Annotated in this window: 50 protein-coding genes (2 of these 50 cut by a window edge); 33 read left to right on the top strand and 17 right to left on the bottom strand. The window is 64.8% G+C overall.

The features are described 5' to 3' along the window. Positions 1 to 135: the 3' portion of a hypothetical protein gene (locus BZG29_RS16865; protein ID WP_077405233.1), read on the top strand. Its footprint begins 81 nt before the window's first position; only the last 135 of its 216 coding nucleotides appear in the window; its start codon lies off the left edge, out of view; its stop codon occupies positions 133 to 135. A gap of 29 nt (positions 136 to 164) precedes the next feature. On the opposite strand, the gene BZG29_RS16860 is transcribed toward BZG29_RS16865, so the two are convergent. The 4 genes from BZG29_RS16860 to BZG29_RS16845 all read right to left on the bottom strand — a co-directional run bounded on the left by BZG29_RS16860 (position 165) and on the right by BZG29_RS16845 (position 2,523). Then, a complete protein-coding gene (locus tag BZG29_RS16860; protein WP_077405230.1) occupies positions 165 to 896 on the bottom strand; it encodes a hypothetical protein in 732 nt (243 codons plus the stop codon). Further along, the gene (locus tag BZG29_RS16855; protein ID WP_077409148.1) at positions 896 to 1,462 is read right to left on the bottom strand and encodes a hypothetical protein; all 567 of its coding nucleotides are present in this window, start codon (positions 1,460 to 1,462) and stop codon (positions 896 to 898) included. Before BZG29_RS16855 ends, BZG29_RS16860 begins: the two co-directional genes overlap by 1 nt. Before the next feature lie 79 nt (positions 1,463 to 1,541). Further along, complete coding sequence (locus BZG29_RS16850) at positions 1,542 to 1,829, bottom strand: putative quinol monooxygenase (RefSeq protein ID WP_077405227.1); 288 nt, start codon at positions 1,827 to 1,829, stop codon at positions 1,542 to 1,544. A 121-nt stretch (positions 1,830 to 1,950) separates the two neighbouring features. Next, positions 1,951 to 2,523 (bottom strand): NAD(P)H-dependent oxidoreductase, encoded by a 573-nt coding sequence (locus BZG29_RS16845; protein WP_077405223.1) that lies wholly within the window; start codon positions 2,521 to 2,523, stop codon positions 1,951 to 1,953. A 162-nt stretch (positions 2,524 to 2,685) separates the two neighbouring features. Between BZG29_RS16845 and BZG29_RS16840 the strand changes: the two genes are divergently transcribed. Both BZG29_RS16840 and BZG29_RS16835 read left to right on the top strand, forming a co-directional pair. Further along, on the top strand, positions 2,686 to 3,081 hold the full coding sequence (locus BZG29_RS16840; RefSeq protein ID WP_077405220.1) for a helix-turn-helix domain-containing protein: 396 nt from the start codon (positions 2,686 to 2,688) through the stop codon (positions 3,079 to 3,081). A gap of 38 nt (positions 3,082 to 3,119) precedes the next feature. Continuing rightward, the gene (locus BZG29_RS16835) at positions 3,120 to 4,442 is read left to right on the top strand and encodes a hypothetical protein (RefSeq protein ID WP_077405217.1); all 1,323 of its coding nucleotides are present in this window, start codon (positions 3,120 to 3,122) and stop codon (positions 4,440 to 4,442) included. A gap of 73 nt (positions 4,443 to 4,515) precedes the next feature. On the opposite strand, the gene BZG29_RS16830 is transcribed toward BZG29_RS16835, so the two are convergent. Further along, positions 4,516 to 5,547, bottom strand: a complete 1,032-nt coding sequence (locus BZG29_RS16830; protein WP_150130955.1) for an AraC family transcriptional regulator — start codon at positions 5,545 to 5,547, stop codon at positions 4,516 to 4,518. Positions 5,548 to 5,797: 250 nt separating this feature from the next. Between BZG29_RS16830 and BZG29_RS16825 the strand changes: the two genes are divergently transcribed. After that, positions 5,798 to 7,792 carry a glycoside hydrolase family 3 N-terminal domain-containing protein gene (locus tag BZG29_RS16825; RefSeq protein WP_077405211.1) on the top strand — a complete coding sequence of 665 codons (1,995 nt, stop codon included), beginning with the start codon at positions 5,798 to 5,800 and terminating at the stop codon, positions 7,790 to 7,792. A 13-nt stretch (positions 7,793 to 7,805) separates the two neighbouring features. Here the strand turns inward: BZG29_RS16825 and BZG29_RS16820 are convergent, their stop codons facing one another. Beyond that, entirely contained in the window at positions 7,806 to 8,924 is a 1,119-nt protein-coding gene (locus tag BZG29_RS16820) for a Gfo/Idh/MocA family oxidoreductase (protein ID WP_077405208.1), read from the bottom strand. A 31-nt stretch (positions 8,925 to 8,955) separates the two neighbouring features. Continuing rightward, the gene (locus tag BZG29_RS16815) at positions 8,956 to 10,149 is read right to left on the bottom strand and encodes a phytanoyl-CoA dioxygenase family protein (RefSeq protein ID WP_077405205.1); all 1,194 of its coding nucleotides are present in this window, start codon (positions 10,147 to 10,149) and stop codon (positions 8,956 to 8,958) included. Positions 10,150 to 10,256: 107 nt separating this feature from the next. Here BZG29_RS16815 and BZG29_RS16810 point away from each other — a divergent pair, with 107 nt between their 5' ends. From BZG29_RS16810 to BZG29_RS16775, 8 genes are all read left to right on the top strand, one after another. Then, positions 10,257 to 11,294, top strand: coding sequence for a LacI family DNA-binding transcriptional regulator (locus BZG29_RS16810; protein WP_077405202.1), 1,038 nt, complete (start codon positions 10,257 to 10,259; stop codon positions 11,292 to 11,294). 65 nt (positions 11,295 to 11,359) lie between these two features. Further along, positions 11,360 to 13,168 carry a DUF885 domain-containing protein gene (locus tag BZG29_RS16805; RefSeq protein ID WP_077405199.1) on the top strand — a complete coding sequence of 603 codons (1,809 nt, stop codon included), beginning with the start codon at positions 11,360 to 11,362 and terminating at the stop codon, positions 13,166 to 13,168. Positions 13,169 to 13,240: 72 nt separating this feature from the next. Further along, on the top strand, positions 13,241 to 14,215 hold the full coding sequence (locus BZG29_RS16800; RefSeq protein WP_077405196.1) for a DMT family transporter: 975 nt from the start codon (positions 13,241 to 13,243) through the stop codon (positions 14,213 to 14,215). Positions 14,216 to 14,301: 86 nt separating this feature from the next. Continuing rightward, on the top strand, positions 14,302 to 14,757 hold the full coding sequence (hpaR, locus tag BZG29_RS16795) for a homoprotocatechuate degradation operon regulator HpaR (RefSeq protein ID WP_251348489.1): 456 nt from the start codon (positions 14,302 to 14,304) through the stop codon (positions 14,755 to 14,757). A 366-nt stretch (positions 14,758 to 15,123) separates the two neighbouring features. Then, a complete protein-coding gene (locus BZG29_RS16790) occupies positions 15,124 to 16,290 on the top strand; it encodes a porin (RefSeq protein ID WP_077405190.1) in 1,167 nt (388 codons plus the stop codon). 28 nt (positions 16,291 to 16,318) lie between these two features. Further along, positions 16,319 to 16,843 carry a sorbitol dehydrogenase family protein gene (locus tag BZG29_RS16785; protein ID WP_253192612.1) on the top strand — a complete coding sequence of 175 codons (525 nt, stop codon included), beginning with the start codon at positions 16,319 to 16,321 and terminating at the stop codon, positions 16,841 to 16,843. Between the two features lie 9 nt (positions 16,844 to 16,852). Further along, positions 16,853 to 18,463 carry a GMC family oxidoreductase gene (locus BZG29_RS16780; protein ID WP_077405183.1) on the top strand — a complete coding sequence of 537 codons (1,611 nt, stop codon included), beginning with the start codon at positions 16,853 to 16,855 and terminating at the stop codon, positions 18,461 to 18,463. Next, complete coding sequence (locus BZG29_RS16775) at positions 18,460 to 19,857, top strand: cytochrome c (RefSeq protein WP_150130954.1); 1,398 nt, start codon at positions 18,460 to 18,462, stop codon at positions 19,855 to 19,857. The genes BZG29_RS16780 and BZG29_RS16775 overlap by 4 nt, the downstream gene beginning before the upstream one ends. A 57-nt stretch (positions 19,858 to 19,914) precedes the next feature. Here the strand turns inward: BZG29_RS16775 and BZG29_RS16770 are convergent, their stop codons facing one another. After that, the gene (locus BZG29_RS16770) at positions 19,915 to 20,682 is read right to left on the bottom strand and encodes an SDR family oxidoreductase (RefSeq protein WP_077405177.1); all 768 of its coding nucleotides are present in this window, start codon (positions 20,680 to 20,682) and stop codon (positions 19,915 to 19,917) included. Between the two features lie 123 nt (positions 20,683 to 20,805). On the opposite strand from BZG29_RS16770, the gene BZG29_RS16765 reads away from it, so the two are divergent. The 4 genes from BZG29_RS16765 to BZG29_RS16750 all read left to right on the top strand — a co-directional run bounded on the left by BZG29_RS16765 (position 20,806) and on the right by BZG29_RS16750 (position 26,907). Next, the gene (locus tag BZG29_RS16765; RefSeq protein WP_077405174.1) at positions 20,806 to 21,729 is read left to right on the top strand and encodes a LysR family transcriptional regulator; all 924 of its coding nucleotides are present in this window, start codon (positions 20,806 to 20,808) and stop codon (positions 21,727 to 21,729) included. A 290-nt stretch (positions 21,730 to 22,019) separates the two neighbouring features. After that, positions 22,020 to 24,212, top strand: a complete 2,193-nt coding sequence (locus BZG29_RS16760) for a hypothetical protein (protein WP_077405171.1) — start codon at positions 22,020 to 22,022, stop codon at positions 24,210 to 24,212. Positions 24,213 to 24,223: 11 nt separating this feature from the next. Next, on the top strand, positions 24,224 to 26,179 hold the full coding sequence (locus tag BZG29_RS27830; protein ID WP_150130953.1) for a hypothetical protein: 1,956 nt from the start codon (positions 24,224 to 24,226) through the stop codon (positions 26,177 to 26,179). A gap of 29 nt (positions 26,180 to 26,208) precedes the next feature. Next, positions 26,209 to 26,907 carry a hypothetical protein gene (locus BZG29_RS16750; protein WP_150130952.1) on the top strand — a complete coding sequence of 233 codons (699 nt, stop codon included), beginning with the start codon at positions 26,209 to 26,211 and terminating at the stop codon, positions 26,905 to 26,907. Positions 26,908 to 26,948: 41 nt separating this feature from the next. Here the strand turns inward: BZG29_RS16750 and BZG29_RS16745 are convergent, their stop codons facing one another. The 7 genes from BZG29_RS16745 to BZG29_RS16715 form a co-directional block, all read right to left on the bottom strand. Further along, positions 26,949 to 28,076 (bottom strand): metallophosphoesterase, encoded by a 1,128-nt coding sequence (locus tag BZG29_RS16745; RefSeq protein WP_077405165.1) that lies wholly within the window; start codon positions 28,074 to 28,076, stop codon positions 26,949 to 26,951. Positions 28,077 to 28,147: 71 nt separating this feature from the next. Beyond that, on the bottom strand, positions 28,148 to 29,662 hold the full coding sequence (locus BZG29_RS16740; protein ID WP_077409147.1) for a response regulator: 1,515 nt from the start codon (positions 29,660 to 29,662) through the stop codon (positions 28,148 to 28,150). Next, positions 29,649 to 31,472 (bottom strand): ATP-binding protein, encoded by a 1,824-nt coding sequence (locus BZG29_RS16735; protein WP_077405162.1) that lies wholly within the window; start codon positions 31,470 to 31,472, stop codon positions 29,649 to 29,651. The genes BZG29_RS16740 and BZG29_RS16735 overlap by 14 nt, the downstream gene beginning before the upstream one ends. Next, positions 31,469 to 32,554 carry an ATP-binding SpoIIE family protein phosphatase gene (locus BZG29_RS16730; RefSeq protein ID WP_253192611.1) on the bottom strand — a complete coding sequence of 362 codons (1,086 nt, stop codon included), beginning with the start codon at positions 32,552 to 32,554 and terminating at the stop codon, positions 31,469 to 31,471. Before BZG29_RS16730 ends, BZG29_RS16735 begins: the two co-directional genes overlap by 4 nt. Continuing rightward, complete coding sequence (locus tag BZG29_RS16725) at positions 32,551 to 32,988, bottom strand: ATP-binding protein (protein ID WP_253192610.1); 438 nt, start codon at positions 32,986 to 32,988, stop codon at positions 32,551 to 32,553. The genes BZG29_RS16730 and BZG29_RS16725 overlap by 4 nt, the downstream gene beginning before the upstream one ends. A 10-nt stretch (positions 32,989 to 32,998) precedes the next feature. Continuing rightward, positions 32,999 to 33,361, bottom strand: a complete 363-nt coding sequence (locus tag BZG29_RS16720; protein ID WP_077405156.1) for an STAS domain-containing protein — start codon at positions 33,359 to 33,361, stop codon at positions 32,999 to 33,001. A gap of 7 nt (positions 33,362 to 33,368) precedes the next feature. Then, a complete protein-coding gene (locus BZG29_RS16715; protein ID WP_253192609.1) occupies positions 33,369 to 34,262 on the bottom strand; it encodes an STAS domain-containing protein in 894 nt (297 codons plus the stop codon). Positions 34,263 to 34,489: 227 nt separating this feature from the next. Here BZG29_RS16715 and BZG29_RS16710 point away from each other — a divergent pair, with 227 nt between their 5' ends. From BZG29_RS16710 to BZG29_RS27825, 5 genes are all read left to right on the top strand, one after another. Then, complete coding sequence (locus tag BZG29_RS16710; RefSeq protein WP_077405150.1) at positions 34,490 to 34,903, top strand: hemerythrin domain-containing protein; 414 nt, start codon at positions 34,490 to 34,492, stop codon at positions 34,901 to 34,903. 30 nt (positions 34,904 to 34,933) lie between these two features. Continuing rightward, positions 34,934 to 36,115: an NO-inducible flavohemoprotein gene (gene hmpA / locus BZG29_RS16705; RefSeq protein WP_077405147.1), complete on the top strand. Its 1,182-nt coding sequence runs from the start codon at positions 34,934 to 34,936 to the stop codon at positions 36,113 to 36,115. A gap of 152 nt (positions 36,116 to 36,267) precedes the next feature. Next, positions 36,268 to 36,576 (top strand): DUF485 domain-containing protein, encoded by a 309-nt coding sequence (locus BZG29_RS16700; protein WP_077405144.1) that lies wholly within the window; start codon positions 36,268 to 36,270, stop codon positions 36,574 to 36,576. After that, the gene (locus BZG29_RS16695) at positions 36,573 to 38,258 is read left to right on the top strand and encodes a cation acetate symporter (protein ID WP_077405141.1); all 1,686 of its coding nucleotides are present in this window, start codon (positions 36,573 to 36,575) and stop codon (positions 38,256 to 38,258) included. The genes BZG29_RS16700 and BZG29_RS16695 overlap by 4 nt, the downstream gene beginning before the upstream one ends. Positions 38,259 to 38,482: 224 nt before the next feature. Beyond that, a complete protein-coding gene (locus BZG29_RS27825) occupies positions 38,483 to 39,088 on the top strand; it encodes a hypothetical protein (protein ID WP_150130951.1) in 606 nt (201 codons plus the stop codon). Positions 39,089 to 39,180: 92 nt separating this feature from the next. On the opposite strand, the gene BZG29_RS16690 is transcribed toward BZG29_RS27825, so the two are convergent. Then, entirely contained in the window at positions 39,181 to 39,636 is a 456-nt protein-coding gene (locus tag BZG29_RS16690; protein ID WP_077405138.1) for an Rrf2 family transcriptional regulator, read from the bottom strand. A gap of 465 nt (positions 39,637 to 40,101) precedes the next feature. On the opposite strand from BZG29_RS16690, the gene ppc reads away from it, so the two are divergent. The 12 genes from ppc (at position 40,102) to BZG29_RS16630 (ending at position 57,373) form a co-directional block, all read left to right on the top strand. After that, positions 40,102 to 42,855: a phosphoenolpyruvate carboxylase gene (gene ppc / locus BZG29_RS16685; RefSeq protein WP_216350311.1), complete on the top strand. Its 2,754-nt coding sequence runs from the start codon at positions 40,102 to 40,104 to the stop codon at positions 42,853 to 42,855. Positions 42,856 to 42,957: 102 nt separating this feature from the next. Beyond that, positions 42,958 to 43,968 (top strand): type I glyceraldehyde-3-phosphate dehydrogenase, encoded by a 1,011-nt coding sequence (gene gap / locus BZG29_RS16680; RefSeq protein WP_077405135.1) that lies wholly within the window; start codon positions 42,958 to 42,960, stop codon positions 43,966 to 43,968. A 90-nt stretch (positions 43,969 to 44,058) separates the two neighbouring features. Further along, positions 44,059 to 45,519 (top strand): pyruvate kinase, encoded by a 1,461-nt coding sequence (gene pyk, locus BZG29_RS16675; RefSeq protein ID WP_077405132.1) that lies wholly within the window; start codon positions 44,059 to 44,061, stop codon positions 45,517 to 45,519. A 222-nt stretch (positions 45,520 to 45,741) separates the two neighbouring features. Next, entirely contained in the window at positions 45,742 to 46,176 is a 435-nt protein-coding gene (locus BZG29_RS16670) for a hypothetical protein (RefSeq protein WP_150130950.1), read from the top strand. Positions 46,177 to 46,229: 53 nt separating this feature from the next. After that, positions 46,230 to 46,991, top strand: a complete 762-nt coding sequence (locus BZG29_RS16665; RefSeq protein WP_253192608.1) for an NYN domain-containing protein — start codon at positions 46,230 to 46,232, stop codon at positions 46,989 to 46,991. A 131-nt stretch (positions 46,992 to 47,122) separates the two neighbouring features. After that, positions 47,123 to 47,629 (top strand): sigma-70 family RNA polymerase sigma factor, encoded by a 507-nt coding sequence (locus BZG29_RS16660; protein WP_077405123.1) that lies wholly within the window; start codon positions 47,123 to 47,125, stop codon positions 47,627 to 47,629. Further along, a complete protein-coding gene (locus BZG29_RS16655) occupies positions 47,626 to 48,603 on the top strand; it encodes a FecR family protein (RefSeq protein ID WP_171985034.1) in 978 nt (325 codons plus the stop codon). Before BZG29_RS16660 ends, BZG29_RS16655 begins: the two co-directional genes overlap by 4 nt. A gap of 101 nt (positions 48,604 to 48,704) precedes the next feature. After that, positions 48,705 to 51,203, top strand: coding sequence for a TonB-dependent siderophore receptor (locus tag BZG29_RS16650; protein ID WP_077405117.1), 2,499 nt, complete (start codon positions 48,705 to 48,707; stop codon positions 51,201 to 51,203). Between the two features lie 74 nt (positions 51,204 to 51,277). Next, positions 51,278 to 51,646: a hypothetical protein gene (locus BZG29_RS16645; protein WP_077405114.1), complete on the top strand. Its 369-nt coding sequence runs from the start codon at positions 51,278 to 51,280 to the stop codon at positions 51,644 to 51,646. Next, positions 51,643 to 52,299 carry a hypothetical protein gene (locus BZG29_RS16640; RefSeq protein WP_077405111.1) on the top strand — a complete coding sequence of 219 codons (657 nt, stop codon included), beginning with the start codon at positions 51,643 to 51,645 and terminating at the stop codon, positions 52,297 to 52,299. The genes BZG29_RS16645 and BZG29_RS16640 overlap by 4 nt, the downstream gene beginning before the upstream one ends. A 357-nt stretch (positions 52,300 to 52,656) precedes the next feature. Continuing rightward, the gene (locus tag BZG29_RS16635; protein ID WP_077405108.1) at positions 52,657 to 56,364 is read left to right on the top strand and encodes a PAS domain S-box protein; all 3,708 of its coding nucleotides are present in this window, start codon (positions 52,657 to 52,659) and stop codon (positions 56,362 to 56,364) included. Between the two features lie 13 nt (positions 56,365 to 56,377). Further along, complete coding sequence (locus BZG29_RS16630; protein ID WP_077409144.1) at positions 56,378 to 57,373, top strand: HD domain-containing phosphohydrolase; 996 nt, start codon at positions 56,378 to 56,380, stop codon at positions 57,371 to 57,373. Positions 57,374 to 57,384: 11 nt separating this feature from the next. Here BZG29_RS16630 and BZG29_RS16625 read toward each other — a convergent pair whose 3' ends face one another. Next, a protein-coding gene (locus BZG29_RS16625; RefSeq protein WP_150130949.1) for an RES family NAD+ phosphorylase crosses the window boundary here: on the bottom strand, positions 57,385 to 57,671 show its final stretch. 394 nt of this gene lie beyond the right edge of the window; the window shows 287 of its 681 coding nt (coding positions 395-681); its start codon lies off the right edge, out of view; it ends in the stop codon at positions 57,385 to 57,387.

The following is a 57,671-nucleotide window of genomic DNA, read 5'->3' as shown; positions in this document are numbered from 1 at the left end:
ACAGGGCGCCTGAACCGCGTGTACGAGATGCTCAACGGCACGCGCCAGCTGACCCTGCCGATGATCCGCCGCCTGCATGAGGAGCTGGGTATTGCGGCCGAAGTGCTGATACGGCAGGCGGTGGCTCAGGCTTAGCTGGCCAGCCTGTGTTCTTGCCTATCTTTTTACAGCGTATTGCGCCGCAACCGCGCTTCCCGCAGGAACACCTGCAGCGCCGGCATGGTCTGCTGGTGCAGCGCTTTCAGTTCCGTTCTCAGCTCCGGGGTGATGACCAGGTTGCCGTTCGCTTGCTGGCGCACGGGCAAACCCAGCGCCTGCGCCATTTCCACCGGGTAATTCGTGAAATCGCCATACGGCCGCTTGCCATCGACGGACGGGGTGGGCCAGCAGCCTTCGGCCAGGTAGTCTTCCGCCGCCATGCCCAGCATTTCCTGCGGTATCCACGACTGCTGGCGCAGCAGCGTCAGGTGCCGCGCGGTCAGGGTGAATGGCGTTTTGCCGTTGGCATAGCTGCCTGGCTTCAGGTCGGCCATCTGCACGAAGTGGGGCAGCAGCAGCGATGCCTCCATCAGGCGCTGCGCGGCCAGGGCTGTATCCTTGCCGGCGATCGCTTGCATGGCCAGTTGCAGGGTATCGCCTTTGCCCAGCGGGTACGCCGGGTTGAGCATGGGCGCGCCGCTTTCCACGGGCGACCAGCCGATGTTGAAACGCCGTATCAGCGCCAGGTGGTGCACATTGAGCACCTTGGGCAGCGGAGCGTCGAGGGTGGACAGAATGCGCTGGCGCACGGCGCGCGGCAGGTCGCCGTCGGCTGCGCACGCGAGCACGGGAGAGCACAACAGGGCGCCGCCGAGGCGCAGCAGTTGGCGCCGAAGGGGCTGGACCAGGCCCTGCATCACGGCGCCGTCAAGTCCTGGCGCTGGAATTCGATGCGGTTTTCCTGATACTGCCACTTGGTGTAGGGCCCGAACACGCGCCGGTTTTCCTTGCTGTCGGCATTCGACACTTCGCGCTTCATGCGCCGCACGAGGGCGGTATCGACCAGCGGCTCGGTCGTCGTGCCGAACACTTCGTGGCGTACGCTCTGCTTGGCGTCGGCGCCGCGCGAAATGATGGTCAGCTTGCGCGTGGCGGGATCGAAGTACAGGCGCATGGCAAACGTGTTCATGTCCTGCAGGTACAGGCCGTCGTCGCGCCACTGGGCATAGAAATAGTCGCCGCAGACGGCCTTCGGTTCGCGTTTCCACTCGCAGGCGAGCAGGATCAGCAGGTGATGGTCGTCGAGTTGCTTGATTGAAACACGGGCCTTGGAATAGCCCCAGTTGCTGGGCGGCACGGTCTTCGACGAGAGCAGATTGTATTCGCCCACGAGATTGGGCATGGGCGCCTGCGCGAAGGCGCCAGCGCACAGTGTCAAGGCGGCTGCCGCTGCGGCGCCGCGTATGGAGGAAAGTGTCGTCATGATGGCCATAAAGAAAAGTTGCCATATTATAGATGGCAACTTGCCAAGATGGCCGCGCGCTTGAACGGCGCGCCGGCTGTTACTTCAGCTTGTTCAATTCCGCCACGTCGATCTTGACGGCCTTGCCGTCAGTGGCGGCCACCAGGGTCAGGAAGTGGGGCGTCGCGTAGTGCGCCGTCAGCGCCGCCTTGTCGCTCCATTCTTCCAGCATGATGAAGCGCGTGGGAATCTTGTTGTCGAGGTGCAACTCGTAGCGCAGGCAGCCGCTTTCGGCGCGGCTGGGCGGCACGACGGCTTCCAGGGCGGCGCGCACGGCGTCGGTATGGTCGGCTTGGGCATCGATGGTGGCGACGACGGTCAGGGTCATGGTGGTCCTTGTGTAGTGGTGGGGCGGATGCAGCTTAGCGCATCCTGGACTTTCATGCCTGCCATGTCCAGTCTGGCTGCGCCGAAACAGTTTCCGTCGCAGCCAGAAAATCCGCCCCCGCTTACGCTGCCTGCAGCGCGCCGATCTGTTCAAACGCGGCCGTCAACGCCTGCGCCCTGGCGGCGTCGCTGACCTTGACGCCTTCGGCGCGCACGATCTCGATCTGCTGGATGCCGAGGAAGCCGAGGAAGGCGCGCAGATGGCTTTCCTGGTGTTCCAGGGCGGCCATCGGCGTGTCGGCGCCATAGTAGCCGCCGCGCGTCGAGGCGATGATCACGCGTTTGCTGCCCAGCAAGCCTTCGGGGCCGTTGGCGCCATACTGGAACGTTTTGCCGGACACGGCCAGCGCATCGAGCCACGATTTGAGCTGGCTGGGGATGGCGAAGTTGTACATGGGCGCGCCGATGACGATGACGTCGGCGGCCAGCACCTGCTCCAGCGCGCCAGACAAGGCGGCAGCGTCGGCGGCGCCGGGGGCGGCCGTAAATTGCGGCAACGGTTGCGCGGCCAGGTCGCGGTAGCGGGCGGCGGCGCCCGGCGCGGCCGCTTGCAGGCGGGCGACGATGGCGGCGGACAATTGGCGGCTGAGGGAATGCTCGCCGAGGATGCTCGAATCGATGTGCAGGATGTTCATGTGGGCCTTCTTGGGTGATATGATCGGGTAGTATGTTTTTGTAACCGAGTTAAATATAGTGACTATCAAATGAACGCACAAGAAGGCACTTTTTCCACACTGGGGCACACGGATGTGACTATTGGCGACGCCGCCGCGCAAGGAGCGGAGCTGGAACGGCGCATGCGCGACGAGGGCGGCCATGCGGGCGTGGCCGCTTCCTGCCGCCCGATCACGGATATCCTGACCCGCGTGGGCGACAAATGGAGCGTGATGGTGGTGATATTGCTGGGCAATGGCACCAAGCGCTTCAACGAGATGCGCCGCCTGATCGGCGGCATCTCGCAGCGCATGCTGACCCTGACCCTGCGCGGGCTGGAACGCGACGGCCTGGTGACGCGCACCGTGTTTCCCACCGTGCCGCCGCGCGTCGATTACGCGTTGACGGACCTGGGCCGCTCGCTGTTGATCCCCATCAGCGCGCTGGGCGCCTGGGCCCATGGCCACCGCGACGCCATCGATGCGGCGCGGCTGGCGTTCGATGCGAGGGCGGCGAAGCAGTTGCCAGCGGCGGAGTAGGCATGGCTCTGCAAACCATTTGGCGAGAAAGTGAAACAATGCCCCAGATACAATTATTCTACCCCCGCAAGGAAGCCGTGGATCTTGCCTTGCTGCTGGCCGTGTGCGATGAGTTGAGCCAGGAGTGGAAAGAGCATGCGCTGGGCGTGGAGCCGATGCCCGTGTATGGCGACAACAAATCGCTGGCGGAGCGCTTGCGCATCAATCCGCACTACGCCTGCAGTTTTGACGTCGCTTGCCGGCTGCTCGGCAGCCAGCGCAATACGCGGCAAACCTCCCGCGCACTGTTCGACCATGTTGACAATTCGCAATGGTTTGAGCGCATCAAGGCGCCGCATGGCCTGGGCGGCAGAAACGTGGATTGCGTGGAATTTACCGCGCCATGCCTGGCGTACTGGCATGGCTTGCCGGATGGCGTGCGCGCGCAGCTGGCGCTGCAGGCGCAGCAGCTGATCTGCGCCGACGTCGAGCTGGGCACCGGCAAGGACGTGGCGGTGGTCACCATGCAGCGGTCCGATCCGCAGGCGATTGCCGCGCTCGCCAGCACGGTCGAGGTACCGGCAGGCGGCGCGCTGGACCGGCGCCAGCTGCTGCAATTGCTGGTCGCCGATATCGGCCAGACCCCGTTCCAGCCGCGGTATCGCCGGCACAATATCGGTGCCCCGGTCACTGGCTGGGATCAGCGCCTGCTGGCGTATTTCTGGCCGCATAGGACGGTGGGCTATGCCGGCACGGCGCAGAGAACAAAGCCCTTGATGGCGGCCGCCGCGCAATTGGCCCTTTGCCTGGAGGACGGGCGCGACTGGGACGGTCAGCAGCAAGGCGAGGCCGTCGATTTGGCGAAGGCGATTTTCAGCTGGGGTGGCGTGCCGCAAAAGCACGGCACGGTGACGCCGGCCAATGTCGCAGCCGTGTTCCGCGCCGCGCTGGCCGCGGATGGCAAGGCTGCCGCGTTGATGAACAGCGGCTGGACCAAGGTGGCGGCCTTTGCCACCGCCCACCGCGATCACGCCCGGGCGGCTGGCTGCGCGCAAGTCATCTGGGATAGCCGGGTCGCGACTTCGCTGATTTCGCGTCTCGATCATTTATTGTCAGCCAACGGGCAGTCCGCGCCCGGCAGTCTGTTTCCCGGTATTGGCACCGTTGCCGGACGCGGCGGCAGCCGTCCGCGCCCGCTTCGGCTGCGCTGGCCCGACGGCTACCGCAAATGGAGCGCGCAAGTGGCCGGCAGTGCGCTGGTCCGCGACATCTGCGGCTTGCTCAATGCCGGCAACCATCCGGCGATGCCCTTGCCAGAGGGCGGCACGGGGCCGTGGACCATGCGCGGCGTTGAAATGGTGCTGTTCATGGATGGTTATTGAGCGTCACCCGCACCCGTCAGCTGCGCCATCGTCCGGCGCAGCTGACGGTTCGACGCATGACGGATCTGCCTGACTAGAGTCCGGCCGCATCGCTGCGGTAGCGCGCCGGCGGCAGCTCGAACTGGCTCTTGAAGAAGCGGGTGAACGCGCTTTGCGAGGAAAAGCCCAGGCGCTCGCCGATTTCCACCACGCTCAGGCTCGTTTCGCGCAGCAAACGGCGCGATTCGCGGCTCTTGGCGCGCAGTTCCAGCGCGCGGAATGACGTTTTCTCCTGCTGCAGCTGGCGCTGCAGGGTCCAGCGGTTCATCGCCAGGCCGTCGCACAGGGCCGGCAGCAGCGCGGCGCCATCGGCGTCGGCTTGCTGGCCCAGCAAATCGATGATCGCTTGCTCCACGCGGGCGGAAAACAGCTGCGCGCCCTGCAACTGCTGCAATTGTGCCTGCGCGTGCCGCAGCGCGTGCGGCGCCAGCATGGCGTTGAACTGGGCGAAAGGCCGGTCCAGCGCGGGCGAGTCAAACGTCAGCGTGTTGCGCGCCTGGCCAAAGGTGACGGCGGCGCCGAAGCACTCGGCAATGGCTGGCGCGAACCACGGCGCCTTGCCCTGGAAGCCGGCATGGAAAGCCGTGGCCGCGCCATCGTCGTAGGCGCGCGCCACCAGCGACAGCATGCGGAAATTGGCCAGCGCCTGCATGGCGCCCCCCAGCGGGCAAAACTCGGACAGGTATTCGATCTCGATGCGCGTCCCATTCTCACTCATCAGCATGAAGTCGAATTCGCCGATCAGGCCCCGCAAGTGCAGCAGCTCGTGCAGGGCGCTGCGCAGGGTGGGGCGGTTGAAGCAGACGTGGGCGATGCCCGAGTAATGCGCGAACCAGTGCGTCACGTCGAGGTCGAGCAGGCCGCGGTGCTGCGGCAACTGCTGGGCGTAGGCCGTCATGCGGCGGTGCCGCTCGGCGTTGATGCGCCCGCCAGGCTCTTCGAGCTGCGCCGGCGTGATGCCCGTTTGCCGGAAAAAGTCGGCGGGGTCGTGCCCGTCGGCTTGCATGGCGCGCGCGCATTGCTGCGCGATCCGGTTCGAAACCGTGCGCGTATCGGGTTTGTGCAAGGGTGCCTCCTGCTTATTCTGCGTATTCTGCGTATTCTGCTTGTTGTAGTAATTTTTCACAAATATTAGCACTTTGTAGGAGATTGTTGGTTGTCGTGCCGTCTAACCAAAAATTGTTCTCGCGGGTATAAAACGCGTGCTGTGCGGTCAAGAAACTCACGCATTCTCACGCTATATTGTTTTCGGCCGGCCTTGCTGCCGCGCCTTGATACCTACAAAAACAGTCTTGGAGATAATGATGAATTGCACTATGAAACCGATGGCCCGCATGGTCGCCGGCTGCGTCGCCACGCTTGCCCTGGCGGCCTGCGGCAACGACACCGTCAGCGAGGAATACACGCAGCCCGTGTTCGGCGCCACCACCTATAGCCAGCTCAAGGTCGACGGCTATACCTTCAAGGACATGAACCGCAACGGCAAGATCGACCCGTACGAAGACTGGCGCCTGTCCGCCGAGGCGCGCGCCGACGACCTGCTGTCGCGCATGAGCCTCGACGAGAAGGCCAGCCTGATGATGCACGGCACGGCGCCCACCGTGGCCGACCCCACCGGCATCGGCCAGGGCGGCGCGTATGACCTGACTGCCCTGCAGGACCTGATCGTCAAGCAGTACGTCAACACCTTCATCACGCGCATGGCGGGCGACACGGCCAATATGGCGACCCAGTACAACAAGGTGCAGGCCCTGAGCGAAACGTCGCGCCACGGCATTCCCGTGTCCATCAGCACGGACCCGCGCCACCATTTCCAGTACACGGTGGGCGCCAGCGCCGGTACCAAGGGATTTTCCCAGTGGCCGGAAACCCTGGGCCTGGCCGCCATCGGCGACGATGCGCTGGTGCGCCGCTTCGGCGATATCGCGCGCCAGGAATACCTGGCCGTCGGCATCACGCAAGCGCTGTCGCCGCAGGCGGACCTGGCCACCGAGCCGCGCTGGTCGCGCATCAACGGCACCTTCGGCGAAGATGCGGATCTGGCCAAGCGCATGGTGCAGCACTATATCGAAGGCTTCCAGGACGGCAATACGGGCCTGCACGACGGCAGCGTGGTGGCCGTCGTCAAGCACTGGGTCGGCTACGGCGCCACGAAAGAGGGTTTCGACGGTCACAATTACTATGGCCGCTACATGACTTACCCGGGCAACAACTTCGCTTACCACGTCAAGCCGTTCGAGGGCGCCTTCACGGCCAAGGCGGCTTCCGTCATGCCCACGTATGCGTTGCCGGACGGCAATATCACCATCGACGGCATCACCCTGGAGCAGGTGGCGGCCGGTTTCAGCAAGACCATGCTGACGGACTTGCTGCGCGGTAAATACGGCTTCGAGGGCGTAATCCTGTCCGACTGGGGTATCACGTCCGACTGCGACGCCAACTGCCGCAACGGCACGCCGGCCGGCGTGGCGCCGTCCTTCATCGGCTTCGGCACGCCGTGGGGCATGGAAAACGCCACCAAGGCCGAGCGCTACGTGAAAGCCGTCACGGCCGGGATGGACCAGTTTGGCGGCGTGACGGAAGCGCCATACCTGACGCAAGCCGTGCAGCGGGGCCAGTTGACGGAAGCGCGCATCAACGCCTCGGCGCGGCGCATCCTGGTCCAGAAATTCAAGCAGGGCCTGTTCGAGCACCCGTTCGTCGATGCGGCCAAGGCGGCCAGCACCGTGGGCAAGGCGGACTTCGTCGAGGCGGGCCTGGAAGCCCAGCGCCGCTCGCTGGTCTTGCTGGAAAACAAGGACAAGGTCTTGCCGCTGGCGGCCACCGTCAAGAAGGTTTACCTGTACGGCATCGATGCGGCCGTGGCGCAGCAGTATGGCTACACGGTGGTCGCCACGCCGCAGGAAGCGGACGTGGCCCTGCTGCGCGTGGCCGCGCCGTATGAAATCCTGCACCCGAACTACATCTTCGGCAGCATGCAGCACGAAGGGCGCTTGAACTATGTCGATGGCGACGCCGACTACGAAGCGATCAAGAACGCGGCGAAATACGCACCGAAGACGGTGGTCACCGTCTATCTGGACCGTCCGGCCATCCTCGGCAACGTGCAGGACAAGGCCAGCGCCATCCTCGCCAACTTCGGCGTGAGCGACGGCGCGCTGTTCGACGTTCTGACGGGCAAGGCCAAGCCGCAAGGCAAGCTGCCGTTCGAACTGCCCTCGTCGATGGCCGAAGTGCAGGTGCAGAAATCGGACGTGCCGTATGACACGGCCCATCCGCTGTACAAGTTCGGTTACGGCTTGGCGTACTAAACCGTCCCTGTCGTCAGCGCAGCGTGATCCAGCTGCGCTGCTGTCCGGAGCGCAGCGCCGCGGCTATCAGCCGGTCCACTTCGTAGCCGTCGCGGAAGGTGGGCCAGACCGGCTCGCCGCCGGCGATCGCCTGCAGAAAATCGCGCGCCTCGATGACGATTTGCTCGTTGTAGCCCGTGCCGTGCCCGGCTCCCTGGCTGAACGCCAGGTAGTCGGGGTGGGCGGGACCCATCAGCAGGCGCTGGAAACCCTGGCGCTGCGCCGGGCGGCTGGCGTCGTACAGCCACAGCTCATTCTGGTTTTCCTGATCAAACGCAATGGCGCCTTTGGTCCCCGTGATACGGTAGGTGTAGCCCATCTTGCGCCCGGCCGCCACGCGGCTGAAGGTCAGCACGCCCAGCGCGCCGCTGGCAAAGCGCAGCAGCACATTCCCCTGGTCGTCGTTGTCCACAGCTTCCATGCCTTGCGGGCCGTCGCGCCGCGCATGTACGGTATTCATGTCGGCCACCAGCGAGTCGACGGGGCCGCCCAGGCGCAGGGCCAGGTTGAGCAGGTGCGAGCCCACGTCGGCCAGCGCGCCGGCGCGCGTTGCCGTGGCTTCCCGCGTGCGCCAGGACGCGGGCGCGCGCGGGTCGTGCAGATAGTCTTCCACGTGTTCGGCGGCGACGTGGATGATCTCGCCGATTTCACCCGATTCGATGATCTGCCTTGCCAGCTGGCTGGCGGGCGTGCGGATGTAGTTGTAGCCGACCATGTTGGCCACGCCCGCGCTTTCCGCCGCCTGCGCCAGTAGCAGCGATTCGGCGGCCGTCAAGCCCAGCGGCTTTTCGCAGAACACGGGTTTGCCCAGGGCCAGCGCCGCCAGCACGATGTCCTTGTGCGTGCCCGGCGGCGTGGCGACGACGATGGCGTCGATGGCGGGGTCATTGACCAGCGCGCGCCAGTCGCCGGTGGAGCTGTTCCAGCCCAGTTCCCGCGCGCTGCGCGCCGCGCCTTCTTCGCTGCTGGTGGCGATGCAGGCGCAGACGGGGTTGCGGGCTGTGGGAAAGATGCTGCGCACGGTCTTGTAGGCGATGGTGTGGGCCTTGCCCATGTAGCCGGCGCCGATCAGGCCGATGTTGATGTCTTGCATAGGGAGTCTCCGAGGGTGACGCGTAGGGGATTCAGGCTTGCTGGCGCCAGGCGTGGCTGTCCAGGGCGTCGAGGAAGCGGGCCGCTGGCCAGTCCTGCGCCAGCGCTTCGCGCATGAGCTGCTGCTGCGTGGGCGGCGCCATGCCGTCGATGGGCTGGTCGCGGTCCAGGTTGCTGGGAAATGCATAGCCTTCGGCGCAGGCGGCAATCGCGTGAAAAGTCCCATTGGCGGACAGGGTTCCCTCTGCCCGCAAGGCTTGCAGGGCCGGATACAGGGCGGCGCTCATGGCGCGGCGATCCAGCGTTTCCATGGCGCGCCCGAACGGCGACGACACTTGCAGCAGGTTGGCCATGCGGCGGATGTCGGAAGAACGGTTATGCCCGGCCGCGTGGAACAGGGCGGGATTGAAGAACACGGCGTCGCCTTTCGACAGCGGCAGCTGCACGCAATGCTGCGCGAAGTAATCGCGGAATGGCCGCTGCTGCCAGGCGAGAAAACCGGGTCGGTAGCGCTGCGAATAAGGCAGGTACAGGGTAGGGCCGGATTCCAGCGGCATGTCGCAATGGGCGACGGCACCCTGCAGGGTCAGGAGGGCCGACATCTGGTGCACGGGCGCGGGATAGGCGGCGCAGGCGGCGGTGCTCTGGAAGCCCAGGTGATAGTCGCGGTGCGGCGCCTGCGCGGCCCCGCCGGGATTGACGACGTTCACTTGCGCCGTCATCTGGTAGGCGGGCCCCAGCCACGCCTCGGCAATCCACGCGAAGACGGGATTGGCGTAGTAGCGCGCGAACGTTTCGGGCGCGCGCAGGCAAAGCTTTTGCTGGGCGTTCCAGATGCGGTCATTCGCGCCCGGCCTGGCGAAATGGTCGCCTGCCGTCTGGCCGCTGGCATGCTGCCCGGCGATCAGGTCGCGGAACACGCGATTTACCTGTTCCAGCGTCTCCGTGTCGGTGACGGCCCGTTTGAGCACGACGACGCCGGGGCCGTCTATCAGCGCCTTGCCCCATTCGGCCTGCAGCGCGCGCAGGGACGCCGGATTGGCGGCCAGTTCGCGCACCGCATCGCAGTCGTAAACGAGAATATTTTCCTGCACCGCGGCGGCGTGGGGATAGTCGGCCAGCGCCGTGCGGCAGCTGACGGTGCCGATGAAGTCTTGCAGGTCGCAGCTTTCCGGCGTCAGCCAATACGGAGAGGGCGGCGCGGCGCCGGCGTTGGTGGTGTGCATGCGGTGTCTCCTGATTATTTAAGTTGTAGAATCAGTATAGGGATGAAAATCCGCATTTTTCATCAGAAAATCCATCAAAAAACCATCAAATCAAAAATGGAGAGCACGTGACGCATCCTTTCCCCGTCAAGGTCGTGGCGCTGCAGGCCGGCGTCAGCGTGGCCACGGTCGACCGCGTGATCAAGCAGCGCGGCGGCGTGCACGCCAATACGGTGCGCCGCGTGATGCAGGCGCTCGACGAGCTGGCGCGGCAAAGCACGCAGGTGGGCCTGTCCGGCAGAAAATTCATGCTCGATGTGCTGATGGTGGCGCCGCGCCGCTTTACGGATGCCGTGCGCGCAGCGCTGGAGGCGGAACTGCCGTCGCTGCATCCGGCCGTGCTGCGTTCGCGCTTTCACCTGCATGAAACCCTGGAGGTGGACGGCATCGTCGATCTGCTGGAGCGCATCCGCAAGAACGGCAGCCACGGCGTGCTGCTCAAGGCGCCGGACTTGCCGCCAGTGGCCGAGGCGGTGAACCGGCTGGCGGCGGCCGGCATCCCCGTGGTGACCCTGGTGACGGACTTGCCGGCTTCCGCGCGCCGCAGCTATGTGGGCATGGATAACCGGGCGGCGGGCGAGACGGCCGCTTACCTGGTCGGCCGGTGGCTCGGCAGCCGGAAGCAGCAGGTGCTGGTGACCCTGAGCAGCAACCGCTTTCATGGCGAGGAAGAGCGCGAGATCGGCTTTCGCCGCGCGCTGCGCGAACGGCATCGGCACTTGAGCGTCGTCGAAGTGAGCGAAGGCCACGGCATCGACGGTGCCACGGGCGCGCTGGTGCGGCAAGCGCTGGCCGACCATCCGGCCATCGCCGCCGTGTATTCGATCGGCGGCGGCAATGCCGCCATCGTGCAGGCGTTCGCCAAAGCGGGCCGGCCTTGCCAGGTCTTCATCGGCCATGACCTCGACGCGGACAACCTGGCGCTGCTCCAGTCGGGCGCCATCCACGCCGTGCTGCACCATGACCTGGGCCAGGACATGCGCCGCGCCTGCCAGGAAATCCTGCGGGCGCAGGGCGCGCTGCCGGCATTGGCGCAGCCGGCCTGTCTGTCCGCCATCCAGATCGTCACGCCGTGGAACCTGCCTGCCCTGAATGGCCTGAATTGACAGGCATGCGAGGCTGGCCGATACTCGCCGCTTCGCTCATCGCTCACCTTTGAAGGAATTCCCCGATGTCCGTCATCCCGAAATTGCATCAGACCGTGCTCGCCGCCTTGCTCTCCACAGCGTTTGCCATGCCGGCCATGGCCGCCGCCCCCGCAGCTGGCGCCACCCCGTCGGCCTGGGTCGAGGCCAGCAACCGCAACGCGGCCATCGTGCTGGCGGCGCAGGCGCAGTTCTCGCCTGAAAACGCTTCCGACACGGGCCTGGCGCAGTACGACGGCCTGGCCGCCGACCTGGGACCGAACATCACCGGGCGCCAGGTGGCGGCCATGCAGCAGGCGCGCGCGCAATTGCAGCAGAAGCTGGAACTGGAACGCGACGAACGCATACGCCAGGACCTGGAAATTCTGATCGGCGCCGTCGACCAGGAAATCGCCGGCACCGAGCTGGAAGCCAGGTACGCCTTGCCGTGGGTCGACGTGCCGCAGATGGTCTTTGGCAGCATGCAAAGCCTGTTGCAGGAACAGCGCCCGGCCGCGCGCCGCGCCAAGGCGCTGGAACGCCTGCAGCGCTATGTCGGGCAATACCCGGGCAGCACGCCGATCACGGCGCAGGCGAAGGCGCGCTTCACGGAGCAAATCGGCAAGCCCGGCCTGGCGGGACCCGTGCGCCTGCAGGTGGCGCAGTCGCTGGAAAACGTGCCCACGTATGTCGCCGGCATCCGCAAGCTGTTCGCCGACATGCAGATCGCGGGTGCGGAAGGCGCGCTGGCGGCCATGGAACAGCAGCTCAATGACTATGCGGCGTGGGAAAAGCAGGTGGTGCTGCCCCTGTCGCGCACGGACTTCCGCATGGCGCCCGAGCTGTATGCGTTTCGCCTGAAGCAGGTGGGCATCGACATCGAGCCGCGCGCGTTGGTCGAACGGGCGCAGGTGGCTTACCTGGAAACGCGCGCCGCCATGCAGGCGCTGGCGCCTGTGGTGGCGGAGAGAATGTCGCTGAAAGGTGTCGACGGCAGCGATTACCGCCAGGTGCTGCGCGCGCTGAAGAGCGATTCCATCCCGAACGCGCAGCTCGAAGCGCATTACAAGGGCGTCAATACGCAGCTCGAGGAACGCATCGCCCGGCAGCGCGTGGTCGATATCCCTGCGCGCGCCATGACCATGCGCCTGGCGTCCGCCGCCGAATCGGCGGCCCAGCCGGCGCCGCATATGCGTCCGCCTCCGCTGATCGGCAATACGGGAGAACACGGCCAGTTCGTCCTCCCCGTCAGCAATCCGGCCGCCAGCGGCAAGGGCGAGGCGTATGACGATTTCAATTTCGCCGGCGCCGCCTGGACGTTGAGCGCGCACGAAGGCCGCCCTGGCCACGAGCTGCAGTTCAGCGCCATGGTGGAGCGGGGCGTGTCGCAGGCGCGCAGCCTGTACGCGTTCAACAGCGTCAACGTGGAAGGCTGGGCGCTGTACGCGGAAGCGGAGATGATTCCCTACGAGCCGGCCGAAGGCCAGTTCATCGCGCTGCAGTTCCGCATGCTGCGCGCGGCGCGCGCCATGCTCGACCCGATGCTGAACCTGGGGCAAGTTACGCGCGAAGAGGCGGGCCGCATCCTGACGGACGAGGTGATGCTGTCGAAAGCGATGGCGCGCCAGGAACTGGACCGCTACACCTTCAATATGCCGGGCCAGGCTGGCAGCTATTTCTATGGCTACACGCGCATCCTGCAGCTGCGCGCGGAAACGGAGCTGGCGCTGGGCGACAGATTCGACCGCCTGGCCTTCAACAACTTCCTGCTGGGCCAGGGCTTGCTGCCGCCGGACTTGCTGGCCAAGGCCGTGCGCGAGCACTTCATCCCCGCACAGAGAAAAGCCAGGGGCTGACGGCGGGCGACTGCGCGCCGTGCCGCATACCTTATACTGGCGCCCTTGAATGAAACCGTGAGAGTGGCAGGCATGTGGCGTGGGATCGTATGTGGTGTGCTGGCCGGCGCCTTTTGGGGCGCCGTTTTCATTGTGCCCGTCTTGCTGCCCGATTTTTCCCCGGTCGAGCTGATGGTGGGCCGCTACATCTGCTATGGCGCGCTGGCGGCCGGCCTGATGCTGCCGCGCCTCTTGCCCCTGCTGCGGCGCTTGCGGCGCAGCGACTGGCTGGCCATGCTGCGCCAGGCGCTGGCCGGCAATGTCGTGTATTACCTGCTGCTGGCCTACGGCGTCAAGCTGGCCGGCGTGGCGCCCACATCCCTGATCATCGGCTTGCTGCCCCTGAGCGTCACCATTCTGGGCCGCAAGGACCACGGCGCGCTGCCGCTGCGCCAACTGGCCTTGCCGCTGCTGGTGGTAGCGCTGGGCATCGCTTGTATCAATCTCGATATTTTCAATCTGGATATCTTCAGCCATGCGGGCGGCGCGGGCGGCGCCGGCCTGGCGCACAAGCTGGCCGGCGTGCTGTGTGCCGTTGGCGCGCTCGCCTGCTGGACCTGGTATGCGCTCGACAATGCCCGTTTCCTCAAGCGCCACGCGCATTTCAGTTCCGTGGAATGGGCCATGCTGTATGGCCTGGCCAGCGGCGTCATCGCCCTGGTCGTTGGCGCCGCGATGCTGGCGCTGCAGCAGGCAGGCGGTGCCGACGACGCGCAGGCGCGCGACTGGCCCCGCTACTGGCTCGTGTGTTTGCTGCTGGCGCTGGGGGCTTCCGTGATCGGCAACTACCTGTGGAACCTGGCGTCGCGCCTGGTGCCGGTCACCTTGTCGGGCCAGTTGATCCTGTCTGAGACCCTGTTCGCGCTGCTGTACGGCTTCGTCTACGCGCAGCGCATGCCGCGCCCCCTGGAATGGGCGGCGATGCTCTTGCTGACGGCGGGCGTGCTGTGGTCCGTGCGGCGGCATGCGCAAGAGGAGGGAGAAGGACGCGAGGCAGGGCGGACGTAGCGAAAAATACATCGTTGCCGGCCTGCCGTTTGCACTGGGCGGGCCGTATAATTACGCTAATTTTCCGCCCACCCAGGGAGTTCCGCTTGCAGCTACCGATCCGTTATCCGAACATGCCGCAACTGCTGCTGAAGGCCCGCGACAGCCTGCTCCAGCATTTCCGCCCCATCCTCAATCACTTCGGCGTGACGGAGCAGCAGTGGCGCATCATGCGCGCGCTGAACGAAAGCCCGACCCTGGAACCGCGCGAGCTGTGCGAGATCTGCCAGATTTCCAGTCCCAGCATGAGCGGCATCCTGGCGCGCATGGAAGAAATCGGCTTGATCGGGCGCAGCAAGTTCGAAGGCGACCAGCGCCGCCGCAAGGTGCACCTGTCGGAAGCGGGCGCCAGCCTGCTGCTGCAGATGGGTAAGCTGATCGACCTGCAATATGAACACCTGGAAGCGGCCTACGGCAAGCAAGTGTTCGAAGACATGCGCCGCACCCTGGAAGCCTTCATTGCCCTCGAAACCCTGCCGGTGGCGCCCGCCATCCTGCGCTGACCGTCCCGCTTTCCCCGTTTTTCCGCCTGCCTGATTACCCACCGGGCGCGTGTTTTTCGACACGCGCCGCCGCTGCTTTCCCCATGCCTGCTCCGCGTATTTCCGCATCCTGCCGGGCTTGTGCCCGCATGCCTGACGGTTTTGCTATAAGACACAAGAAAGTTTTGCTATAAGACTACGCCTTACAGTCAATCACTTACATGTGAGTAAATAAGCGTATAATTTGCTTCACTTGATCCAAATCAAGAAGAAAAGCGGACGCCCCACGCGCTGTATGGGGCCGCAACGCGGCGCCACAGCCGGTATGTCGCCATCACGGTGGCAATGCTGGCCGGGCGTACTATAAAACAGGAAAGTCAGGAAAAAATGAACACTACATGCATGCGCGCTGCGGCGCTGGCCGTCTCCACGCTCATCGGCGCAAACGTTTGCGCCCAAAGCAATGTCAGCATTTATGGCGTGGTCGACGCGGCCATGGCGTACACCAGCAACCAGGGCGGCAATTCGAACACCTACATGCGCAGCGGCAATTTGTCCGCCAGCAAGATCGGCTTCCAGGGCGTGGAAGACCTGGGCGGCGACCTGAAGGCGCTGTTCTTGCTGGAAAACGGCTTTGAAAGCGACACGGGCGCGCAAAGTTCCGCCAGCTCCCTGTTCAACCGCCAGGCTTACGTGGGCTTGCAATCGGCAGCCTACGGTACCGTCACGGCCGGCCGCCAGTACACGCCGTACTACCTGCTGGTGGGTTCGCTGGCGTCGAGCAACGTGTTGACGGGCGCCACCGGCGCCCACCCTGGCGATATCGACGGCCTCGATACGACCGTGCGCATCAGCAATTCCGTCACCTACAGCATGCCGGCCTGGCGCGGCCTGCAGGCCAGCGCGCAGTACGGCTTTGGCGAAGCGGCTGACGGCAATGCCGTGGGCAGCAGCTTCAGCGCCGCTGTCAAGTACAGCGCGTCGCCGGCCGAATTCGCGCTCGGCTACCTGAAACTGAAAAATGGACAGAATGGCGCCGGCTGGAGCGACAAGGCTTCGGGCAGCTTCGGCATTTCCGCCATCAACCAGGGCTACGCGTCGGCTGAAAGCGTGCAATTCATCGCCGCCAGCGCGCGCTACGCCATGGGCAAGTGGATGGTGGGCGCCAACGCCAGCAACGTGCAATACCAGGCGGGCAGCCATTCCACCTTCCGCGACACGGCCATCTTCAACACGGCCGGCCTGATCGCCAGCTACCAGTGGACGCCGCAGTGGTTCCTGAGCGCCGGCTACAGCGACACCTTCGCCAGCCGCGCCAACGGCATCGCCGACCGCGGGCGCTACCGCCAGCTGTCGTTCGAACAGAACTACGCGCTGTCCAAGCGCACGGCCATCTACCTGATCGAAGCGCGCCAGCTGGCGCGCGGCCAGACCCTGGGCCGGGACGGCGCCATCGTCGACGCCGTCGCCTCGGTCGGCGATTCGCAAAACGGCACGCCATCGTCGACCGGCGGCCAGACGGTGGTGATGGTCGGTCTCAAGCATTCTTTCTGAACGGTTGCTGAACTCACGGGAGCTTCAAGTGGACGCTATACACAACAAGGAGGGCCGCGGCCCTCTGAATCCCGGCCGCCGCATGGTGCTGGCCGGCTTGCTGTCGGCTTCGGCCGCGGCGCTGATTCCCTGGGCGCTGGCCGAACCGGTCGCCAATGCGGAGCAGGGCGCCTTCCTCGGCGTGTCGGCCATGCTGGTGGGGCGGCAAGTGCTCGACCCCGTGCTGGCCAGGCGCCTGTATGACGCGCTGGTGGCGCAGGATACGGCCTTCCCGGCGAAGGTGCGCGCGCTGCTGGCCCTGATCAATGCGCAAGGCTTGCAGGCGGCCGGCCTGCAGGAAGCGCTCGACGGGCTCGACCCGGCCCAGTCGCCGCTGGCGGCCTTGCCGCGCCAGATCGCCAGCGCCTGGTACCTGGGCATCGTCGGCACCGGCGAGGCGGCCGTCTGCGTCGCCTACGAGCAGGCGTTGAACGCGGCCGTCGTGGCCGACGTGCTGAAACCTCCCACGTATTCCTACGGCGCCTACGGCAGCTGGGCCAGAAAACCAATTTAAGGAGCCATCATGGCTGAAGAACTCTCTGCCGATTACCTCGTGATCGGTTCCGGCATCATCGGCTCCCTGGCTGCGCGCAAGCTGGCGCTGGCCGGCGCTTCGGTGCTGATCCTGGAAGCGGGGCCGCGCGTGTCGCGCGGCGAAATCGTCGCCCGTTTCCGCAACACGACGCGCCGCAGCGACTGGATGTCGCCGTATCCGTCCGTCGCCACGGCACCGCACCCGATCTACCAGCCGACCGATAACGGCTACCTGGTGCAGGCAGGCCCGTATCCGTACCCGGCCGAATACATCCGCCAGTTCGGCGGCACTTCGTGGCACTGGGCCGCGCAGGCGTGGCGCAACGTGCCGAACGATTTCCGCATCCACACCCTGTACGGCGTGGGCGTGGACTGGCCCATCAGCTACGAAGACCTGGAGCCGTTCTACCAGGAAGCGGAAGAGATCATGGGCGTCTCGGGCGCGGACAACACGGGTTCGCCGCGCAAGCAGCCCTTCCCGATGGATGCCGTGACGGAGCCGTACGCCATGCGCCGCATCCGCGAGCGCCTCGACCCCACCTTCAAGGTCGTCGGCAACACGGTGGCGCGCAACAGCGTCGGCTACGATGGCCGCCCGGCCTGCTGCGGCAACAACAGCTGCCAGCCGATCTGTCCCATCGATGCGCAATACCACGGCGGCATCGCCGCGCAGCAGGCGGAAGACGCGGGCGTGAAGATCGTCTGCAATGCCAACGTCTACAAGCTGGAACACGACGCGCAGGGCCGCATCACGGCCGCGCTGTACTACGACGTCGACAAGAAAAGCCACCGGGTCACGGCCAAGACTTTTATCCTCGCCGCCAACGGCATCGAAAGCCCGCGCTTGCTGCTCGTTTCCGCCTCGGACAAATACCCGAACGGCCTGGCCAACAGCAGCGACATGGTGGGCCGCAACCTGATGGACCATCCGAGCACCTCGATCACCTTCGACGCCGATGAAGACCTGTGGCTGGGCCGTGGCCCGCAAAGCCCCAATTCCATCAACACCATGCGCGACGGCGACTTCCGCAGCGAACACTCGCCGTACCGGCTGGACTTCACGAACATCTCGCGAGTCGATGGCGCGACCAAAGAGTTGATCGGCAAGGGCGTGTTTGGCGAAGAGTTCGAGCAGCAGTTGCGTTTCCGCTCGGCGCGTGAAATGAGCCTGAAAAACGTGCTGGAAGTGCTGCCGAACCCGGAGAATCGCATTGCCCTGAGCAGCGAAAAGGATGCCATGGGCATCCCCAAGCCGCAGGCGCACTATGCGATCGACGACTACACCAAGCGGGGCCACGAGCGTTCGAAGCAGGATTTCGAGCAGATCGCCAGGCTGATGGGCGGCACCAACCTGCGCCACAGCAAGGAAGGCGTGTTCGCCAACAACCAGCACATCTGCGGCACCTTGTCGATGGGTTCCGACCCCGCCAAGGCCGTGTGCGACCAGTGGGGCCGCACCTTCGACCACGCCAACCTGTTCCTGTGCAGCACCGGCGTGCTGCCCACGTCCGGCACCTGCAACTCGACGGAAAACGGCCTGGCCGTGGCGCTGCGCACCGTCAAGCACATCCTCGACCAACAACCGGGAGGAACGGCATGATGGCGGCCTTCAGACTGACGGCGGGCGCCGTCTTGCTGTCCCTCGCCTTGCCCGTGCTGGCGGCCGATGCGGTGCGTCCGGATGCGGCGGCGATCGAACGTGGCCGCTACCTGGCCACGGCCGGCGACTGCATCGCCTGCCATAGCGTGCCTGGCGGCAAACCGATGGCGGGCGGGCTATCCCTGGCGACGCCATTGGGCGCCATTGTCGCCACCAATATCACGCCGTCGAAAACGCACGGCATCGGCAATTACACGCTCAAGCAGTTTTCCGACGCCGTGCGCCATGGCGTGCGCGCCGACGGCGCCAACCTGTACCCGGCCATGCCCTACACGGCCTATGCCAAGGTGACGGACGAGGACACGGCCGCCCTGTATGACTACTTCATGCACGGCGTGGCGGCCGTGGACTCTGCGCCGGCGCAAAAGACGGACTTGCCGTTCCCGTTCAACATCCGCCTGTCGATGGCGGGCTGGAATTGGCTCTTCCTCGACAAGAAACCGTTCGTGGCCGATGCGGCCAAGAGCATGGAGTGGAACCGGGGCGCCTACCTGGCGCAAGGGCTGGCCCACTGCACCACCTGCCATACGCCGCGCAATGCGCTGATGGCCGAGCAGTTGTCGAAGGAACTGGGCGGCGCCGACCTGGGCACCTGGCATGCGCCGAACATCACGTCGGATATCAACAGCGGCGTGGGCGGCTGGAGCCAGCAGGAACTGGTCGATTACCTGCGCACGGGCCGTGCGGCCAACAAGGCGCAGGCAGCGGGACCGATGGCTGAAGCCATCGACCATAGCCTGAAGCACCTGAGCGACGCGGACTTGCACGCCATCGCGCACTACGTCAAGAGCGTGCCGGCCATCCGCGACAAGGCCGACACGCAGCCGGTGACGCAGTGGGGCAAGGCGGGCGACGAGCTGGCCAGCATCCGCGGCGTGCCGCTGCCGCAAAACCTGAACAAGATGTCGGGTGCGCAGTTGTACGATGCGCAGTGCGCCAGCTGCCACCAGGTCAGGGGCGAGGGCAGTTTCGACGGCAGCTTGCCGCCGCTGTTCCACAACTCGGTGACGGGCCGCAGCAACAGCAACAACCTGGTGATGGCCATCCTCGACGGCGTGGAGCGGCAGGATGGCAGGGGTGCCCATGCGAGTCACCTGATGCCTGCGTTCCGCCAGACCCTGTCGGACGAACAGATCGTCACCTTGGGCAATTACGTGCAGAAGATGTACGGCAATCCCGCAATCAAGGTGACGGCGGAGCAGGTGACGACCTTGCGCAACGGCGGCGCGCCATCCAACCTGATCGGTCTGGCCCGCGCGGGCATCATCGTCGGCGTGCTGGTGTTGCTGGCATTGCTGCTGTGGTGGCGGGGACGCCGGCGCAAGCAGGCATAGGCACACAAACCCTGAAGCAGAGGCTGGGGTCAGACCCAAAGGGTCTGACCCCTTTTTTTACGCCGCAAAACCGCCATCGATCTTCAGCCCGGCGCCCGTGACGAACGCCGCTTCCGCACTGGCCAGGTAAGCCACCATGCCGGCGATTTCATCGGCCGTGCCGTGGCGGGGCAGCGCCATCAGGCCGTGCATCAGGTCGGCGAAGTCGCCCGTGGGCGGGTTCATGTCCGTGGCGACGGGGCCCGGTTCCACGTTGTTGATGGTGATGCCGCGCGGGCCCAGGTCGCGCGACAGGCCTTGCGTCAGGCCGCTCAGCGCCGATTTGCTCATGGCGTAGGCGGCCGCGCCGCCGAACGGCATGCGGTGCGCGTTCGTGCTGCCGATGTTGATGATGCGCCCGCCCGTCTGCATGTGCGCCACGGCTGCCTTGATGGCCACGAAGACGGCGCGCACGTTGACGGCCACGGTCTTGTCGAAGTCCGCCAGCGAAAAGTCGTCGATGGCGCCGGGCAGGAATACGCCCGCGTTGTTGACGAGGATATCGACGCGGCCAAATTGCGCCGCCGCCTTGTCGATGGCCGCCGTCAGGGCGCTGGCGTCGGCCGCATCGGCTTGCACGCCCAGGGCCTTGCCGCCGCTTGCCTCCACCGTGGCGGCCAGCGCCTGCGCTTCGGCTGCCGAGCTTTGATACGTGAAGACGACGTTGGCGCCCTGGCTGGCCAGGCGCCGGACGATGGCGGCGCCGATGCCGCGCGAGCCGCCCGTCACAAACGCGATCTTGTCTTGCAGCGGCAGGGAGGTGCTGGTGGTGGCTTGGGTTTGCATGATGTGCTTTCTAAGTGAGGAATCGAGGAGTTCAGTATCTGCCTTTCATTCCTGCCGCGCTAGCCATGAATCGCTACAATCACTTTCAACCATTGGTATCAGCTGAGCGGGTAGAATAGGCGCATGGACGCCCTCAATCACTTGCAATCGTTTGTGCTGTCTGCCGAGCTGGGCAGCTTTTCCGCCGCCGCGCGCCGCCTGGGGCTGACGCCGGCGGCCGTCAGCAAGAACGTGGCGCGCCTGGAGGCGAGCCTGGGATTGCGGCTGTTCCAGCGCAGCACGCGGCGCCTGACCCTGACGGAAGGGGGCGAGCGTTTCCTGCAGCAAATAGGCGGCGCCTTGTCCACCCTGCGCGAAGCGATCGCCGGCGTGGCGGAAGAAGGCGGCCAGCCGGCCGGCATCCTGAAAATCAGCATGGCGCCGTCGTTCGGGCGCAGCTACGTGGTGCCCCTGCTGGGCGACTTCATCGCCCGCCACCCGGGCGTGGTGCCCGACTGCCATTTCGACAACCGGCAAGTGGACCTGATCGGCGAAGGCTTCGATGTCGCCATCGGCGGCGGCATCGAGCTGACGCCGGGCGTGGTGGCGCGCGAGCTGGGCCACGCCCACATCGTCGCCACGGCGTCGCCCGCCTTCATGCGGGGCAAGGCCATGCCCAGGCATCCGTCGGACCTGGCGCAATTCGACGGCGTGGCGCGCCGCTCGGCCGGCAGCGGCAGGCTGCGCAGCTGGATATTGCGCGACGGCTCGGGCGGCGAAGGCGTGGCCGAATGCCGGCCGCGCGCCATCTTCGACGACCCGGAAGCGATGGCGCAGGCGGCCATCCTGGGCGTCGGCGTGGCGCTGCTGCCCATGCCGCACGCGCTGGCCCACTTGCGCAGCGGCGCGCTGGTCCGCCTGCTGCCCGGCTGGCACGCCGATTCCGGCCCTTTGTCCGTGTACTATCCCAGCAAGAAGCTCTTGCCCGCGAAGACGCGCGTGTTCGTCGATTTTCTGCTGGAGCAATTCCGCCAGCGCGATTTCGCCGCACAGATGCGGCCCGATTAATGCATGGCGATGGCCCTTGCCGCCAGTGCAGCCTGGGCCAGCCGCCGCATTGTTGTAAATATACTTTCTTTTCAAAAATAACATGACATGGCGGGTGGCAGCGACACGATCTGTCGCTATGCTTGTGTAAGATAAAAACATTCTGAAAAGAAAGTTTTTGTCTGTGTCGTCCATTCCTGACAGACCCCATCCACGAATCGCCGCATGTGCTGGCCGCGCAACGACGGGCATGGGATCGACACCGCCTGGAGCACAGTTATTTAAACCGTTGTTGATAGAAAGTCCTTACGATGCATTCTCCCGAAATTTTGCTGCAAGATTTGAACGCCGCCTTACGCGAATTGCATGGCGCCAGTCAGGTGATTGACGACGAGCGCCTGCGCACCGACATGCCGCTGATCATGCGCCGCCTGTTGCTTGCCGAAGTGCTGGGCACGACGTCGATCCTGGCGATCGGCGGCTCGCAAGGGGCGGGAAAAACGACGCTGTTGCGCTCGCTGTATGCGCTGGACGGCGAGTCGGCGCAATGGCTGCAGCCCAACGAAGGCCGGGGCGAGAAGCTGCCCGTGCTGGTGCTGGAAGATGCGTCGCACACCGAAGTGCAGGGCGCGCTGCGCTGCCTGCGCAAGCAGGACGAGCAATACGTGCTGGTGGAGGACGATGTCGATGTCGCCGCCTTCCAGAAAGCCGTATGCGACCCGGAAATGGATGTGCTGCTGCCCGTGCTGAAGGTGCCGCAGCGCTATTTCAACCGGGCGAACCAGGCCTGGCTGCTGCTGCCTGGCTACGAGACGCAGGACCGCGAGAATAAATCATGGCAGGAACTGATGCGCCAGGCCCTGGTCGGGGCGGTGGGTTGCATCGTCGTCACGGACGAGACGCGCATGGCCAACCAGCAGCAGGTCGACATCGTCACCGACATGCTGCAAGGCGAATTGGGCGGCGCGCAAACCCTGGTGGTGATCAGTAAAACGGAGGCCGCGCGCGGCAAGCCGGAGCGCCTGCAGGCGTTGCGCGATACGGCGGCCCATGTGTTCAAGGTGCCAGCCGCCTTGGCCGGGACAAGAATCATCTGCGTCGGCGCGGATGACCAGGACTACCGCCAAGACTGGCTGCCAGCCTTGACCAAGGCGATCCAGGACCTGTCCTGCTCGGGCGGCGGCGACCGCAAGGCGCAACTGAACCGTCTGGCGGGTGTGCTGAGCCGTGACCTGACCTCGGTCCTGGGACTGGTGCACACCAAAACCAAGCTGCTTTTTCATGAACGCGAGAGCGGCAATGACGGCTTGCAGGCAGTGCGCAGTTACCTGGAGGCCTTCGACGACGCCAGGGATGGCCTGCGCGAGGAGTATCTGGAAGGCATTGACAGCCTGCTGCAAGCGCATCTGGGGGCCGCCTGGAAGACGCTCGAAGGCAGCTTGATCAGCGATCACGAGGGTGTCGTCAACCAAATCAAGGACTTCGCCAGGACCGCCACGCAAAGCCACCAGCACATAGCGCAGAGCGTCAGCGCATCGTGGGGCGAGCAGGCCGACGTGCTGGAAAAGCACACCGTCATGATCGGCGGGCTGACGCAGAAGAAGCTGCGCGGTGAGCAGGGCCCGCAGGTTCTGGCCATCGCGCAGGGAAGCGACGCGACACCGATGCAAAAACTGGGCTATGTCGACGCAAAGCAGGAAGCGATTGCCTGGCAGCGTCCGGACGAGGAAGACCAGCAAAATCTGCGGGTGATCTTGGGCGTGAAGGGAGTGCCGGAAGGGCAGGCCAAGGGGGTGACCAAGGAAGTCGTCAGCGCGGTCAAGCTCTTGCCGGCCCTGACGCTGGAATATGCGCGCCTGGCCAGCATGATGCCCGCGCTGGTGGGCCTGACGCCGGAATTGACGGCGGCAAAAGAGTCCGATCAAGCCGACATGATGAAAAAGGCGGTGCAGCAATTGGGCGACGGCGTGACCTTGGGCAAGACGGTCTTGCGCAGCATTGCCACCGTCTTTGCCGTCGATGTCCTCAGCGATGGCGATGTCGACGTGATTCCAGCCCTGATGAGCATGTTCAATCCGGCGTCCGCCGCGGCCGCGGGGGCCGGTACCGGTACCGGCGGGACGGCGGCGGCCGGTGCCGCCATCGGCGGCGTTGGCGCCGCCGTGGTCGGCGCGGTGGCGGTGGGGTATCTGGCGTATTCCGCCATGCAAGCCACGCGCATCCATGACGAGAAGGCACGGCTCGTGTCGCAATCGATGTTGCAGAGCATTCAAGAACACCATCACAAGCATTTCATCCACCATTTCAATCAGATGATGGGCCAGATGCGGGGCCGGCTGGAACAGTCGTTGCGCACGCGTTACCGACTGGATGAAACTCTGATGGAAAAAGACCGCCTGGCGAAGGCCATGGCCGATGTGCGCTCGCTGCAGCGTGACCTGCTGTATCAACTGGGGCGGTCCGGGCATACGATGGCGCTGTTCCAAGTGGATCAGGCCGCGTGAGCCGGGGCAGCATGGCGCCGGAGCAAGCGTCCGGCGTGCGCGCAGCATGGGCACGGCATGACCAGGAACGGCTGGACTGGGCCTTCCGGGCGTATGCGCGCTTTGCCGAATCGCTGAGTCCTGAAATCCGCGACCGCCTGGCCAGCAAGGATCAGCAGGCGGAAGCCTACGTGGTCGTTTTCGGCAAGACCCAGGTCGGCAAAACCACCTTGCTGCTGGAGTTGATGGGAGTGCTGGCGACGCAGATGCCGCGCGTGGCGCGGGTTTTGCGGGGTGGGCGGGCGGCCGGGCAATCGGCCACCGCCACCACGATGGAATACCGCCGTTCGCCGGACCAGCGCTGGGGACTGAAAGTCAATGACACGGCCACCGGGTGGTACGACGATGACCTGGCCATGGAAGCGGAACTTGGCCGGCTGCGCACGGCGATGGAAATGCGCCAACTGGTCGCGCATGCGCCGTGCGTCGTGTTCGTGCCGCAGGAATGCTTCGATGCGCATGTTGCGCAGTCGGGCGTGCGCATGCTCGATCTTCCCGGCGACAAACCGGCAAACGCGGCAGAGCAGGAACATGTGCATGCGATGGCGCGCAAATATGTGCCGCTGGCCGACCTGATCCTGCTGGTGGGACGCGGTGATGACCTGTCGTTCCTGCAGGGGGGCGGCCTGACGCTGCCGGGCATCGAGGACTGGCAAAGCGCCCCGCGGCGTTTTCGGATTGTCACCACCTACTCCTTCACGGCGCAGTCGGTGCGCAACATGGTGCGCGAGCATGCAGGCGAGGCCGAAGTGCCGCTGTACCGGCGGCGCCTGGTCGAACAGATTGAACGCTCGATACCGCTGAGTGACGATGTCAAGCGCGCGGCTAACTTTTTCCCGCTCGAGTTCGGACAGTCGTGGCTCGATGCCCGCGAAGCCGAACCCCTCCTGTATGCGCGGGTACAGCCGATGATGCTGACACTCAAGCAGCAGTTGCTGAGCGATATACAGGCGTCGACCACGCCATTGGCGCGTCTGCGCGTTGCCGTCGATGCGCATGTGGTGATTGCCAGGGTGAAGGAAAAACGCCAGGAAGTGCTGCGTGGCGAGAGCGATGCGCTGCAGGCGGCGTTGCGGCGGGCGCAGGACGAACAACAACAGGCGCAACTTGCGGCAGAGAATATCGGCGAACAATGCGCCAGCCTGGCGCAGGCGCAGCAAGCATTGACGGACGAGGTTTTGTCGAAAGACATCGCGCGGCATTTTGTTTTTGCCGCGACGGCGCCTGGCGATCCATACGAAAGCGTCGACGGCTTCAAGGCCGTGATCCGGCGCGCGAAGTCATCCCTGCGGCAGGCATTGCTGGCCAGTCATCCAGACACGGCACGGATGTCAGGCACGCAGCTGTTTTGGCGCCGTGTGGCGTTGAAGGATGGCGTCAGCGGCAGCGACGACATACTGGACGCTGCGTTCAGCAGTTTACTCTCCACCCTCGATGCGTACTGGGTGGACAAATACTGGAGCACCGGCGAGGGCAGCGACTATGCCAGGGATCTCAGGACCTTCAGGCGCTGTATCGACGAAGCCCAGGCAGAGCTCAAGGCGCTTGCCCGCAAACGCTGGCTGGCCGCCGCTCACGTCTGGCGGGAAGGCTTGCTGGAGGAGCTGGAGGAACAACGCTACAAACGCGACGACTTTCAACGGCTTGCCGACGCTGGCATCGCGCCGATCAGGCTGCTGGAGGAGAAACTGGCGCAGCATACGCAGGCGCGCGAGCTGTTTGAGCAGCGGATGGAAAACGACCTGGTGGAGAGCCGCCGCTTTGCGGCGTTGCTCGACGCGGAATATGTCGCTGAGCTGGAACAGCGGCGGCAGGCGATCTGCACCGCCGGCAACCGCGTTACCGCCTTTCTGGGTTTGTTGGCTGCCGTGCGGCTTGCGGACGTACGCAAGCAAGTCCTGTTGCACATCGAACCCGCTGCCATTTAATTTACATTTACTTCATATTGACCAAGGCCATGAACAATCAACACGATATCGCACGCCAGGAACACGAATTTCAGGAACTATTACAAAAGGTAATGCAGGAACCGCTGGCGCCTGTGACGAAGTCGGTCCGCGAGCTGGACAAACGGCTGGACCAGTTTGAATCGCAGCTGGAAGATTTACAGGCGATTATCCAGGGCACGAATATGAGTGCGGATGACGCGCTCAAGCAGATTCGCTCGCTCAAATCGCTGGCCGAAGAGGCGCCGCGCGAAATTCGCCTGTCGTTGCAACCCATGTTGCACCAGGTCCAGAATACGCTGGAACAGGGCACGGTGACCGCCCACCGCGACTCGGTGGAGAAATTGTCGGGACAGCTGGTGCAGCAAGGCGAGTCCGGCAAGCAATCCTTCGTCCAGTTGCATGAACTGATGGCGCAGCAGCGCCATGAGCTGGGCACGCAGGCGGCGGCATCGCTCATGGAGCTTGCGCGTCTTAACGAGGCGGAGCTGGCGCCGCTGGTGCAGTCCGTGGCGCAGATGCAATTGGCGTTTGCCGAGCAGCAAATGCAATTGACCGCGCTTGCGATGCAGCAGGAGGCGTGGGCACGCACATGGGCGGAACAGTTGGCGGCCTCGACACAATCTGTGCGGCGCTGGCTGATTGCTACCCTGGTTGTCGCGAGCGCGGGCTGTGCCGCCGGCATTGCCTTGTTTGCCGGCAGGCTCTGACTGCGGCAGCGATGAGGGAACTGGCCACGCCCCAGGCCTGGTCAGCCGCTGTGCGCCACGAGTCTGATTCTCGTAATCTCCGCCGGCGCCCCGATGCGCTTGGGCGGTCCCCAGTAGCCGGTGCCGCGGCTCACATATATCCACAGGCGGCCTTGCCGGTGCAGTCCGGCCACGTAGGGCTGCTGCAGCGGCACGAACAGATTCCACGGCCAGAACTGGCCGCCGTGCGTGTGGCCCGACAATTGCAGGTCGTAGCCCGCCGCTTCGGCCTCGGGTGCGCTGCGCGGCTGGTGCGCCAGCAGGATGCGGGGGATGCCGGCCGGCGCGCCGGCGACGGCCGCTTGCGGGTCGCTTTTCTGCGCCGGATCGAAGGCGGCGGCGTTGAAGTCGGTCACGCCGGCCAGCGCCAGGCGCGCGCCGTCGTGTTCGAGCACCGCGTGTTCATTCATCAGCACGCGCAAGCCCAGGCGGCGGAATTCCGCCACCCACGGCGCGGCGCCCGAATAGTATTCGTGGTTGCCCGTCACGAGAAACACGCCATGGCGCGCGCGCAGCTCGCCCAGCGGCGCCGTGTGGCTGCCCAGTTGCGCCACCGTGCCGTCGACCACGTCGCCCGTGATGGCGATGAGGTCTGCCTGCAGGCCGTTGGCGCGCGCGACGATGGCCTGCACGTAGGCGCGCTTGATGGTGGCGCCCACGTGGATGTCGCTCAGTTGCACGATGGTGTAGCCCTGCAAGGCGGCCGGCAGGCCCGCGATGGGCACGTCGACCTCGCGCACGCGCGCCACCCGGCGGGCGTTGATGAAGCCGACGATGGTGGCCAGCAGCGCCAGGAGCAGCACAAGCACGGCTGACGCCTGGGCGTGCGGGCGGGTGGCAGGAATCAGCATCAGCAGTGCGCGCAGCACGGTCAGCACGAACAGCGACGAAAAAAAGCCCATGCACAGCGAACCGGCCCAGCTCAGACGGTCGGCCAGGCGCGCATCGTTGGTGACGGCGCGGGCGAAGATCGTCATCGGCATGAGCATGGTCGACGCCAGCAACACGGCGCCGCCCAGCAGCCAGCCGGCCAGGCCGACGGGCAGCGCAGGCAACAGCAGCCAGCCCAAGAGGGCATGCAGGGCGCCCAGTATCATGGTGATGCGCAGCAGCGGCGTGCGGGTTGTCATGTCATGCTTCCAGAGGTGAGGCGGCCGCCGATTATAGCCGACGCCTTGGCCGCAGGCAGCCGCCACCCCGCTTAGGGGGCGATATGCAGTCCCAGTATGGCCAGCTTGCCGAAATCGACGGGTTTGGCGAAATGTTCGTTGAAACCGGCCTGCAGGGCCGCCTGGCGATCGTGTTCCTGGCCGTAGCCGGTCAGCGCGACGAGCAGGAATTGCTGCGGTATCGGCAACTGGCGCAGTTTGACGGCCACGTCATAGCCGCTCATGTCGGGCAGGCCGATGTCGAGAAAGACGATGTCGGGCTTGAATTCCAGGGTGCGCTCGGTGGCTTGCGCCCCCGTGTAGGCCGTGCGCACCGTATGGCCGTACATTTCCAGCAGTTCGGCCAGAGTGTCGGCCGCATCGCGGTTGTCGTCGACGACGACGATGCGCTGGCTGCCGCCGGTGGCGGCCTGCGGCGCCGGCGCGGCCGGCAGCGGCACGTTGGCGTCGAGCGGTAGCAGGACTTCGAAGGTGCTGCCCAGTCCCACGCCGGGACTGTGCACGCTGACCTGGCCACCGTGCAAGGTCACCAGGTTGCGCACCAGCGACAGGCCGATGCCCAGGCCGTCCTGTACCCGGTCGGGCGAGTGGCCGCTCTGCTCGAACAGGCCGAAGATGCTGTCGATGCTGGCGGCGGCGATGCCGATACCGTTGTCGCTCAGGCGGATGCGCACATTGTCGCCCTCGCGCACGGCGGTAATGGCGATGCGTCCGCCCGGCGCCGTGAACTTGGCCGCGTTGAGCAGCAGGTTGGCGACGATCTGCGACAGGCGCACGGCGTCGCCGCAGACCCACAGCTCTTCCTGGGGCAGGTTCACGTCGAGCGCATGGCCGCGCGCCTCGATGCTGTGCGAACTCGTTTCCAGCGCGCTGCGGATGACGCTGGCCAGGCCCACGCTTTCCCACTGCAGCGAGATCTTGCCTTGCGAAATGCGCGACACGTCGAGCAGGTCGTCCACCAGGCGCACCAGGTGATCGGTATGGCGGGCGATGGTGCGGCGCGCATTGTCCTGCACGGCCGGCACGACGGGATCGAGCTTGCACAGCAGGGCCAGCGCCGTGCGGATGGGGCCCAGCGGGTTACGCAATTCGTGCGCCAGGGTGGCCAGGAATTCATCCTTGCGGCGGTCCACGTCGCGCAGCGCGCGCTCGACGCGGCCCAGGCGCAGCAGCGCCTTGACGTTGGCGATCAGTTCATCGGCCTCGATCGGCTCGACCAGGTAATTGTCGGCGCCGCCGTCGAGGGCGCGGATCTTGTCGGCCGTGCCGATGCAGGAAGCCGACGTCTGCAGCACCAGGATGGTGTTCGTCTCGGCGCCTCCCTTCAATTGGCGGCACACTTCCAGGCCGTTGATGTCGGGCAGCTTGACGTCGAGCAGGATCAGGTTCGGGCGGTCCTGGCGGGCGCGCAGCAGCGCGTCGCCCCCGTTCGAGGCTTCGATGACCTTGAAGCCGGCGCGTTGGAGGATGCGCGATTTGGCGTAGCGTGCGCCGTCGCTGTCATCGACGTTGAGGATCAGAGCATCGCTGTTGTTATCCGGTAGCATGCGCATTGTCCCAGGTGGTTGTGCCTTGCGGCGGAACCGGCTCTTGCCGGTGGTGTTGGTTGCCGATCAGCGCGCGCAGGGTGGCCAGCAATTGCTGGCGCGACAGCGGCTTGACGTAGTAGGCGTCGGCGCCCAGCGCCAGGCCCTTGCGCACGTCGTCGATCTCGGTGGCGACGATGACGGGCACCTGGCGCCGCAGCGGGTCGTTTTTCAGCTCGGCCAGCCAGTGCCAGGCAGTTTCGCCGTGCAGCAGGATGTCGAGGATGACGGCGGCGGGGCGCTGCTGTTCCCAGCGCTCCTGCGCCTCGCGCACGCTGCGCGCGGGGATCACGCGAAACTCGCTGCCGGCCAAGAATTTTTCATACAGCAGGCGGATGGGCGGATTGTCTTCCACCACCAGCACGCCGATGCGCTGGTCGTTGCCGTTGTCGTTGGCCGGCGCGCTCGGCGGCAGGCTGCCTTCGGGCGCATGGTAGCTGGCGGGCAGGACGACGGAAAACAGCGAACCGTGGCCCGGCGTGCTTTCCACGGACACCGTGCCATTGAGCAGGGTGGCCAGGTTGCGGCACAGGGGCAGTCCCAGGCCCGTGCCCTTGACCTTGCGCTGCATGTGGTTTTCCACCTGGCTGAATTCCTCGAAGATCAGCTGCACATCTTCGGCGGCGATGCCCAGGCCCGTGTCGGAGACGGAAAAGCGGATGGCGTCCTGCTCCGGCAAAGGCGTGGCGCTGACGACGATTTCTCCCGCTTCCGTGAATTTGAGGGCGTTGGCGATGAAGTTGCGCAGGATTTGCGACAGCTTGCCTTCATCCGTGTGTATCTGCAGGGCCGGGTCGGGGTCGATGAAGGTGAGCGTGAGCGATTCGGACACCAGCAGCGGGCGCAGCATGCCGCGCAGGGCGCTGAACAGGTCGGCCACCTGGAAACTGTTGGCGTGCACGTCGACCTTGCCCGCCTCGATCTTGGCCAGGTCCAGCAGGTCGTTCACCAGGTCGCTCAGGCTGACGGCGCTTTGCAGGATGAACAGCACCTGCTTTTCCTGCTCCTCGGACAGTTCGCCGTCGATGCGGTCGAGCAGCAGCTTGGACAGGGCGCGGATGGAGCTGAGCGGCGTACGGAATTCATGGCTCATGTTCGACAGGAAGCGCGACTTCATCTGGTCGGCGCGGCGCAGGTGGTCGGCTTTTTCATCGAGTTCCGCGAACAGCGCCACCACGCCCCGGTTGGTGTCTTCCAGTTCGCGCGTCAGCTGCAGCAGGTCGTCCTGGCGCGTCTTCAGTTCGGCCAGGGTGGTCAATAGTTCGCGGTTTTGCTGCTGCACTTCGGCCAGCGTGATGTCCGGGGGCAGCGCCTGCAGGCTGCCGGACAGGGTGCCGATCATGCCTCCGTCGAGCAGCGGAGAGTCGCGCGGGAACAGCTTGTGCAGCGTGATCTGCGTGCCGCCGCCGGGTGCGCTGTCGATGTGGCAGCGGTCCATCAGGCGCTGTGCGCCCAGAATGCCCAGGCCCATGCCCGTGGGCGAGCGGTAGGTGCCGGCCAGTATCCGGTCGAGCTGCGCGATGCCGGGCCCCTGGTCTTCGATGCGGATGCTGAGCACCTGCGGTGCCGTCTGGCCGTCGATGGCGAAATGCACCTTGCCGCTGCCCGCGTAGTTGTAGACGTTGCGCGCCAGTTCCGACACGGCCGTGGCGATGCGCACCTGGTCCTGCACGCCGAAGCCGCACAGGGCGGCGATCTGGCGCGCGCGCTGGCGCGCCCCCACCACATCGAGTTCGCTGCCGATATGGGCGGTTAATATGCGTTGCGTCATGGCGTGTCGTTCCTTTCCGCACCGGCATGCCGGTGCTCCTCATGTTCGCGCAGCACCACCACCGTGACGTCGTCGCGCCCGCGCGCAAAATCGCGGTACAGCACGGCGGCGACCAGGCTGGGATGGCAATGCGCCAGGCCCGGATACCGTTCCAGGTCCCAGCGCGAGTGCAGGCCGTCGCTATGCATGATCAGTGTCGTTCCCGGCTGCCACGGATAGCGGAATTCCTGCACCTTGCGCAGATTGCTGCCGACGATGCCGTTATGCGACAGCAAATGCCGGCGTTGCTGCGCATCGAAGGCGCAGGCGGCGATGTTGCCCACGCCCGCATAGCGCAGTTCGCGGCGCGCGCTGTCGATGTGCGCCACGGCCAGCGCCGCGCCGCGTGTGGCGCGCAGGGCGCCGTGGGCCAGTTCGATGAAGGGGGCGGGCAGGGGCGGCAGGCCGGGCGTATCGTGTTCCAGCAGCGCGCTGGCCGTTTCCGACGCCCGGGCCGCCAGCGGGCCGTGGCCCAGGCCGTCGGCCACCATCAGGCTCAGTTCATGGCCTTCGCACACGACGTTCCAGGCGTCGCCGCACACCTGTTCCGACGCCAGCGGCAGACACACTGCGCCGATCTGCCAGTTCGGACGGGCCGGGATGGCGCTGCTGGCGTGCTGGCCCCAGACCACCATCATCAGCACCGTGCCCTTGTCCGGCGCCGTGTACAGGTCGAATTCCTGGCTCAGGCGGCGTATCGCGCCCAGTCCCACGCCGTAGGTGCCGGTGGTGGAGTGGCCGTCCTGCATGTGCTGGCGCACGTTGGCCATGCCGGGGCCGTTGTCGATGGCCAGCACTTCGATGCCGCTGGTGCCGCCGCGCAGCACCTTGCGCAGCAGGATTTCGCCGCGCTGCGCGTGCTTGACGATGTTGGTCGCCGCTTCGCTGATGAGGATGGCCAGCTGGCCCGTGCGCACGTCGTCGAAGCCGATGCGGCGCGCCAGCTCGTTGCCGGCGCGGCGGGCCGCGGCGATCTCGCTCGGTTCGCCGATGGGAAAAGTTCTTTGCCTGAGAATGTCAGGCTGCGGTTCCTGGTGGTTCAAAACAGCTTCCATTTCGCGATGGTGACGGTGGTGCCCGCGCCGGGCGCCGTGTCGATGTGAAATGCGTCGGCCAGGCGCTTGGCGCCGCCCAGCCCCAGTCCCAGCCCGCCGCCGCTGGTATAGCCATCGGTCAGCGCCAGGGGAATATCGTCGATGCCCGGTCCGGCGTCGACGAAGCGCAGTTCCAGGCCCTGGCGCGCGCCATCGCTGACGCGCGCGATGCGCGCTTCGCCGCCGCCGCCGTAGCGCAGGGTGTTGCGCGCCAGTTCGCTGGCCGCCGTGATGATCTTGGTCTGTTCGATCAGGCCAAACCCCATGGCGACCATGCTGTCGCGCACCTGCTTGCGCAAGCGCACGACGTCCTCGTCGCTGTGCAGGGGCAGAATCTGCTGCGCCCCCGCCTGCGCCCGCTCCTGGGCCTGCGCGCCTAGCACGGCGCCCCCGTCATGCGCATGCGCCGCCCCGTTCCAGCAGCTTGATCCCCCGTTCCACGTTGAGCGCCGTGCTCACGCCTTCCAGGGTCAGCCCCAGCTCCACCAGGGTGATGGCGACGGCCGGCTGCATGCCGACGACGACGGTGCGCGCGTCGAGGATTTTCGCCATCGCCGCCGTGTTGCTGATCATGCGGCCGATGAAGGAATCGACGATGTCGAGCGCGGAAATGTCGATCAGCACGCCCGTGGCACGGTCCGTCACGATGCGGGAGGTCAGGTCGTCCTGCAGGGTCATGGCCAGGCGGTCATGCATGTCCACCTGGATCGTCACCAGCAGCAGCCGGCCCATGCGTAAAATGGGGATTCTTTCCATAGGCGCCTCAGTGTTGCTGCTGCTGGTAGGTGATGCTGGAACCCGTGCGTTTCAGGGCCACGACGAAGGCGTCGGCCAGCGTGGCCTTGGTCATCACGTCTTCCAGGTTGACGCCCAGGTGCACGATGGTTTGCGCGATCTGCGGGCGGATGCCGCTGATGATGCAGTCGGCGCCCATCAGGCGCGCGGCGGCGATGGTTTTCAGCAGATGCTGCGCCACCAGCGTGTCGACGGTGGGCACGCCCGTGATGTCGATGATGGCGATCAGGGCGCCCGTGTCGACGATCTTTTGCAGCAGGCTTTCCATTACCACCTGCGTGCGGGCGCTGTCGAGGGTGCCGATCAGGGGCAGGGCCAGCACGTTTTGCCACAGCTGCACCACGGGCGTGGACAGTTCCAGCAATTCCTGCTGCTGGCGCAATATCACCTGTTCGCGCGCCTTCTGGTAGATGGCGATGGTGAGCAAACCCAGCTCGTCGAACAGTTTGCTGGTGCTGACGATGGCGTCGCCCAGTTCCTGCGGCTGCGCCGTGATTTCCTGGCGCAGGTAGGCGAACAGCGGTTCCTTGAGCGAGAACATGAAGCTGGCCGTGTCGATCGGCGAATAGCCCTGGCGCACGCGCGATTGCGATATTTCCGCGAGCAGCTGGCGCGTATCGTCCCAGGCGCCGCCTTCGATGTCGAACGAGTCGCCGCTTTCCAGCGCGCCCGCCAGCAGCGGCAAAAATTGCGATGCCTGCTGGCGCAGCTCGTTTTCGGCGATCTTGTCGCGCCGCACCAGGCGGGCGATCAGGCCAGCCATCCAGCCGTCCAGCAATGCCGTGTGGTGCGCGTTGATGATGTTGGCCAGTTGCTGCGCCTGGCCCGTGCCCGTCTTGACCGTGTCCGTCTTCATTCTCATGCTCATCCTTGGCTGGAGTGGAGGGTGCGGCGCGGCCGCAATCGGGCACGCGCGGTGATGAATAAATTATAGGCAGGCGTGGCCGTAGCTTGTGTTCTGTGCCGCACATAGTGGCGCATGTCGATGTACATTCCTGTGGGAAACATTCGGGCCTTTAAAGATGCATGTAGTTTGCATGTTTAAGGGAATTCCGCTACACTGGCAGCACTCAACAAGAGAAGCACGCCATGAATATCGACAAATTCAAACAGCAGCACCTGGCCATCCTGGCCGCCATCGATGACTTGCGCCGGCTGGCGCGCGGCGGAGTCGCCGCGCAGGCGCAGGCCATCGCCGAACAGATCATCGCCATGAGCGGCTTGATCAAGCTGCACCTGGCCGTCGAGCAGCGCTACCTGTATCCGGCCGCGCAGGCGTGCGGCGTGGCCAAGGTGGCACAACTGGGCCGCCAGTACGAAAACGAGATGCACGGCATCGCCGGCGCCTACCTGGATTTCGCCGGCCGCTGGAATACGCCCGTGCGCCTGGCGGCCGAGCCGGAAGCCTTCCGCAGCGAAGCCAATACCGTGCTGCACGCGCTGTTCCAGCGCATGCGCCGCGAAGACCACGAGTTATACCCGGCCGTTGAAACGCTGGCCTGAACCGCTTACTCATATATACAGGAGTTTTACATGCTGACCCAAGAACAACGCGCCATCATCACGGCCACCGTCCCCATCCTCGAGCAGGGCGGCGAAGCGCTGACGCGCCACTTTTACAAGAACCTGTTCCGCGACCATCCCGAAGTGCTGCCGTACTTTAACCAGGCGCACCAGCACAGCGGCGACCAGCAGCGCGCGCTGGCCAATGGCGTGCTGATGTACGCCAAATATATCGATCAGCTGGCCGCGCTGGGCGACCTGGTGGCCACCATCGTCAACAAGCACGTAGCCCTGCAGATTCGCGCCGAACACTATCCGCTGGTGGGCGCCAGCCTGCTGCAGGCGATCCGCGAAGTGCTGGGCGAAGAAGTCGCCAGCGACGCCGTCATCGATGCCTGGGGCGCGGCCTACGGCCAGCTGGCCGACATCCTGGCCGGCGAGGAAGGGCGCATCTACAAGGCGCAGGCGGCCGCGCCGGGCGGCTGGAGCGGTGCGCGCGACTTTACCGTGCGCAGCAAGACGGTGGAAAGCGGCGAGATCACGTCCTTCCTGATGGCGCCCGCCGATGGCCGGCCCGTGCTCGACTTTGCGCCAGGTCAATATATCGGCGTGCTGGTCGACGTCGACGGCGTGCCCATGCGCCGCCAGTACTCCTTGTCCGCCGCCAGCAATGGCCAGACCTACCGCATCAGCATCAAGCGGGAAGAGGGCGGCAAGGTGTCGAATTTCTTCCACGACCATGTGCAGGCGGGCGATACCGTGCAGCTGACGCCGCCCTCGGGCGACTTTGTGCTGACGGAGAGCGACAAGCCGCTGGTGCTGATCAGCGGCGGCGTCGGCATCACGCCGACCCTGGCCATGCTGACGGCGGCCCTGCGCGGCAAGCGTCCCGTGCACTTCATCCACGCGGCGCGCCACCACGGCGTGCATGCGTTCCGCGCGCAGATCGATGCACTGGCCGCGCAGCACCCGCAATTGAAACGCTATTACTGCTACGCGGAACATGGCGGCGAGCAAGATGCGCCCGATGCCGTCGGCTTGCTAGATAAAAAGCAGTTGAATAACTGGCTGCCCGCATCGCGCGACGTCGACGCCTACTTCCTGGGGCCGCAGCCGTTCATGCGGGCCGTCAAGCAATACCTGCGCGAACTGGGCGTGCCGGAACGGCAGACGCACCATGAATTCTTCGGACCGGCAGCCGCGCTGAACTGACCTTGTCTGCCTTGTATTGCTCCTTGTGTTGCTCCTTGTGTTGCCCCTGCGAGAAAAAAACGCCGCCGTAAGGGGCGGGTAAGCCTCGCGCCGTATTGTGAATGCAAGCTCGAAAACAAAAGAGCAGCTTTTACATAACAGGAGGCAACACCATGCATGACGATCTGGTTCAAAAAATCAAGCGCGACCCCAACTATCATCAACTGGTCAAGGTGCGTTCCCGCTTCGGCTGGGCGCTGACGGGCCTGATGATGCTGGTGTACTACGGCTACATCCTGCTCATCGCCTTCAACAAGGAATTCCTCGCCACTAAAACGGGCGCCGGCGTGATGACCTGGGGCATGCCGATCGGCTTGTTCGTCATCGTGTTTACCGTGCTGGTCACGGGCATCTATGTGCGCCGCGCCAACAAGCAATTCGATGACCTGAGCAACGCCATCCAGGCACGGGTGCAAGCATGAACGGCGCCGCATTGACGCAACGCAAACTCGCTTGCCTGGCAGCGCTGGCCTTGCTGGCGGGCGCCAGCGGCAGCGTGCTGGCGGCCGGCGCCGACCTGGGCCAGGCCGTCAAGCAACCGACCAACTGGACGGCGATCATCATGTTCGCCGCCTTCGTCATCTTCACGCTGTTCGTCACCAAGTGGGCCGCCGCGAAAACCAAGTCGGCGTCCGATTTCTACACGGCCGGCGGCGGCATCACGGGTTTCCAGAACGGCCTGGCCATCGCGGGCGACTATATGTCGGCCGCATCGTTCCTCGGCATTTCCGCCGCCGTCTTCCTGAACGGCTACGATGGCCTGATCTACGCCATCGGCTTTCTCGTCGGCTGGCCCGTCATCACCTTCCTGATGGCCGAGCGCCTGCGCAACCTGGGCCGCTTCACCTTTGCCGACGTGGCCGCCTACCGCTTCAAGCAGGCGCCGATCCGCATTTTCTCGGCCTCCGGCACCCTGGTCGTCGTGGCCTTTTACCTGATCGCGCAGATGGTGGGCGCGGGCCAGCTGATCAAGCTGCTGTTCGGCCTGGAATACTGGATCGCCGTCGTCCTGGTCGGTACATTGATGATGATTTACGTGCTGTTCGGCGGCATGACGGCCACCACCTGGGTGCAGATCATCAAGGCCGTGATGCTGTTGGGCGGCGCCACCTTCATGGCCGTGGCCGTGCTGGCGCAGTTCAACTTCAGCCCGGAAGCGCTGTTCGCCAAGTCGGTGGACGTGCACGCCACCAAGGAAGCCATCATGGGCCCCGGTTCCTTCATCAAGGATCCTATTTCGGCCATCTCGTTCGGCATGGCGCTGATGTTCGGCACGGCCGGCCTGCCGCACATCCTCATGCGTTTCTTCACGGTGCCGAGCGCCAAGGAAGCGCGCAAATCCGTGTTCTGGGCCACCACCTGGATCGCCTATTTCTACATTCTGACCTTCATCATCGGCTTTGGCGCCATCGTGCTGGTGAGTACCAATCCCGAGTTCAAGGATGCGGCCGGTAAATTGCTGGGCGGTAACAACATGGCGGCCGTGCACCTGGCCAAGGCCGTGGGCGGCAACGTCTTCCTCGGCTTCATGTCGGCGGTCGCGTTTGCCACCATCCTGGCTGTCGTGGCGGGCTTGACCCTGTCGGGCGCGTCGGCCGTGTCGCACGACCTGTATGCCACCGTGATCAAGAAGGGCAAGGCCACGGGCGCCAACGAATTGAAAGTGTCGCGCGTGACGACGATCGTGCTGGGCATCATCGCCGTGGTGCTGGGCATCGCCTTTGAAAAGCAGAACATCGCCTTCATGGTCTCGCTGGCCTTCGCCATTGCCGCCTCGGCCAACTTCCCCGTGCTGTTCATGTCGGTGCTGTGGAAGGATTGCACCACGCGGGGCGCCACCATCGGCGGCTTCCTGGGCTTGACCACGGCCGTCGCGCTGACGGTGGTGTCGAAGTCCGTGTGGGTCGACGTGCTCGGTCATGGCGAAGCGTTGTTCCCGTATGCGTCGCCGGCGCTGTTCTCGATGACGGCCGGCTTCGTCGGCATCTGGCTGTTCTCGGTGCTCGACAAGAGCCCCCGCGCGCGCATCGACCGCGCCGGCTACGAAGCGCAGCAAATGCGTTCGGAAACGGGCATCGGCGCGGCAGGCGCCAGCGCGCATTGATGTAAATAAGTGTTGTTGAAGAAAATAATCACGCTCGGTTCGCCGGGCGTGATTGTTTTGCGCGCCTGCAATTCATTTCTGTGCATCTTGCAGTCGGGCGCTGTGCTCATGAATTGAGAAAGGTCAGTAAGGATTGAGGCTGTTTGACCTATAAAGAGAGTGCGATGAGCGGCTATCGATATCTTTGGCGCTAAGGGTGGGCATATGTCTGGAAGGGGGGCGTCATGAATGCATCAGGGACTCATTCTTCTCACTGGTTACCTTCCATAATTATTGCATTGATCGGCTTGGCTTCATCATTAGGCAGCAGTTACATCCAAACGCAAAGGGTGGCTACGGAAACAGCGAAAAAAGTTGTCGATAATAATCTCATTCCGATAGGCGCGGTTATCGGCTCGATGCTGCCGCCTGCCGAGTTTTACCGTCAGGCAGGGCTCGATTCCACTTATGTTCCTGAAAAATACACGTGGGTTCTCGCGGATGGGCGGGATGTGACGCGTTCGGTGTACGAAAAAATTTCCAGCGGAAAGCGCACAGTCCCCGATCTGCGTGGTCTGTTCTTGCGCGGAATAGATGAAGGTGCAAAGAATGATCCAGACGGCGAACGCTTGGCCGGTAGCGTGCAGCCGGATTCATTTGCCGCGCACAATCATGGCGCCGTTCTCCCCAGGATAGCGGAAAGGATCGAAGCTGCCGCTTATGGGGGCATCGCTGCCAGGGCAGTGGCCGGATCAGAGAACGGATCGACAGCCGTTTCCGTTGAAAACAAGGGCGGCCTGGAAACCCGGCCTCGCAATGCCGCTGTGTATTGGTATATCCGCATCAATTAACCGGCAGCCAGGGCAATATTTTCTGCCATTTCAGCAGCACACGTTTGGCATGCTATCTCCAGGCGCGGCAGTTGCGCGCCATTGGTATGGCCTTACTTGGCCACGCGCAAGGGAATCACGCCCGCCGCCAGCGCGGGCGCACCCGGCGCCGCGTCGAGTATCGATGCCAGCGTCACCGTGTCGAGCACGGCCAGGAAGGCGGCCGTGGCCTGGCCCAGCTTGGCCTTCAGCAGGCAATCGGGCGTGAGCGGACAGGTATTGTTTTCCTTGTTGAAACATTCGGCCATGAAAAAATCGTTTTCCGTTTCGCGCACCACGGTGCCGATATTGATCTCGGCCGGGTCGCGCGCCAGGCGCAGGCCGCCATTCCTCCCACGCACCGTTTCCACGATGCCAGACAGGCCCAGCTGGTGCACCACCTTCATCAAATGATTTTTCGAGATGGAATGCAAGTCGGCAATGTCCTGGATGGTCACGAGCCGGTCGCGGTGCACGCCCAGGTACATCAGGGTGCGCAGGGTGTAATCAGTGTAGGCAGTCAGTCGCATGGGAGTAGAGAGTAAACACCCGACAAGGCTACTGCGCGTCGCGATTTGCGGCCTGCGATGCTCACTGTGCATCCGCACAGCTGCGCTTCTCGGCCACAGCTCATCCCGCTCGCTACGTTTTTGTCAGGTGTGTGAAAGATGTGGATTACATCCTTGTTTCATCCGCAGCATACAGGAGAGCGCCGGCCATGTGTGTTGCACCGTCACTTTTCAGCCTCGAAAGACAAAAGTTGATTGCCTTTCGCTTAAATGCGTAGTAAATTTTCATATTGTTGCCCTGGCAAACAGCTCCTAAGCCCTTGTCGGCCCTTTGGATAGGATTTTTATTGATGGAAATCAAGAGGATGGTGAAGCAATAAGGTAAATTTACTACAAAAATCGGATGATGGGCGTTTCCCGGGGCCGGGAAGCGCGTACTACGCAATCTGTGCGGTGCCGCCGTGGCCGCCCCAGGAAATGAATACCATGCAAATGAATGAAGTGAAAGACGAGCTGCTGAGCAGCGATATCCGCCAGCTGGGCCGTCTGCTGGGCGACGCCATCCGCAACCACCTGGGCGACCCCGCCTTCGAGCGCATCGAACATGTGCGCCAGCTGGCCATCCGTTTCCGCCGCGACAATGATGAAGCGGCGCGCGCGCAGCTGTCCGATGCGCTGCAAGCGCTGTCGCAGGAAGAAACCACGCAATTGACGCGCGCTTTCAGCTATTTCTCGCTGCTGGCCAATATTGCGGAAGATCAACATCACATCCGCCGCACGCGCGCCCATCTGATCGCCGGTTCGCCGCCGCGCCAGGGTAGCCTCAGCCATGCCGTCGGCAATGTGTTTGACGCAGGCAAGGCCGATGCGCTGGAAACGTTCTTCGACGATGCGTTTGTCAGCCCCGTCTTCACGGCGCATCCGACGGAAGTGCAGCGCAAGAGCATCCAGAATTGCCAGATGGCTATCGCCCGCCTGTTGAGCGAGCGCGACCGCGTGCAAATGACGCCGGAAGAGGCGGAACAGAACGAAGAAGCGCTGGGCCGCGGCATCGTCACCTTGTGGCAGACGCGTTTGTTGCGCACGAGCAAGTTGTCCGTCATGGATGAAGTGGCCAATGGCCTGTCGTTCTACGACCACACGATTTTGCGCGAATTGCCGAAATTGTATTCCTCGCTGGAAACCATGCTGGCCCAGCGCGATGCCCGCTGGGAAGATGCGGAATTGCCCAATTTCATGAAGGTCGGCAGCTGGATCGGCGGCGACCGCGACGGCAACCCCTTCGTCACGGCCGACATCCTGCGCAGCACCCTGCAGACGCAAGCGGACAAGGTGCTCGACTTTTACCTCGGTGAATTGCGCAAGCTCGCTTCGCAACTGTCGCTGGCGCAAATCCTCAATGCCTGCAGCGAGCCGCTGCGCGCGCTGGCCGAGCGTTCGGCCGACGCGTCGCCGCACCGCGTCGACGAGCCGTACCGCCGCGCCCTGCATGGCATTCATGCGCGCCTGGAAAGCACGCGCGTCGTGCTATCCGGCAAGGGCAAGCAGGCAGACGGCGTGCAGCCCTACGCGACTGCCGCCGAACTGCTGACCGACCTGGACGTGGTCCAGCATTCGCTCGTCAGCAACGGCTTGCGCGCGCTGGCGCGTGGCCGGCTGCGCCAGCTGCGCCGCGCCGTCAAGGTGTTCGGTTTTTCGCTGGCACCGCTCGATCTGCGCCAGAATTCCGACGTGCACGAGCGCGTCGTGGGCGAACTGTTCGCCGGCGCCCAGCCTGGCCTGGTCTACCTGGATCTCGATGAAGAGCAGCGCATCGCCGTGCTGCTGGCCGAGCTGGAGTCGCCGCGCCTGCTGGCGTCGCCGTATGCGCAGTACTCGGAAGAAACAACGTCCGAACTCGACATCTTCCGCGCCGTGCGCGCAGCCCATGTCAAATATGGTAAGGAATCGGTGCCGAACTGCATCATCTCCAAGGCGGCCAGCGTCTCGGACTTGCTGGAAGTGGCCTTGCTGCTGAAGGAAGTGGGCTTGCTGCGCCAGGACAGCCGCGAAGTGGACGTCAACATCATCCCCCTGTTTGAAACCATCGACGACTTGCGCGCCGGCCCCGCCATCATGGCGCGCGCCTTCGGCTTGCCGTTCTACCGTGGCTTGCTCAAATCGCGCGCGGACCAGCAGGAAGTCATGCTCGGCTATTCCGACAGCAACAAGGACGGCGGCTTCTTGACCTCCGGCTGGGAACTTTACAAGGCCGAGATCGAGCTGGTGACGGTCTTCAAGCAATACCAGATCAAGCTGCGCTTGTTCCACGGCCGCGGCGGCTCCGTGGGACGCGGCGGCGGCCCCAGCTACGAAGCCATCCTGGCCCAGCCGGCCGGCGCCGTGCAGGGACAGATCCGCCTGACGGAGCAGGGCGAAGTCATCACGGCCAAATATGCGAACCCGGAAGTCGGGCGCCGCAACCTGGAAGTGCTGGTGGCCGCCACCATCCAGTCGACCCTGCTGCCGCAGGCGCAGCTGCAGCCGAAGGCTTCGGCCGGCGCGGGCCATCTGGCCGCCATGGAAGAGCTGTCCGGCACGGCCCTGAACGCCTACCGCGACCTCGTGTACGGCACGGAAGGCTTCGAACAATACTTCTGGGAATCGACGGTGATCGCCGAAATTGCCGCACTGAACATCGGCAGCCGTCCCGCCTCGCGCAAGAAATCGACCTCGATCGAGGATTTGCGCGCCATTCCCTGGGTCTTGAGCTGGGCGCAATGCCGTTTGATGCTGCCAGGCTGGTTCGGTTTCGGTTCCGCTGTGCAAGCCTACCTGGCTGCCCATCCCGCCGACGGCGCGGACGTGCTGCGCGGCATGTACACGGACTGGCCATTCTTCACGTCATTGCTGTCGAACATGGATATGGTGCTGGCCAAGAGCGACATCGCCATCGCCGGCAAGTATGCGGAACTCGTCAAGGATAAAACCTTGCGCGAGGCCATCTTTACGCGCATCCGCGCCGAATACGCGGCCACCCTGGACGCCTTGAAGCTGATCACGGGCCAGGAAGAGTTGCAGCAAGCCAATCCGCTGATGCAGCGCTCGATACGCAACCGTTTCCCGTATATCGACCCGCTCAACCACGTGCAGGTGGAGCTGTTGAAACGTTTCCGCGAGGGTAAACAGGATGCGGCGGCGCGCACGGGCATTCATTTGTCGATCAATGGGATTGCGGCTGGCCTGCGCAATAGCGGTTAATGAAATCAAGCCCAACAGCGAGGGCTGGGGTCGTACCCTGAGGGTACGACCCCGGTACTTGCATTTGGGCTGGTTTTGAGTAGAAAACAACAAGGAGACAGCATGACCATCAAAGTTGCCATCAATGGCTATGGCCGCATCGGCCGCAATGTCTTGCGCGCATTCTATGAAGGCGGCAAGCAGCAGGATATTGAAATCGTCGCCATCAACGACCTGGGCGACGCCAAGTCGAATGCGCATCTGACGCGCTACGACACGGTGCACGGCAAGTTTCCCGGCGTCGTCACCATCGATGGCGAGAACATGCTCGTCAACGGCGACCGCATCCGCGTCTTCGCGCAGCGCGACCCGGCCTTGATCCCCTGGGGCGAACTCGGTGTCGACGTCGTGCTCGAATGCACGGGTTTCTTCACCACCAAGGAAAAAGCCTCGGCCCACCTGAAGGGTGGCGCAAAGAAAGTCATCATTTCCGCGCCGGGCGGCAAGGACGTGGACGCCACCATCGTGTTCGGCGTCAACCAGCACGTGCTGAAAGCCTCCGACACGGTGATTTCCAACGCCTCGTGCACGACGAACTGCCTCGCGCCACTGGTAAAACCGCTGAACGACGCCATCGGCATCGAATCGGGCCTGATGACCACCGTGCACGCCTACACGAACGACCAGGTACTCTCCGACGTGATGCATGAAGACTTGCGCCGCGCCCGCTCGGCCACGCATTCGATGATTCCCACCAAGACGGGCGCGGCGGCCGCTGTCGGCCTCGTCTTGCCGGAACTGAATGGCAAGCTCGATGGTTTTGCCGTGCGCGTGCCGACGATTAACGTCTCGCTGGTCGACCTGTCCTTTATCGCCAGGCGCGATACGACGGTGGAAGAGGTGAACGCCTTGCTGAAAACGGCATCGGAAGGCGCGCTGAAAGGTATCCTCACTTACCAGACGGAACCGCTTGTTTCCATCGACTTCAACCACAACCCGGCCTCGTCGAACTTCGATTCGACCCTGACCAAGGTCTCGGGCCGCCTCGTGAAAGTGTCGTCGTGGTACGACAACGAGTGGGGCTTCTCGAACCGCATGCTCGACACCACGGTCGCCCTGATGGCGGCCAAGTAAGAAGAACCAGCGCTGATCCAGCGCACCAGGACGGCCGGCCCACAAGGCTGGCCCTTGCAGCAGCACGAACCTTATAGAAAGCAGCACACCATGACCATGCAAGTACAGCAACGCGCCACCAAGATCGTTTCCACCATCGGCCCCGCTTCGAACGATATCGATACCCTGGTCCGCATGTTCAAGGCCGGCGTCGACGTCGTGCGCCTGAACTTCTCGCATGGCAAGGCGCAAGACCATATCGACCGCGCCCGCATGGTGCGCGAAGCGGCAGCCCTGTGCGGCCGTGAAGTGGCCATCATGGCCGACTTGCAAGGCCCGAAGATTCGCGTCGGCAAGTTTGAAGAAGGCAAGATTTTCCTGGAAAACGGCGCTTCCTTCATCCTCGACGCGAAATGGGGCGAAAACGGCGAACTAGGCAACATCGAGCGCTGCGGCCTCGACTACAAGGAATTGCCGCGCGACTTGCGCGCCGCTGACGTATTGTTGCTCAACGATGGCCTCATCGTCTTGACGGTGGACAAGGTCGTCGGCAGCGAAATCCACACGACGGTGAAAATCGGCGGCGAACTGTCGAACAACAAGGGCATCAACCGCCAGGGCGGCGGCTTGTCGGCCCCGGCCCTGACGGCGAAAGACATGGAAGACGTGAAAACGGCGATGAGCTTCCAGGCCGATTACGTGGCCGTGTCCTTCCCGAAAAACGCCACCGACATGGTCATGGCGCGCCAGCTTGCGAATATCGCCGGCGAAGCATGGGACCACAAGCCGATGATGATCGCCAAGATCGAACGGGCGGAAGCCATTCCCGCGCTGCAAGAAATCCTCGACGCTTCCGACGGCATCATGGTGGCGCGCGGGGACCTGGCCGTGGAAGTGGGCAACGCGGCCGTGCCGGCCTTGCAAAAGCGCATGATCAAGATGGCGCGCGCGTCGAACAAGCTGGCGATCACGGCCACGCAGATGATGGAATCGATGATCGTCAACGCCGTGCCGACCCGCGCGGAAGTGTCCGACGTGGCGAATGCCGTGCTCGACGGCACGGACGCCGTCATGACGTCGGCGGAAACGGCCTCGGGCCGCTATCCGATCGAAACGGTGGAAGCGATGGCCGCCATCTGCCTCGATGCGGAAAAATGGGATACCTGCAAGCTCGATGCCGATTTCCTCAACGCCACGTTCTCGCGCATCGACCAGTCGATCGCCTACGGCGCCCTGTTTACGGCCCATCACTTGCGCGTGAAAGCGATCGCCACGCTGACGGAATCGGGTTCCACGGCGCTGTGGATGAGCCGTTGCAACATCGACATCCCCATCGTCGCGCTGACCCCGAGCGTGGGCACGCGCCGCAAGCTGGCCCTGTACCGCAACGTCAGCACGCTGGAACTGACGTCCGGCACCGACCGCGACAAGGTCTTGCAGCAGGCGGAAGACTTGCTGCTGGAACATAAAGTCGTGGCCAAGGGCGACACCGTCGTGCTGACCTGGGGCGAGCCGATGGGCAAGGTCGGCGGCACGAACGCGCTGAAAATCATGAAGATCGGCCAGCACTGACCGATGACCGGCTGACGCCCGGCCTGCCGGACGTCCGCCAGGCTGGCCGCGCCGAATTTCCGGACGCGGCCGGCCCAGATCCTGCCCGTCCTGGGCCTCCTTGCGCCTTCCTGCTCATTGTTTGACATACCTCATGGCCGTCAGCGCGGCGTTGTTGCCACGCCCCGTGGCCGGCCGGCTGGCGTTATCGGCTCCCGCGTGAGAATATGGATACTTTCCCATTTGGCAATTGAAAGAACCGTCAAGATGAAACCCGGATATGCTGCCGTATTGATGCTCATGCTGGCTTGCCCGGCCCAGGCGTGGGCGCAGGACGCTTCATGCGATGCGGAGGACCGCACGGCGGTGACCTCGCTCGATGCACTTCCCGCCCAGGTGCAGGACTTGCTGGGGCGCGCCAGGCCGGGTTTTGCCGGTATCGCCGATGTTGGCGGAAAATTCAATCCGAGCGACGTCATCCTCGATCAGAGTGTGCCGATGCGCAGGCTGATTGGCGGCGTTGCAGGCCAGCGTTGCATCCGGCTGACGGTCGAATACGGCGGCGTGGGGCATGATCGGAAGACGCTGGAATACCAATTGATTGCGAATAACTGGATGCAGCTCAAGGGGGCGAACCCGGAGCGGGCGCCAGCCGTTCTGCCCGCTGGCGTGCGCTGAGCGCGCGCCAGGCTGGCGGCGCATGCCGTCCAATGAATTTGTCGGGAGTGACCGTGAAACCCAATGACATGCGCATCGCCTTGCTGATCGATTGCGATAACGTGAGCAGCACCGCCGTGGAAGGCGTCCTTGCCGAGCTGGCCAAACATGGCACGGTCAATGTGCGGCATGCGCACGGCGACTGGAAGAGCAGCTATCTGAGCGGCTGGGTGGAAAAACTCCACCCCAACGCCATCCGCCCCTTGCAGCAGTTCGCCTACACGAGCGGCAAGAACGCGACGGACGCCGCGATGATCATCGATGCGATGGACTTGTTGTACAGCAAGAATGTCGACGGCTTCGCCCTGATGACGAGCGACAGCGATTTCACGCCGCTGGCCATGCGCATCCTCGAGAGCGGTTTGCCCGTCTTCGGCTTCGGCGAACGCAAAACGCCGCCGGCCTTCGTGCAGGCGTGCTCGCAGTTCATCTACATCGAAAACCTGGTGCCTGCGGCGCAAGCGGCGACGGGGCAGGCCACGGCCGAAGCCGTTCGTGACAGCGCCCTGATCGAGGATCCCGTCCTGACGCAGCTGTTGCTCAACGCCGTGAGCCAGACCTCCGAGATCGACGGCTGGTCGCACCTGAGCAAGGTCGGCAAATACGTTTCCAATACCAGTTCCTTTTCACCCATCAATTACGGCTACAAGAAACTCAGCGAAGTCCTGCGCGCGAGCGGCATGTTCGATATCGAGATGCGCAGCGACAATACCGCCATGTATGTCAAGCCCAGCATCCTGCGCCCGGCGCCGGCGAAACCCGCGCAAAAACGATAAGCAGGCGCCGCGCTGAAACAACGGTTTCCTGCGATAGGCAGGCACCGGCATTGACGCCGGGGGCCAGGATTTGTGATAATGAGAATTATTATCAATTAGTCGCGCCTTGCCTTGCGCGCATCGGAGTCCTAGTGAACATTGCGCAATCCGGCGAATCGATCGCGGTCATCTACAGCAATCACCACGGCTGGCTGATGCGCTGGCTGCGCGCCAAGCTGCAGTGCGCCGACCATGCGGCCGACCTGGCGCAGGATACCTTCGTGCGCCTGCTGGCGGCGCCGCCCGAGGGCCGGCAGAGCCTGCGCGAACCGCGCGCCTATCTCACCACCGTGGCGCAGCGCCTGCTGATCGACCATTACCGGCGCCTGTCGCTGGAGCAGGCGTGGCTGGAAACGCTGGCGCAGCAGCCCGATCTGCTGATGCAGTCGCCGGAAGAGCGCTTGCTGGTACTGGAAGCCTTGCAGCGCATCGATGCCATGCTCGACGGCTTGCCGCCGCTCGTGCGCAGCGCTTTTTTGCTGGCGCATGTCGATGGCATGGCGTACGGGGAAATCGCCCGGCGCCTGGCCGTGAGCGAGCGCAGCATCAAGCGCTACATGGTGCAGGCCTTCGAACGCTGCATCCTCTTGATCCTGTGAACGCCAGCACGGCTGCCATCGACCCGCGTGCCGCCCGCGCGGCGGCGCAATGGCTGGTGCGCCTGCACGCGGGCCCCTTGACTCCAAGCGAGCAGCAGGCGTTCCAGTCCTGGCGCGCCAGCGATCCCGCGCACGCAGCGGCCTGGCAGCGGGCCGAGCTCGTGTGCGGCACCCTGGCCAGCGTGCCGGCCGCGCTGCGCCAGACGGCGGATGCGCCGCCGCAGTCGCCGCAGCGGCGCGCCGTGCTCTACGGCCTGGCCGGGCTGATCGCGGCCGGACCGGCGCTGTGGCTGACCAGCCAGTCGGCGCCCTGGCAAGCGTGGCGCGCCGCGATCCGCACGGCCAGGGGTGAAATCCGGCATATGGCATTACCCGACGGCACGCAACTGGTGCTCAATACGGACACGGCCATCGACGTGCGCTTTGACGGCGCGGCGCGGCTGGTGGTCTTGCATGCGGGGGAAATCCACGTCGCCACGGCGCACGACGGGGCCGTGCCGGCGCGTCCGTTCCTCGTGCGCAGCAGCAATGGCGCCGTGCGCGCGCTGGGCACGCACTTCAGCGTGCGCCAGGGCGGCAGCGTGCTGGCGCCGCGCACCGAGGTGAGCGTCAGCGAGGGCGCCGTCGAGATCGCGCCATCGCAGGCGCCCGGCGCCTTGCGCACGGTCGATGCGGGCCGGCAGGGCAGTTTCGACGACGTGGCCGTGTCTGCCTTGACGTCGTCGCCGCCCCATGCGGACGCCTGGCTGCGGGGCGTGCTGATCGCCGAACGCATGCCGCTGGGCGAGGTGCTGGCACAGGTGGCGCGCTATCGCTACGGCGTGCTGCGCTGCGATCCGGCGCTGGCGGCCTTGCCCGTGGACGGCATCTTCCAGTTGCACGACCCGGACAACATCCTGCTCCTGCTGCAGCGCGCCTTGCCGATCCGGCTGGTGCGCCGCACGCGCTACTGGATCAGTGTCGAGGCGGCGTAAGCCGATCAGCGCCGCCATATGCATTTTCCCTGTCCCTTTTTTCGGATTGCTTCGTCATACAAGGTAGAGAACGAACAATCCGAACCATCGAAAGGGTCTACATGGCTGTGCAGCACCGCTTATTTTCACCGTGGACGCCCCCCGCGCTCCATCCCACCACGGGCGCCGTGCGCGCCGCGCTGGTCTTGCTGCTGGCCGTGGGCGCGGCAGGCGCCAGTTTGCCGCAAACAGCGCTGGCGGCCGAGGCCAGCCAGGTGGCCGCCGTGCGCGAGTACAGCATTCCTGCCGGCAATCTGCGCGAAGCGCTGGCCTCGTTTGCCATCGCCTCCGGCGTGAACCTGTCCACCCAGGGCGTAGCGCTCGACGGCCTGGCGACGCCGGGCTTGCAGGGGCGCCATGGCGTTGCCGCCGGCCTGCAAAAATTGCTGCAAGGCAGCGGCCTCGACGTGCTTGAAAACGGCAATGGCAATTATCTGTTACGCAAGATCAATACCAATACGGCCGATGGCGGCCTGGCCAGCATGCCCGCCGTCGTCGTCAGCGCCGAGGCGGACCGCGCCACGGAAGGCACGGGCTTGTATACCTCGCGCAATCTGTCGACGGCCACGGGCTTGAACCTGTCGCAGCGCCACACGCCGCAAACGGTCAGCGTCATTTCGCGCCAGCAGATGGAAGATTTCGATTTGACCACCTTGCAGGATGTGGCGCGCGCCACGCCTGGCCTGTATGGCAAGACGCAGGGCGTGTCCGACCAGGAAACCACGTATTTCGCGCGCGGCTTCGCCTTGAGCCACATCAATGTCGATGGCTTGCCGCTGGACGTCACGGGTTTCAATGAGCGCAACGTCTCGGCCGACATGCTGATGTACGACAGGGTGGAAGTGGTGCGCGGCGCCACCGGCCTGATGGAAGGGGCGGGCGCGCCGTCGGGCAGCATCAACATGATACGCAAGCGCCCCACGGCCACGCCCTTGCTGGACGCATCCATTCACCTGGGCAGCTGGAAGGACCGGCAATTGACGGTGGACGCCAGCAATGCCCTGAACGCGTCGGGCAGCGTGCGCGGGCGCGTGGCGGCCAGTCTGCGCGACAGCGACAGCTTCGTCGACGTGGTGGGCAACAGGAACGGCACCGTGTATGCGATTCTGGAGGCGGACCTGACGCCGTCGACCACGGCCGGCATCGGCTTTTCGCGCCAGCACAGCCGCACCGACGGCGTGTTCGTCGGCTTGCCGACCTTGCCCGACGGCCGCCACATGGACTTGCCCCGCTCGACTTTCCTGAACAATGCCGATTCCTTCCAGAAACGCGACAACAACGTCGTCTTCGCCGACCTGGAAACGCGGCTGGAGAAGGGCTGGCGCAGCCGCTTCGCCATCACGCATATCGACGCCTCGTCGAGCACGCGCAATACCACCAACGGCCGCGTCGCTGGCGAAACGTTTTTGCTGGAACAGTCGGAAACCGGCTGGAAGTACAACACGCAGCAAGTGGTGGCGGACTGGCGCTTGAGCGGTCCCGTCACCTGGTTCGGCCGCCGGCATGACGTCATCGTCGGCGCCAGCTACCGCCATGACGATTCGGACGCGGCCCAGAGCTGGGAAGGCGCGCAAACGCGCGTGTTCGACATCCGCCACTGGAATCCCCGCGCCTACCGCATGCGCGGCGCGCCGTTCGAACCCTTTAACTGGGGCCGCAAGACGGACGAGAAGGGGATTTATGCGGCCGGCAACTTCAGCCTGGCCGATCCGCTGCGCCTGGTGCTGGGCGGGCGCTTCGGCTGGTATGCGCAGGACGTCACGGGCTGGTATGCCGCCAATCCGACGTGGCGCCGCGACCTGACGGAAAACGCGAAATTCACGCCGTACGCGGGCCTCGTCTACGACCTGGACCCGCATCACTCCGTGTATGCGAGCGGCACGCAGATCTTCCAGCCGCAAAGCGTGCTCGATGTCAAAGGCAATGGCTTGCCGCCGTTGAGCGGCACCAACCTGGAAGCGGGCGTCAAGGGAGAATATTTCGGCGGCAGGCTCAACGCCAGCGGCGCCTTGTTCCGCATCAAGCAAAACAACCGCGCCATGACCGATGAAGTCAATTGCCCCACGGGCGGCCCCATCTATTGTGCCCGCGCGGCCGGGCAGGTGCAGAGCGAAGGCGTCGACTTGCAATTGTCGGGCTCGCCATTGCCGGGCTGGCAGATCGCGGGCGGCTACACCCATGTGCTGGCCAAGTACACGAAGGACAGCGTGGCGGCGAATATCGGCCAGCGCATCGCCACGGACGAGCCGAAGCAATTGTTCAAGCTGTACACGAACGTGCAGCTGAGCGGCAGCCTGGCGCGCTGGAACCTGGGCGCCTCGGTGACTGCGCAGGACAAGATCGAGCGCCGCGACAAGGCTTACCTGACGCAGCAGGGCGGTTACGCCATCGTCGGGCTGACGGCCGGCTATCGCATCAATGAGCAGCTGCAGCTGCGCGCGAACATCGATAACGTGCTCGACCGACGCTACTACCAGGCGCTCGGCTATTCCTGGTCCGGCGGGCTGGCGCGCTACGGCGCGCCGCGCAGCGTACTTGTCTCGCTGAACTACAAGATGTAGCGGCTGTTCCAGCGGAGCGCGCCCGTCCGGGCGCCTCTGCTACACTGCCGCCGTCTTTATCTTTCCACTTTGCCATGACCGCCATTCCTCTCCTTACGCCCCTGAAAAGCGCTTTCCAGCAATCGCGCGCCGAAAATAACATCGAGCTGATCCTGCCTGAACTGCTGGCCGCGCAATTGCACGTCGTCATCGGCGGGCAAAGCGAGCAGATCGACCTGTTCCTCGTGCCGTCGCCGAATCCCGAGCGCCAGTGCGTGACGGTGGCGGAAGACCCGGCTTTCCTGGCCGGCATCAATTTCCCCAAGATTCCCGTCACGGGCGCGCAGCTGATCGCCTCGATTCCCCCAGAGATCGAGATCGTCCTGCTGCATGGCGATGGCGCCAATTACCTGACGCGCGAGCAACTGGCATGGTTCCGCGGCATGCTGGCGCAGAACGCTTGAGCGGCATTCCCGCCAGGCCTTGCAAGCCGGCGCGCGCCGAATGGATACGCTTTGCGCCGGCCGACGATGCCAGCTCCCATGCGGCGATGATGGCCAATATGCGTCCCGTGCTGTGGCGCAGCGTGCTGCTGGGCGGCTGCGTCCTGATCCTTGCCTTCATCGTGCAAGCCGTCTGGCGCGACGTGCCGTATGCGGGCGAGGCGGTGCTGCTGGGCCTGCCGGCGCTGACCGCCTGGATCGTCGGCGTGCTTTTTCTGCCGGGCCCCGATCTGTCTTTTCATGTCGAGATCAATGACGCGGGCGTGTTGCTGCGCCGGCTGGCGCGGGGCTTGCCCGGCCATGACAAGGTGCTGCAGCTGACGCCGCAGCAGATACGCGCGCTGGAGGTGGTCACTTACGCGGGCGCGGTGGATGTTTACCGCGGCGGGCCGCCGATGGCGCGCGTGGAGCTGCTGCTGCACACGACCCTCGACGATTGCCCGCTGATCCGCGTGGTGGGCATGGATCTGCCCGTGCCGCAGCGCTGGTCGTTGCGGCAGATCAAGGACGAGCTGGGCCGCCGCTGTACACTGGCCGGTATCCCTGTGGCCGAGCGCGCCGGTGCGACTTATCAGGCCTCTTCCGCCATACGCGCGCTGTGGCCGCCAGCCTGAACGGACGAGCGCTGTCGCATCGCGACCTCAAAATATTGCCTTCCTTGCCATAATATTGCTGAAGTCCTATGAATATGTTCGCAAAGCAACTATACTCATGGCTCTTTAAAAAATCATCGTCACGCTGGCGGCCAGCCATCCGCGCCAGAGTTCGTACGCATTCCGCTTTTTCCCTCTGTAAAAAGCACCTTTCCCCCGCGCGGCAGGCGCGGGCGTGATGACCGAGCCTTGCCCTGGTCGACTGCTACCGTTGTCATTTCCGCTGTGTTGCCGCTTTAGTAAAAAGCCGGGCGCCGGCGCGCGGTGCGCCGTCATGTTTTGCGACGTCACGTTTCACTCTATTGAGTTCACGACAGTATGCTGAGTTCCATCTTTGCCGTATCGGACGATACCTTGCAGTATATCTACGGCACGCACAACGCCTGGCTGGTGCTGTTTTCCATCGGCATCGCCATCTTTGCCTCGTTCATGGCCTTGCAGATCGCCGGCATGGCGCGCAGCAGCGAGCGGGGATTCCAGCGCCAGACGGCCATCGTCACGGGCGCCATCGCGCTGGGCGGCGGCATCTGGTCGATGCACTTCATCGGCATGCTGGCTTTCGACATCTGCACGCGCGTCTCCTTCGACCCCAGCCTGACCTTGCTCTCCATGCTGCCCGGTGTGGCCGCTTCGTGGGTGGCGCTGCACATGCTGGCGCGCCCGAGCATCAACTGGCGCCAGCTGGTGGTGGGCGGCGTGCTCGTCGGCGTGGGCATCGGTTCCATGCATTACAGCGGCATGGCCGCCATGCAGACGTCGCTGACCCTGCATTACCAGCCCTGGCTGTTCGCCCTGTCGCTGGTGGTGGCCGTCGTCATGGCCATGCTGGCGCTGTGGATACGCTTCGGCCTGAGCGCCATGCGTTTGCGCATGAGTCCCCTGGCGTCCTTGCTGGTCAGCAGCGTCGTCATGGGGCTGGCTATTTCCGGCATGCATTACACGGGCATGCTGGCGGCGCGCTTTTCCGGCACCCCCACGGCAGGCGACAATACGATTACCGTGCAAGCGTCGTTCGTGGCGCTGGCCGTGGCCCTGATCACCGTCACCCTGACGGTGTTTGTCGCCGCCGCGAACGGCCTGCTGCGCTACCGCCAACTGCTGCGCCATGCCAGCGCCAGCGAATCGCGCCTGCGCGCCATCGTCGATACGGCGGCCGACGGCTTGATCACCATCGATGGCCAGGGCAAGGTGCGCTCCTTCAATCCCGCCGCGGAAAGCCTGTTCGGCTGGCGCGAAGCGGAAATCGTGGGGCGCGACGCCAGCGTGCTGCTGCAGCCGGCCGACGCGGCCGAGTACGAGGGCTATCTGCGCGACTACCTGGAAACGGGTGCCTCGCGCATCCTCGACAGCGGACGCGAACTCGATGGCTGCCACAAGGATGGCGCGGTGCTGCCCATGCGCGTGGCGATCGGCAAGATCGACACGCCGGGCCAGCCCCTGTTCGTGGCGTTTGTCACGGACATGCGCTCGTCGCGCAGCATGGAGCAGGCGCTGAAGGACAGCGAACGCCAGTACCGCACCCTGATCCGCAATATCCCCGGCGTGTCCTTCCACTGCAGCTTCGCGCCCGAATGGAAGATGATCTTCATCAGCGACGCCGTCTTCAACCTGACGGGCTGGATGCCGCAGGACTTCGTCGAGGGCCGCGTCAGGCTGTTCGACCTCGTGCATCCGGACGACCGCCAGCGCGTCAACGACACCTGCGTGCAGGCGGCCGGCGAAAAGCGCGACTTCGAGAACGTCTACCGCATGCTGCACCGCGATGGGCGCGAGCGCTGGGTGCGCGAAAGCAGCGGCCCCGTGCTCGATAACGACGGCGTGGTGCGCTGGATCGACGGCGTCATCCTCGACATCACGGAAAGCGAATTGCGCAACGCCGAATACGAAGGCAAGGTGACGGCCATTTCGCGCGCGACGGCCGTCGCGGAGTTCGACCTGCAGGGGCGCATCCTGGCGGCCAACGAGAACTTCCTCGACCTGGTCGGCTACCGGCCCGACGACGTGCTGGGCTTGCACCACAGCATCTTCTGCGAGCCGGGCTATGTGACCTCGCCCGACTACATCGCGTTCTGGCAGCACCTGGCGCAGGGTGAATTCAATACGGGCGAGTACAAGCGCATCGGCAAGGATGGCCGGGAAGTGTGGATACAGGCTTCGTACAACCCGATCTTCAATACGGACGGCAAGCCGTTCAAGGTGGTCAAGCTGGCCACGGACGTGAGCGACCGGCGCGCCATGCAGGAAAACCTGCGCGCGGCGAAAGACCGCGCCGAGCTGGCCGCCGAATCGAAGACCAGCTTCCTGGCCAACATGAGCCATGAAATCCGTACGCCGATGAACGCCATTATCGGCTTCACGGAAGTGCTGCTGGGGACCGCCCTGGACAGCCTGCAGCGCCGCCATCTGGGCACGGTGCGCCAGTCGGCCCGTTCCCTGCTCGAACTGCTCAACGACATCCTCGACACGGCCAAGCTGGAAAAAGGCGCCACCGAGCTGGAACTGGTGGACTTTTCGCTGCCCGACCTGGTCGACCACGTGGCCGCGTCCCTGCGCGTCACGGCCCATGCGCGCGACCTGGTGCTGCACGTCGACATCGACCCGGGCATGGGCCAATTCTTCCTGGGCGACGCGCGCCGCGTGCAGCAGGTGCTGACGAACCTGATCGGCAACGCCGTCAAGTTCACGGAAGTGGGGCATGTGCGGGTGGCCGTCGGCATGCAGGGCGAGCAGGTGCATATCGCCGTGCACGACACGGGCATCGGCATTCCCGCCGACCGCCTGGACAAGATCTTCGCGCCGTTCACGCAGGCCGATTCCTCGATGAGCCGGCGCTTTGGCGGCACGGGCCTGGGCACGACGATTTCGCTGCAGCTGGTCGAGCTGATGAAAGGCACCATCACGGTGGAAAGCACCCTGGGCGTGGGCAGCGTGTTCCACGTGCTGCTGCCGCTGGCGCCGGGCAAGGCCGTGGCGCGCCGCAGCGAGCAGCCCGTCGTGGCCTTGCCGCCGCTGCGCATCCTGGCGGCCGACGACGTGCCGCAGAACGTGGAGCTGCTCCTGATCAGCCTGGGCGCGGCCGGCCACCAGGTGATCGCCGCCAGCGACGGCGAGAGCGCCGTGCGCGAATTCGGCAAGGGCAGCTTCGACATCGTCCTGATGGACGTGCAGATGCCGCGCATGGATGGCCTGGAAGCGACGCGCCTGATCCGCGTGCACGAGCGCGAGCAGGGCTTGAAGGCGACGCCCATCATCGCCCTGACGGCCAGCGTGCTGGAACAGGACCGGCGCGCCGCGCAGACGGCCGGCATGAACGGCTTCGCCTCGAAGCCGCTGGAAATGCACAAGCTGACGGCGGAAATCGCCCGCCTGCTCGATATCGCCGTGGCCATGCCGCCACCGGCGGCCGGCGCGGCGGCGCGCGCCGCTGCCGGCCAGGTGGACTGGCAGCGCGGCATCGCCCTGTGGGGCGGACGCGAAGCCTTGCAGCGCGCCATCGCGCGCTTCGTGCAGGCCAATGGCGACTGCGCCGCCATGCTGGCGGCGGAACTGGAACGTGGCGGCAGCAGCGTGGCGGGCCACCTGCTGCACCGTATCAAGGGCGCGGCGGGCAACCTGTGCCTGGTGCAGGTCGAAAGCCTGCTGGGGCGCATCGAACAAGCGATTGCGCGCCAGTTGCCGGTGACCGAGTTGCTGGTGCAGCTGGCGGCCGCCTTCATGGCGCTGGCCGGCGAGCTGGAGGAGGCGGGCATGCCGGCCGTGGCCATGCAGGCGCCGGCCGCCAGCGCGCCCCTCGATGCAGCCGCCGCCGGCACCTTGCTGCGGCAAGCCATCGCCAGCCTGGAAGGCGGGCAGCTGGACGACGCCTTGATGGCGCAGATCGCCGCCATGCTGGCGCCGCACGGCCAGCAGCCGCGCCTGCAGGCGCTGGCCAGCGCCATCGACGACTTTGAATTTGCGCGTGCCGCGGGCGTGCTGCGCCAGCTGCTGGCGTGGCTGGAAGCGCCAACGCCTGCCGACCTTTCCTGATATTGGACTGACGATGACCTTACACGAAGACAAACCGATCCTGCTGCTGGTTGACGATGAAGCGACGAATCTGCAGGTGCTGCGCCAGATTTTGCAGGACGATTACCGGCTGCTGTATGCGAAGGATGGCGAGAAGGCGCTGGAACTGGCGCAGAACAATCCCGTCGAACTGATCCTGCTCGACATCATGATGCCCGCGATGACGGGCTATGAGGTGTGCCGCCAGCTGAAGGCCATGCCGGCCACGGCCTCCATCCCCGTTATTTTTGTCACCGCCCTGTGCGACGTGAAGGACGAGGCGGACGGTTTTGACGCGGGCGCCGTCGACTACATCACGAAACCCGTCAGCCCGTCCATCGTGCGCGCCCGCGTGCGCACGCACTTGTCGCTGGTCGACGCCGAGGAATTGCGCCGCTCGCGCCTGCAGGTGATCCAGACCCTGGGCCAGGCGGCCGAATACAAGGACAACGAGACGGGCATGCACGTCATCCGCATGAGCTATTACGCGCGCCAGCTGGCGCTGGCGGCCGGCTACAGCGCGGGCAGGGCGGAAGATTTGTTGAATGCGGCCCCCATGCACGACGTGGGCAAGATCGGCATCCCCGACGCCATCCTGCAAAAGCCGGGCAAGCTCGATGCGGACGAATGGAACGTCATGCGCCGCCACGCGGAAATCGGCGCGGCGATCATCGGCGAGCACGCGGGCGGCCTGCTGAAAATGGCGCGCACCATCGCCCTGACGCACCACGAGAAATGGGACGGCAGCGGCTATCCGCAAGGCTTGCAAGGCGAGGAAATCCCCCACGAAGGCCGCATCGTCGCCATCGCCGACGTCTTCGACGCCCTCACCAGCGAACGCCCGTACAAGCGCGCCTGGACGGTCGACGAAGCCATCGCCACCATGCAGCGAGACAGCGGCACGCACTTCGACCCGCAACTGCTGGCGTTGTTCATCGAGCAACTGCCGGCCATGCTGGAAATCAAGGACAAGTGGCGCGAGCCGGTGTAGGGAGCTTCAGGTCAGGGCGGGTCCACGCGCAGGCGATCGCACTGCAAGCGTGAGTATGCCTCAGTGTCGCCGAATGGCAGCTGTGAGCACGCCATGCTTGTCCCCAATGTTGTCATCTGGCGAGAGGATATTGCATAGGCAAGTTTGCCGGGCTGGCGGCGCGATGGATACATGAAGCCGTGAATCGCGCCTGCCTCCTGCGCAATGATCTGATCCAGCTGCCAGCCCAGCCATTGGCACCAGCCGTGATCGGGGCTGCGCAATTGGTCATAGATGCCCAGCCGGCTGGCGGCCAGGC

It is taken from the genome of Janthinobacterium sp. LM6, from assembly GCF_002002885.1.
GTDB classification, from domain to species: Bacteria; Pseudomonadota; Gammaproteobacteria; order Burkholderiales; family Burkholderiaceae_D; genus Janthinobacterium; species Janthinobacterium kumbetense.
The sequence above is the reverse complement of the archived record's forward strand: the minus strand, read 5'-3'. Positions and strand labels throughout refer to the sequence as shown.

Excerpts from the sequence above, each read along its gene's own strand:
- BZG29_RS16860 (WP_077405230.1), bottom strand. The coding sequence starts at position 896 with ATGCAGGGCCTGGTCCAGCCCCTTCGGCGCCAACTGCTGCGCCTCGGC.
- BZG29_RS16855 (WP_077409148.1), bottom strand. The coding sequence starts at position 1,462 with ATGACGACACTTTCCTCCATACGCGGCGCCGCAGCGGCAGCCGCCTTG.
- BZG29_RS16850 (WP_077405227.1), bottom strand. The coding sequence starts at position 1,829 with ATGACCCTGACCGTCGTCGCCACCATCGATGCCCAAGCCGACCATACC.
- BZG29_RS16845 (WP_077405223.1), bottom strand. The coding sequence starts at position 2,523 with ATGAACATCCTGCACATCGATTCGAGCATCCTCGGCGAGCATTCCCTC.
- BZG29_RS16840 (WP_077405220.1), top strand. The coding sequence starts at position 2,686 with ATGCGCGACGAGGGCGGCCATGCGGGCGTGGCCGCTTCCTGCCGCCCG.
- BZG29_RS16835 (WP_077405217.1), top strand. The coding sequence starts at position 3,120 with ATGCCCCAGATACAATTATTCTACCCCCGCAAGGAAGCCGTGGATCTT.
- BZG29_RS16825 (WP_077405211.1), top strand. The coding sequence starts at position 5,798 with ATGAAACCGATGGCCCGCATGGTCGCCGGCTGCGTCGCCACGCTTGCC.
- BZG29_RS16820 (WP_077405208.1), bottom strand. The coding sequence starts at position 8,924 with ATGCAAGACATCAACATCGGCCTGATCGGCGCCGGCTACATGGGCAAG.
- BZG29_RS16815 (WP_077405205.1), bottom strand. The coding sequence starts at position 10,149 with ATGCACACCACCAACGCCGGCGCCGCGCCGCCCTCTCCGTATTGGCTG.
- BZG29_RS16805 (WP_077405199.1), top strand. The coding sequence starts at position 11,360 with ATGTCCGTCATCCCGAAATTGCATCAGACCGTGCTCGCCGCCTTGCTC.
- BZG29_RS16800 (WP_077405196.1), top strand. The coding sequence starts at position 13,241 with ATGTGGCGTGGGATCGTATGTGGTGTGCTGGCCGGCGCCTTTTGGGGC.
- BZG29_RS16790 (WP_077405190.1), top strand. The coding sequence starts at position 15,124 with ATGAACACTACATGCATGCGCGCTGCGGCGCTGGCCGTCTCCACGCTC.
- BZG29_RS16780 (WP_077405183.1), top strand. The coding sequence starts at position 16,853 with ATGGCTGAAGAACTCTCTGCCGATTACCTCGTGATCGGTTCCGGCATC.
- BZG29_RS16775 (WP_150130954.1), top strand. The coding sequence starts at position 18,460 with ATGATGGCGGCCTTCAGACTGACGGCGGGCGCCGTCTTGCTGTCCCTC.
- BZG29_RS16770 (WP_077405177.1), bottom strand. The coding sequence starts at position 20,682 with ATGCAAACCCAAGCCACCACCAGCACCTCCCTGCCGCTGCAAGACAAG.
- BZG29_RS16765 (WP_077405174.1), top strand. The coding sequence starts at position 20,806 with ATGGACGCCCTCAATCACTTGCAATCGTTTGTGCTGTCTGCCGAGCTG.
- BZG29_RS16760 (WP_077405171.1), top strand. The coding sequence starts at position 22,020 with ATGCATTCTCCCGAAATTTTGCTGCAAGATTTGAACGCCGCCTTACGC.
- BZG29_RS27830 (WP_150130953.1), top strand. The coding sequence starts at position 24,224 with ATGGCGCCGGAGCAAGCGTCCGGCGTGCGCGCAGCATGGGCACGGCAT.
- BZG29_RS16750 (WP_150130952.1), top strand. The coding sequence starts at position 26,209 with ATGAACAATCAACACGATATCGCACGCCAGGAACACGAATTTCAGGAA.
- BZG29_RS16745 (WP_077405165.1), bottom strand. The coding sequence starts at position 28,076 with ATGACAACCCGCACGCCGCTGCTGCGCATCACCATGATACTGGGCGCC.
- BZG29_RS16740 (WP_077409147.1), bottom strand. The coding sequence starts at position 29,662 with ATGCTACCGGATAACAACAGCGATGCTCTGATCCTCAACGTCGATGAC.
- BZG29_RS16735 (WP_077405162.1), bottom strand. The coding sequence starts at position 31,472 with ATGACGCAACGCATATTAACCGCCCATATCGGCAGCGAACTCGATGTG.
- BZG29_RS16720 (WP_077405156.1), bottom strand. The coding sequence starts at position 33,361 with ATGGAAAGAATCCCCATTTTACGCATGGGCCGGCTGCTGCTGGTGACG.
- BZG29_RS16715 (WP_253192609.1), bottom strand. The coding sequence starts at position 34,262 with ATGAGAATGAAGACGGACACGGTCAAGACGGGCACGGGCCAGGCGCAG.
- BZG29_RS16710 (WP_077405150.1), top strand. The coding sequence starts at position 34,490 with ATGAATATCGACAAATTCAAACAGCAGCACCTGGCCATCCTGGCCGCC.
- hmpA (WP_077405147.1), top strand. The coding sequence starts at position 34,934 with ATGCTGACCCAAGAACAACGCGCCATCATCACGGCCACCGTCCCCATC.
- BZG29_RS16700 (WP_077405144.1), top strand. The coding sequence starts at position 36,268 with ATGCATGACGATCTGGTTCAAAAAATCAAGCGCGACCCCAACTATCAT.
- BZG29_RS16695 (WP_077405141.1), top strand. The coding sequence starts at position 36,573 with ATGAACGGCGCCGCATTGACGCAACGCAAACTCGCTTGCCTGGCAGCG.
- BZG29_RS27825 (WP_150130951.1), top strand. The coding sequence starts at position 38,483 with ATGAATGCATCAGGGACTCATTCTTCTCACTGGTTACCTTCCATAATT.
- BZG29_RS16690 (WP_077405138.1), bottom strand. The coding sequence starts at position 39,636 with ATGCGACTGACTGCCTACACTGATTACACCCTGCGCACCCTGATGTAC.
- ppc (WP_216350311.1), top strand. The coding sequence starts at position 40,102 with ATGCAAATGAATGAAGTGAAAGACGAGCTGCTGAGCAGCGATATCCGC.
- gap (WP_077405135.1), top strand. The coding sequence starts at position 42,958 with ATGACCATCAAAGTTGCCATCAATGGCTATGGCCGCATCGGCCGCAAT.
- pyk (WP_077405132.1), top strand. The coding sequence starts at position 44,059 with ATGACCATGCAAGTACAGCAACGCGCCACCAAGATCGTTTCCACCATC.
- BZG29_RS16650 (WP_077405117.1), top strand. The coding sequence starts at position 48,705 with ATGGCTGTGCAGCACCGCTTATTTTCACCGTGGACGCCCCCCGCGCTC.
- BZG29_RS16645 (WP_077405114.1), top strand. The coding sequence starts at position 51,278 with ATGACCGCCATTCCTCTCCTTACGCCCCTGAAAAGCGCTTTCCAGCAA.
- BZG29_RS16635 (WP_077405108.1), top strand. The coding sequence starts at position 52,657 with ATGCTGAGTTCCATCTTTGCCGTATCGGACGATACCTTGCAGTATATC.
- BZG29_RS16630 (WP_077409144.1), top strand. The coding sequence starts at position 56,378 with ATGACCTTACACGAAGACAAACCGATCCTGCTGCTGGTTGACGATGAA.